The 57,007-nt window shown below is 64.0% G+C and carries 47 protein-coding genes, 1 tRNA gene and 1 pseudogene; 23 read left to right on the plus strand and 26 right to left on the minus strand.

The window, feature by feature from the left end:
* The coding region (locus J0L98_RS07380; RefSeq protein WP_296410996.1) for an ATP-binding protein at positions 1–828 on the plus strand (828 nt) is incomplete at its 5' end.
* A 14-nt stretch (positions 829–842) separates the two neighbouring features.
* Here J0L98_RS07380 and greB read toward each other — a convergent pair.
* Both greB and J0L98_RS07390 read right to left on the minus strand, forming a co-directional pair.
* A complete protein-coding gene (gene greB, locus J0L98_RS07385) occupies positions 843–1,394 on the minus strand; it encodes a transcription elongation factor GreB (RefSeq protein ID WP_296410998.1) in 552 nt (183 codons plus the stop codon).
* A gap of 73 nt (positions 1,395–1,467) precedes the next feature.
* A complete protein-coding gene (locus J0L98_RS07390) occupies positions 1,468–1,701 on the minus strand; it encodes a DUF3567 family protein (RefSeq protein ID WP_296410999.1) in 234 nt (77 codons plus the stop codon).
* Positions 1,702–1,865: 164 nt separating this feature from the next.
* On the opposite strand from J0L98_RS07390, the gene J0L98_RS07395 reads away from it, so the two are divergent.
* Genes J0L98_RS07395 through J0L98_RS07410 form a run of 4 tightly spaced genes read left to right on the plus strand, consistent with a single transcriptional unit; the run spans position 1,866 to position 5,097 of the window.
* Positions 1,866–2,090, plus strand: coding sequence for a DUF465 domain-containing protein (locus tag J0L98_RS07395; protein ID WP_153161005.1), 225 nt, complete (start codon positions 1,866–1,868; stop codon positions 2,088–2,090).
* 20 nt (positions 2,091–2,110) lie between these two features.
* Positions 2,111–3,415 carry an O-acetylhomoserine aminocarboxypropyltransferase gene (locus J0L98_RS07400; protein WP_296411000.1) on the plus strand — a complete coding sequence of 435 codons (1,305 nt, stop codon included), beginning with the start codon at positions 2,111–2,113 and terminating at the stop codon, positions 3,413–3,415.
* 11 nt (positions 3,416–3,426) lie between these two features.
* Positions 3,427–4,248 (plus strand): alpha/beta hydrolase, encoded by an 822-nt coding sequence (locus J0L98_RS07405; protein ID WP_296411001.1) that lies wholly within the window; start codon positions 3,427–3,429, stop codon positions 4,246–4,248.
* A gap of 54 nt (positions 4,249–4,302) precedes the next feature.
* Complete coding sequence (locus J0L98_RS07410) at positions 4,303–5,097, plus strand: DUF2189 domain-containing protein (RefSeq protein WP_296411002.1); 795 nt, start codon at positions 4,303–4,305, stop codon at positions 5,095–5,097.
* A gap of 27 nt (positions 5,098–5,124) precedes the next feature.
* Here the strand turns inward: J0L98_RS07410 and J0L98_RS07415 are convergent.
* A pseudogene (locus tag J0L98_RS07415) lies at positions 5,125–6,171 on the minus strand (DMT family transporter); the annotation flags it as partial.
* Between J0L98_RS07415 and J0L98_RS07420 the strand changes: the two are divergent.
* The 3 genes from J0L98_RS07420 to J0L98_RS07430 are packed head-to-tail and all read left to right on the plus strand — an operon-like array spanning position 6,112 to position 7,773.
* On the plus strand, positions 6,112–6,825 hold the full coding sequence (locus J0L98_RS07420; RefSeq protein WP_296411003.1) for an SIMPL domain-containing protein: 714 nt from the start codon (positions 6,112–6,114) through the stop codon (positions 6,823–6,825). The pseudogene J0L98_RS07415 and the gene J0L98_RS07420 overlap by 60 nt on opposite strands.
* Positions 6,822–7,259, plus strand: a complete 438-nt coding sequence (dtd, locus tag J0L98_RS07425; RefSeq protein WP_296411004.1) for a D-aminoacyl-tRNA deacylase — start codon at positions 6,822–6,824, stop codon at positions 7,257–7,259. The genes J0L98_RS07420 and dtd overlap by 4 nt, the downstream gene beginning before the upstream one ends.
* Complete coding sequence (locus J0L98_RS07430) at positions 7,228–7,773, plus strand: C40 family peptidase (RefSeq protein WP_296411006.1); 546 nt, start codon at positions 7,228–7,230, stop codon at positions 7,771–7,773. Before dtd ends, J0L98_RS07430 begins: the two co-directional genes overlap by 32 nt.
* 19 nt (positions 7,774–7,792) lie before the next feature.
* Here the strand turns inward: J0L98_RS07430 and hemB are convergent, their stop codons facing one another.
* From hemB to J0L98_RS07455, 5 genes are all read right to left on the minus strand, one after another.
* Positions 7,793–8,803, minus strand: a complete 1,011-nt coding sequence (gene hemB / locus J0L98_RS07435; protein ID WP_296411008.1) for a porphobilinogen synthase — start codon at positions 8,801–8,803, stop codon at positions 7,793–7,795.
* A gap of 621 nt (positions 8,804–9,424) precedes the next feature.
* Positions 9,425–10,063 carry a 3'-5' exonuclease gene (locus J0L98_RS07440; RefSeq protein ID WP_296411010.1) on the minus strand — a complete coding sequence of 213 codons (639 nt, stop codon included), beginning with the start codon at positions 10,061–10,063 and terminating at the stop codon, positions 9,425–9,427.
* 187 nt (positions 10,064–10,250) lie between these two features.
* Positions 10,251–10,327: transfer RNA gene (locus J0L98_RS07445), tRNA-Pro, on the minus strand.
* 56 nt (positions 10,328–10,383) lie between these two features.
* Positions 10,384–11,334: an alpha-E domain-containing protein gene (locus J0L98_RS07450; protein ID WP_296403446.1), complete on the minus strand. Its 951-nt coding sequence runs from the start codon at positions 11,332–11,334 to the stop codon at positions 10,384–10,386.
* 4 nt (positions 11,335–11,338) lie between these two features.
* A complete protein-coding gene (locus J0L98_RS07455) occupies positions 11,339–12,757 on the minus strand; it encodes a circularly permuted type 2 ATP-grasp protein (protein WP_296411012.1) in 1,419 nt (472 codons plus the stop codon).
* Positions 12,758–13,114: 357 nt separating this feature from the next.
* On the opposite strand from J0L98_RS07455, the gene J0L98_RS07460 reads away from it, so the two are divergent.
* From J0L98_RS07460 to J0L98_RS07475, 4 genes are all read left to right on the plus strand, one after another.
* On the plus strand, positions 13,115–15,106 hold the full coding sequence (locus J0L98_RS07460) for a TonB-dependent receptor (RefSeq protein ID WP_296411013.1): 1,992 nt from the start codon (positions 13,115–13,117) through the stop codon (positions 15,104–15,106).
* A 52-nt stretch (positions 15,107–15,158) separates the two neighbouring features.
* Positions 15,159–15,725 (plus strand): YfiR family protein, encoded by a 567-nt coding sequence (locus tag J0L98_RS07465; protein WP_296411014.1) that lies wholly within the window; start codon positions 15,159–15,161, stop codon positions 15,723–15,725.
* Entirely contained in the window at positions 15,722–17,701 is a 1,980-nt protein-coding gene (locus J0L98_RS07470; protein WP_296411016.1) for an ATP-binding protein, read from the plus strand. Before J0L98_RS07465 ends, J0L98_RS07470 begins: the two co-directional genes overlap by 4 nt.
* Positions 17,702–17,857: 156 nt before the next feature.
* Positions 17,858–18,556 (plus strand): pseudouridine synthase, encoded by a 699-nt coding sequence (locus J0L98_RS07475; RefSeq protein WP_296411017.1) that lies wholly within the window; start codon positions 17,858–17,860, stop codon positions 18,554–18,556.
* A gap of 27 nt (positions 18,557–18,583) precedes the next feature.
* Here the strand turns inward: J0L98_RS07475 and J0L98_RS07480 are convergent, their stop codons facing one another.
* Entirely contained in the window at positions 18,584–19,651 is a 1,068-nt protein-coding gene (locus J0L98_RS07480) for an ABC transporter ATP-binding protein (RefSeq protein ID WP_296411018.1), read from the minus strand.
* A 37-nt stretch (positions 19,652–19,688) separates the two neighbouring features.
* Between J0L98_RS07480 and J0L98_RS07485 the strand changes: the two genes are divergently transcribed.
* Positions 19,689–21,341 carry an iron ABC transporter permease gene (locus tag J0L98_RS07485; RefSeq protein ID WP_296411019.1) on the plus strand — a complete coding sequence of 551 codons (1,653 nt, stop codon included), beginning with the start codon at positions 19,689–19,691 and terminating at the stop codon, positions 21,339–21,341.
* A gap of 55 nt (positions 21,342–21,396) precedes the next feature.
* Here J0L98_RS07485 and J0L98_RS07490 read toward each other — a convergent pair whose 3' ends face one another.
* Together J0L98_RS07490 and J0L98_RS07495 are read right to left on the minus strand one after the other, a co-directional pair.
* The gene (locus tag J0L98_RS07490; RefSeq protein ID WP_296411020.1) at positions 21,397–22,413 is read right to left on the minus strand and encodes a Fe(3+) ABC transporter substrate-binding protein; all 1,017 of its coding nucleotides are present in this window, start codon (positions 22,411–22,413) and stop codon (positions 21,397–21,399) included.
* Between the two features lie 116 nt (positions 22,414–22,529).
* The gene (locus tag J0L98_RS07495; protein ID WP_296411021.1) at positions 22,530–22,925 is read right to left on the minus strand and encodes a tautomerase family protein; all 396 of its coding nucleotides are present in this window, start codon (positions 22,923–22,925) and stop codon (positions 22,530–22,532) included.
* 195 nt (positions 22,926–23,120) lie between these two features.
* Between J0L98_RS07495 and J0L98_RS07500 the strand changes: the two genes are divergently transcribed.
* Complete coding sequence (locus tag J0L98_RS07500) at positions 23,121–24,026, plus strand: LysR substrate-binding domain-containing protein (RefSeq protein WP_296411022.1); 906 nt, start codon at positions 23,121–23,123, stop codon at positions 24,024–24,026.
* A gap of 19 nt (positions 24,027–24,045) precedes the next feature.
* Positions 24,046–24,639 carry a DUF938 domain-containing protein gene (locus J0L98_RS07505; protein ID WP_296411023.1) on the plus strand — a complete coding sequence of 198 codons (594 nt, stop codon included), beginning with the start codon at positions 24,046–24,048 and terminating at the stop codon, positions 24,637–24,639.
* Positions 24,640–24,737: 98 nt separating this feature from the next.
* On the opposite strand, the gene J0L98_RS07510 is transcribed toward J0L98_RS07505, so the two are convergent.
* The 3 genes from J0L98_RS07510 to pyrF form a co-directional block, all read right to left on the minus strand.
* Positions 24,738–25,265, minus strand: coding sequence for a hypothetical protein (locus tag J0L98_RS07510; RefSeq protein ID WP_296403472.1), 528 nt, complete (start codon positions 25,263–25,265; stop codon positions 24,738–24,740).
* Positions 25,266–25,308: 43 nt separating this feature from the next.
* The gene (locus tag J0L98_RS07515; RefSeq protein ID WP_296411024.1) at positions 25,309–26,214 is read right to left on the minus strand and encodes a transglutaminase family protein; all 906 of its coding nucleotides are present in this window, start codon (positions 26,212–26,214) and stop codon (positions 25,309–25,311) included.
* A gap of 168 nt (positions 26,215–26,382) precedes the next feature.
* Positions 26,383–27,201, minus strand: a complete 819-nt coding sequence (gene pyrF, locus J0L98_RS07520) for an orotidine-5'-phosphate decarboxylase (protein WP_296411025.1) — start codon at positions 27,199–27,201, stop codon at positions 26,383–26,385.
* A 455-nt stretch (positions 27,202–27,656) separates the two neighbouring features.
* Here pyrF and J0L98_RS07525 point away from each other — a divergent pair, with 455 nt between their 5' ends.
* The 5 genes from J0L98_RS07525 (at position 27,657) to parC (ending at position 35,233) form a co-directional block, all read left to right on the plus strand.
* Complete coding sequence (locus tag J0L98_RS07525) at positions 27,657–28,889, plus strand: porin (RefSeq protein WP_296411026.1); 1,233 nt, start codon at positions 27,657–27,659, stop codon at positions 28,887–28,889.
* A gap of 334 nt (positions 28,890–29,223) precedes the next feature.
* On the plus strand, positions 29,224–29,700 hold the full coding sequence (locus tag J0L98_RS07530) for a DUF302 domain-containing protein (protein WP_296411027.1): 477 nt from the start codon (positions 29,224–29,226) through the stop codon (positions 29,698–29,700).
* Between the two features lie 94 nt (positions 29,701–29,794).
* Positions 29,795–31,756, plus strand: coding sequence for a DNA topoisomerase IV subunit B (parE, locus tag J0L98_RS07535; RefSeq protein ID WP_296411028.1), 1,962 nt, complete (start codon positions 29,795–29,797; stop codon positions 31,754–31,756).
* 3 nt (positions 31,757–31,759) lie between these two features.
* Entirely contained in the window at positions 31,760–32,809 is a 1,050-nt protein-coding gene (locus J0L98_RS07540) for a GTP-binding protein (protein ID WP_296411029.1), read from the plus strand.
* Positions 32,810–32,878: 69 nt separating this feature from the next.
* Positions 32,879–35,233 carry a DNA topoisomerase IV subunit A gene (parC, locus tag J0L98_RS07545; protein ID WP_296411030.1) on the plus strand — a complete coding sequence of 785 codons (2,355 nt, stop codon included), beginning with the start codon at positions 32,879–32,881 and terminating at the stop codon, positions 35,231–35,233.
* Positions 35,234–35,251: 18 nt separating this feature from the next.
* Here the strand turns inward: parC and J0L98_RS07550 are convergent, their stop codons facing one another.
* From J0L98_RS07550 to J0L98_RS07560, 3 genes are all read right to left on the minus strand, one after another.
* Positions 35,252–35,608 (minus strand): response regulator, encoded by a 357-nt coding sequence (locus J0L98_RS07550; RefSeq protein ID WP_296411032.1) that lies wholly within the window; start codon positions 35,606–35,608, stop codon positions 35,252–35,254.
* Between the two features lie 4 nt (positions 35,609–35,612).
* Positions 35,613–37,313 carry a hybrid sensor histidine kinase/response regulator gene (locus tag J0L98_RS07555; RefSeq protein ID WP_296411033.1) on the minus strand — a complete coding sequence of 567 codons (1,701 nt, stop codon included), beginning with the start codon at positions 37,311–37,313 and terminating at the stop codon, positions 35,613–35,615.
* Positions 37,314–37,445: 132 nt separating this feature from the next.
* Positions 37,446–38,024 carry an exonuclease gene (locus J0L98_RS07560; protein ID WP_296411034.1) on the minus strand — a complete coding sequence of 193 codons (579 nt, stop codon included), beginning with the start codon at positions 38,022–38,024 and terminating at the stop codon, positions 37,446–37,448.
* A gap of 208 nt (positions 38,025–38,232) precedes the next feature.
* Between J0L98_RS07560 and J0L98_RS07565 the strand changes: the two genes are divergently transcribed.
* Entirely contained in the window at positions 38,233–41,127 is a 2,895-nt protein-coding gene (locus J0L98_RS07565; protein WP_296411035.1) for an EAL domain-containing protein, read from the plus strand.
* A gap of 43 nt (positions 41,128–41,170) precedes the next feature.
* Entirely contained in the window at positions 41,171–41,911 is a 741-nt protein-coding gene (locus tag J0L98_RS07570) for an SDR family oxidoreductase (protein WP_296411036.1), read from the plus strand.
* A gap of 17 nt (positions 41,912–41,928) precedes the next feature.
* On the opposite strand, the gene ppnN is transcribed toward J0L98_RS07570, so the two are convergent.
* The 5 genes from ppnN to J0L98_RS07595 form a co-directional block, all read right to left on the minus strand.
* Positions 41,929–43,305 carry a nucleotide 5'-monophosphate nucleosidase PpnN gene (ppnN, locus tag J0L98_RS07575; protein WP_296411037.1) on the minus strand — a complete coding sequence of 459 codons (1,377 nt, stop codon included), beginning with the start codon at positions 43,303–43,305 and terminating at the stop codon, positions 41,929–41,931.
* A 642-nt stretch (positions 43,306–43,947) separates the two neighbouring features.
* Positions 43,948–45,222 (minus strand): hypothetical protein, encoded by a 1,275-nt coding sequence (locus J0L98_RS07580; RefSeq protein ID WP_296411038.1) that lies wholly within the window; start codon positions 45,220–45,222, stop codon positions 43,948–43,950.
* Positions 45,215–46,363: a YbdK family carboxylate-amine ligase gene (locus tag J0L98_RS07585; protein ID WP_296411039.1), complete on the minus strand. Its 1,149-nt coding sequence runs from the start codon at positions 46,361–46,363 to the stop codon at positions 45,215–45,217. Before J0L98_RS07585 ends, J0L98_RS07580 begins: the two co-directional genes overlap by 8 nt.
* On the minus strand, positions 46,360–47,571 hold the full coding sequence (locus J0L98_RS07590) for a cation:proton antiporter (protein ID WP_296411040.1): 1,212 nt from the start codon (positions 47,569–47,571) through the stop codon (positions 46,360–46,362). The genes J0L98_RS07585 and J0L98_RS07590 overlap by 4 nt, the downstream gene beginning before the upstream one ends.
* A 41-nt stretch (positions 47,572–47,612) precedes the next feature.
* Positions 47,613–48,842 carry a cation:proton antiporter gene (locus J0L98_RS07595; RefSeq protein WP_296411041.1) on the minus strand — a complete coding sequence of 410 codons (1,230 nt, stop codon included), beginning with the start codon at positions 48,840–48,842 and terminating at the stop codon, positions 47,613–47,615.
* 119 nt (positions 48,843–48,961) lie between these two features.
* Between J0L98_RS07595 and J0L98_RS07600 the strand changes: the two genes are divergently transcribed.
* Positions 48,962–49,744 (plus strand): type 1 glutamine amidotransferase, encoded by a 783-nt coding sequence (locus J0L98_RS07600; protein ID WP_296411042.1) that lies wholly within the window; start codon positions 48,962–48,964, stop codon positions 49,742–49,744.
* A 331-nt stretch (positions 49,745–50,075) separates the two neighbouring features.
* On the opposite strand, the gene J0L98_RS07605 is transcribed toward J0L98_RS07600, so the two are convergent.
* The 4 genes from J0L98_RS07605 to J0L98_RS07620 all read right to left on the minus strand — a co-directional run bounded on the left by J0L98_RS07605 (position 50,076) and on the right by J0L98_RS07620 (position 56,875).
* Complete coding sequence (locus tag J0L98_RS07605) at positions 50,076–51,383, minus strand: DUF1329 domain-containing protein (protein WP_296411043.1); 1,308 nt, start codon at positions 51,381–51,383, stop codon at positions 50,076–50,078.
* A 17-nt stretch (positions 51,384–51,400) separates the two neighbouring features.
* Positions 51,401–53,398: a DUF1302 family protein gene (locus J0L98_RS07610; RefSeq protein WP_296411044.1), complete on the minus strand. Its 1,998-nt coding sequence runs from the start codon at positions 53,396–53,398 to the stop codon at positions 51,401–51,403.
* A 79-nt stretch (positions 53,399–53,477) separates the two neighbouring features.
* Positions 53,478–55,865: an MMPL family transporter gene (locus J0L98_RS07615; protein ID WP_296411045.1), complete on the minus strand. Its 2,388-nt coding sequence runs from the start codon at positions 55,863–55,865 to the stop codon at positions 53,478–53,480.
* A gap of 8 nt (positions 55,866–55,873) precedes the next feature.
* Positions 55,874–56,875: a YCF48-related protein gene (locus J0L98_RS07620; protein WP_296411046.1), complete on the minus strand. Its 1,002-nt coding sequence runs from the start codon at positions 56,873–56,875 to the stop codon at positions 55,874–55,876.
* Positions 56,876–57,007: the final 132 nt, after the last annotated feature.

Raw genomic sequence — 57,007 nt, forward strand, 5'->3', positions numbered from 1 at the left:
GCGCTGCTGCTTCACCGGGACATCCGCCGACGCGACGAAGAAAGCCAGGCCCTGGCCGAGCTCAACGCCACCCTGGAAGACCGCGTGCGCCTGCGCACCGACGAGCTCGAACAGACCAACCGCGAGCTCCTCAACTTCAGCTATTCCATCTCCCACGATCTGCGCGCGCCGCTGCGGGCCATCAACGGCTTCGCCCACGCGCTGGATGAGGACTACGGCGATCGCCTCGACGACGCCGGGCGCAACTACGTGAGCCGGCTGCGCAAGGCCAGCCTGCGGATGGGCGATCTCATCGACGAGCTGCTCAAGCTCGCCAGCGTCTCCAACCGGCCGCTGCACATCGAATCCACCAACATCTCGGCCATCGCCCGGGAGATCCTCGACGACCTGGCCGAGCACGATCCGGCGCGGCTGGTCCACATCCACGTGGACGCCGGCCTCGTCACCGACGCCGACGCGATCCTGATCCGCAAGGCTCTCGAGAACCTGCTGGGCAACGCCTGGAAGTTCTCCCGCGACAGCCACCCGGCGATCATCCAGGTGGGCGGCCGCCTGCACGGCGAGGAGCACCTGTTCTACGTGACCGACAACGGCGTGGGTTTCGAGATGGAGCACGCCACCCACCTCTTCCAGCCCTTCCAGCAGCTGCACCGGAACAAGGGCTTCGAGGGTTCGGGGATTGGCCTCGCCAGCGTGCGACGGATCGTCGAGCGCCACGGCGGGCAGATCTGGGCGGAATCGGCGCCGGGCACCGGCACCACGATGTTCTTCACCCTGCCGCGCACGCCGGCGATGGTCCGGCGGCCGCGGGAAAGAATGCGGGGCTGAGCGCCCCGCGGCAATCAGATGTAGCGAATCTCCAGCACTTCGATCTCGCGCAGCCCGGCCGGGCTGGCAAAACGCACCACGTCGCCCTCCCGCGCCTTCAGCAGCGCCCGGGACAAGGGCGCGATCCAGCTGATGCGCCCCTCGGACGCATTGGCCTCATCCACGCCGACGATCTGGTAAGTCTGCTCGGCGTCGCCATCCACGTCGCACACCGTCACCGTCGCGCCGAAGAACACCTGCTCGATGTTCTCCTGCTCGGACGGCGTCACCACGGTTGAGTTCTCGAGCCGTTTGATGAGGAAGCGGATGCGCCGGTCGATCTCCCGCAGGCGCTTCTTGCCGTAGATGTAATCGCCGTTCTCCGAGCGGTCGCCGTTGCCCGCCGCCCAGCGGACGGTCTCGACCAGTTTGGGGCGCTCGTCGCGGACGAGTTGATCCAGCTCCGTGCGCAGGATCTCGTAACCACGCCGGGTCATGTAATTGGTGGTGCCCGGCGGCAGGCTCGGCGCCCCCGGCGGCGCATCATCGTCGTCCTGATCGTTTTCCTTGACGAAAGCCTTGTTCACCCTGAAACGCTCCGCTCAGCCAAAATGGGACGGCTATGTTAGGAGCCGTCCGGGCCACTGGCAAGACAAGCTTTCAGTGATAGACGGCCGGCTGGGTGAGCAGGCTGCCGTAGTCGGCAATCAGGCTCTCGAAGTCGTCCATCTCGGTGGCGGATTCGGCCACGTCGCGTAGTTCGCGCTTGAAACGCACGGCCGCCTCGTCTCGGATCAGGGTGCCAAGGCCCCGACGCTTGTCGATCACCTCGACCGCGTCGAAGCCCGGATAGTCCACCACGTACAGCACTGGATTGTTGAGTACCACGTTCATGACAGGTCTCCTGGATAGCGGATTGGCCTTGTGGGCATCAGTGCTTCAGTAGATGGGAACGTTCCTCCCCGCTTCAAGTTCCCCGGCGCCGTTGTATTTCGCTCCGCCCGGGCCTAAGATTCAACGCATCGTGCCCGTAGTCGGGCTACTCATTCATCACAGGCATGAACGACAGCAACGACCCGAACGCCGACGTCTCCAGCCTGACCGCACGGCTGGCGGTCCTCACCACCGAACACCGGGATCTGAACGCGATCATCGACCAGATCGCGATGGCCCCACCGCCCGGTGACGACCTCCTGCTGCGCCGCCTGAAAAAACGCAAGCTGCTGCTGAAGGATCGCATCGCGATCATCCAGCACCTGCTCGATCCCGACGTACCCGCCTGAACCTACCGCCAACGCACTCCATGCCGATCCACCGAAACGCCGGGGCCGACACGCTCGCCCTGCACGCCGGCCAGACCCCGGACGCCACCCACCGCTCCCGGGCCACCCCGATCCACTTCACCACCAGCTACGTCTTCGAGAGCAGCGACCACGCCGCCGCTCTGTTCAATCAAGAACGCGCCGGCCACGTCTATTCGCGCATCTCCAACCCGACCAACGCCGTGCTCGAAGAGCGCATCGCCGCGCTCGATGGCGGCGTCGGCGCCATCGCCTGTGCCAGCGGCCAGGCCGCGCTGATGCTCGCCATCACCACGCTGATGGGCAGCGGCGGCCATATCGTGGCCTCGCGTTCCCTCTACGGTGGCTCCCACAACCTGCTGGGCTACACCCTGCCCCGCTTCGGCATCCACACAAGCTTCGTGCCGGCCGGCGACCACCAGGCCTGGCGCGACGCGATCCGCCCGGACACCCGCCTGCTCTTTGGTGAGTCCATCGGCAACCCGGGCCTGGAGGTCCTGGACATTCCGGCCATCTCGGCCATTGCCCACGAGGCCCGTGTGCCGCTGATGGTGGATGCCACCTTGGTCACGCCGATGCTGCAATGCCCCCTCGACCTGGGTGCCGATGTGGTCATGCACTCCGCCACCAAGTACCTGGGTGGTCACGGCGTGGCCATCGGCGGCCTGTTGGTGGATGGTGGCAGCTTTGACTGGGAGGCCTCCGGCGGCAACTTTCCGACCCTGACCGAACCCTACGACGGCTTTCACGGCATGGACTTCGCCGAAGAGTCACCGATCGCCGCCTTCCTGTTGCGGGCCCGCCGCGAAGGCCTGCGTGACTTCGGTGCCTGCCTGTCGCCCATGAACGCGTTCCAGATCCTGCAGGGCATGGAAACCCTGGGGCTGCGCATGGAGCGTCACGTGGCCAACGCGCGCCAGCTGGTGGCCCATCTGGTCAAGCATCCGCTGGTCGAGTCGGTCTCCTGGCCCGAGCTCGACAGCCACCCCGACCATGCCCTGGCCGCCCGCCTGCTGCCCAGGGGCTGCGGTGGCGTGTTCAGTTTCAGCCTCAAGGGCGGGCGGAAGGCCGGCACCGCGTTCATCGAGGGCCTGCGCCTGTTCTCCCACCTGGCCAACGTTGGCGATGCAAAATCCCTGGCCATTCACCCGGCCAGCACCACCCACTTCCGCATGTCCCCTGAGGCCCTGCTGGCGGCCGGCATTACGGAAGGCACTATCCGCCTGTCCACTGGGCTGGAAACCGTTGCCGACCTGATCGAAGATCTGGATCGCGGCCTCCATGCCGCCCAGAAAGCCAACGCCTGAGCCCGCTGCCGATGACATTCAGCCCTACCCCCTACTGCTACACCGGCGGCCGCAATACGGAATCCGGCCGCCCGACAATCCTCTTCATCCACGGTGCGGGACACGATCACAGTGTCTGGACACTGCAGAGCCGTCACTTTGCCTCCCACGGCTGGAACGTGCTCGCCCCTGACCTCCCTGGCCATGGCCGCAGTCCGGGGCCGCAGCTTGAGAGCATTGAAGCGCTGGCCGACTGGGTGCTCGATTTTGTCGCCAGCGTGGGCATTGAGCAGGTTGCGCTTGCGGGTCACAGCATGGGCTCCCTGGTGGCTCTGGAGGCTGCCGCCCGGGCTCCGGCGCGCGTCACACACCTCCTGCTCATCGGCACTGTCGCGCCCATGCCCGTGGCCCCCCCTTTGCTTGATGCGACCTTGAGCAACCGTGACCGTGCCCACGCCATGATCAATCAGTGGTCCTACGCGCCCCGCGCCCAGCTGGGTGCCAGCAGCATTCCCGGAATCAACCTCACTGCGCTCAACGAACGATTGATGCAGCGCCAGGCGGCCGGGGTGCTGCACAAGGACATGGCGGCCTGCAATGCCTACGTCGGCGGATTCGAGGCTGCCGCACGGGTCGCCTGTCCCAGCCTGCTGTTGAGTGCGGCCCTCGATCGCATGACTCCCCCCAAGGCCATCACCCCGCTGGCTGCGGCGTTCACAAGCACGGCCACTGTCCGCAAGCTTGTCATTCCCGGTGCAGGGCATGCCATGATGTCTGAGGCGCCCGGCGCGGTACTCGACGCCCTGTGGAACTTTGTTGGGGCTTTCCCCTCTTTCGGTCAGGAGCCGCAATGATCTGATCCTGCCCTGCCAGCCATCACCTTCAAAAAACGATAATGGAGACACACCATGGCTCAGCACCCTAGCCCCGCAGATGAACAGGCCGGAGCGGGCCTGCCCTTTCCGACCATTCGCAACATCGGCTTCGGCGCCCCCTTCCGCTGGATTGCCCGCGGCTTTTCCGATCTCAAGGCCTGCCCGACAGCCAGTCTCTTCTATGGTTTCTGCTTCACGGGAATGGGCTTGCTGGTCACCTTTGTATTTGAGCACGCCTACCAATACACCTCGGCCGTCACCACGGGCTTCCTGCTATTGGCGCCATTCTTTGCCATGGGCCTGTACGAGCTGTCCCGGCGGCGAGAGCTCGGAGAAGCCTGTGCGCTGCTGCCGACGCTGACCGTATGGCGCCGCAATGCCGGCAACATCGCCGTCTTCGCCGCTGTCCTGACAGTCATCTTCCTGATCTGGGCAAGGGCCTCGCTGGTGGTCTTCGCCATCTTTTACACCAAGGAGATGCCCAATCTCAGCGGTTTCCTGTCCCAGGTCGTGAGCCTGGAAAACCTGGAGTTCCTGCTCGTCTATTGCGGAGTCGGCTTTGTCTTCGCGCTCCTCGTCTTTGCGGTCAGCGTCGTTTCCATTCCGCTGATGCTTGATCGGAATCAGGACGCCGTCACCGCAATGCTGGCCAGCATCCGCGCCCTCGCAGAGAACCCCCTGCCGCTGTTGGTGTGGGCCGCGCTAATTGTCGGCCTCACCCTGCTGGGCTTCATGAGCTTCCATCTGGGTCTGGCCGTACTCATGCCCGTGGTCGGGCATGCCACCTGGCACGCTTACCGGGAGCTGGTCGAGCCGCTCAAGACCTGAGTGTGCCCCCCTGGCGAGTGCGATCACGGCTCCGAGCACGAGCATCCCGCCGAGCACCTGGATGACCGTGACCGGCTCATCCAGGAAGACCGCCGCGAGCGCGAAGGTGACCACTGGCTCGAGCGTGGACAGCGTTGCACTGTCCGAGGCACCGAGACGTTTCAGGCCGGCGAAAAAGCCCACCATGGCCAGCACCGTTGATAACAAGGCGATAGCGAGCACGCTGCTCCAGCCGATGGCTGACGCAGGGAAGTGCGGCGCTTCCAGCGCAACCCAGACGCCAAACACCGCGGCGGCGGCCAGCATCACCACCGCGGCAGCTGCCAGAGGATCCTCCTCCTGGAGCACGCGACTGCCCACAAGAATGTAGACCGAATAGATCAACGCTGCACTGATACCCAGTGCGATGCCCAGGGCGCTTCCCGCAAGCCCGGTCCCAATGGTCAGTCCGGTGCCCAACAGGGCTGTAGCGACAGCGCCTGCCCGCAGGCGGGTCATGGTTTCGCCGAGCAAGGCCGTTCCGATCAGGGTGACGATGAACGGATAGAGATAGAGCAGCAAGGCCACTAAGCCAGCAGAAGCGTGATCCAGCGCCAGAAAGAAGCACAGGGATTGCCCCACGTAGCCCACACCCCCCATGGCCGCCAGAAACCCCAGTCTGCGCCCGCGTGGCCACCTGCGCCGCGTGGCTCCCATCACTGCCGCCATCACTCCGCCGGCAATCGCAAAGCGCAGAAAAAGCAGGGCCGAAACGTCCACGCCGTCGGCACGCGCTAGACGGGCGAAGATCGCCATGGCGCCAAAGGAGGCCGCCGACAGGGCTACCAGCGTTGCACCCAACGTGCGTGAATCCATCCTCACCCGCCCCAGGGTTGTGCTGCCGCCAAAAAGGGAAGGATCGTGCCCCCCTGCCAGCCAGTGGTCAAGGACGCCCCGCCTTCCGGGGCTTGCATCTGGGGCGGGTTTGGCCAGAATGGCAATGCAATGCTTGATTGCACCCCGAATGAGGCTTCCATGATCCCTGCCATTGTCCGCCCCCTGGCGCTGCTCACCTTCGCCTTCGCGGCAAACCATGCCCTTGCCGCCGACACACCGGCGCTCCCCGCTCTGCCCACCGTCGAGATCTCCGTCGAAAGCAGCCGCAGCGCGCCCAACGACCTGTTCCGCGCCCAGGTCTATGCCGAAGCCACCGACGCCAACCCGGGTGAAGTGGCTCGCAAGGTCAATACGATCGTGACCCAGGCCATCCATACCGCCAGGAGCGTCCCTGTCGTGAAGGTCCGCTCAGCCGGAAATTCGACCTACCCTGTTTATGGCAAGACCGGTCGCAGCATCGAGGCTTGGCGCATGCGCTCCACGCTGGCCCTCGAGAGCAGCGACGCGGCCGCCCTGTCGGAGTTGCTTGGTAAATTGCAGCAAAGCATGGCGGTGGCCGGGCTCAGTGCCACCCCTTCCCCCGACACCTGGAAGAAGATCGAGGATGAAACCATTGCCGATGCGATCGGCGCCTTTGAGGCACGTGCCCGTTTGGTCGCGAGCAGTCTCAAAAAGAAATGGAAGATCAAGCACCTCAGCATTAATACCGGCGGCATGCAGCCCAAGCAAACGATGCCCTATGTACGTGCCGCGGCCATGATGGCCGAAGCCTCTCCGCCGCCTGCCCCCATCGAGGCCGGTGACAGCCCGGTGAGCGTCAACGTCAGCGGCCAGATCGAGCTGATTGAATGATTGCCCTGATCCAGCGTGTCCTCGAAGCCCGCGTCAGCGTGGCCGGGCGTACCGTCGGCGAGATCGGTCCCGGCCTGCTCGCCCTGGTGGCCGTGGAAAAGCATGACCAGTCAGCCAACGTGGCCCGCATGGTGGAACGCCTGCTGGGTTATCGGGTGTTTTCCGACGATGAGGGCAAAATGAACCGCTCGCTGGCAGATACGGGTGGGGGCCTGCTGCTTGTCTCCCAATTCACCCTCGCGGCCGATACGTCCAAGGGCTCCCGCCCGAGCTTCACACCTGCGGCCGCGCCGGCCGATGCCCAGCGCCTCTTCGACGAGCTCGTCACCCTCGCCCGCGAGCGCCACCCCACCGTGGCCACCGGTGAGTTCGGAGCAGAAATGACGGTTTCCCTGGTGAATCATGGCCCGGTTACCCTGCGGCTTACGGCCTGAGCTGTGGGCCGCCGTGGTGCTCGTGGCCGCGCTTGCCGGCTGCAGCCAGGCGCCCATGCGCTCAAGCAGCCCACCTGCACCGGCCCGCACGACACCGCCGGCGGGAGGCTGGATTGCCCTGCCTAGCCATGACCACGCCCAGGAGGTCGTGCTCTACGCGCTGGGCCTGCTCGATACCGGCTACCGCTTCGGCGGCAAGAACCCGGAAGCGGGCCTGGATTGCAGCGGCATGGTGAGCTACATCGTCGAACAGGTGAGCGGCCGCAAACTACCCTACAACGCGGCAGGCATCGCCGAGCGCACCCGACCTGTAGCCACCCAGGCCCTCCGCCCCGGCGACCTGGTGTTCTTCAACACCCTTGGCCGCGCCTATTCCCACATGGGCATCTACATGGGGGACGGAAAATTCATCCACGCCCCCAGCAGCAAGGGCAAAGTGCGGGTCGACCGCCTGGACAGCCGTTATTTCTCCGAGCGCTTCGAAGGCGCCCGGACCTTGCTGCCGGATGGTTGAGCCCCTCCGGCAGCTGGGATCATGACGCTTCCTTCAGCCAACGGGCCGCGTCCAGCGCATAGTAGGTCAGGATGCCATCGGCCCCGGCCCGCTTGAAGGCCACCAGCGACTCCAGCACACAGGCCTGCTCATTGAGCCAGCCGTTGGCTACGGCAGCCTTGAGCATCGCGTACTCACCGCTCACCTGGTACACATAAGTGGGCACCTGGAGCTCACTCTTCACCCGGCGGACGATGTCCAGGTAGGGCATGCCGGGTTTGACCATGAACATGTCGGCCCCTTCCGAGATATCCAGGGCCACCTCGCGAATCGCCTCGTTCGAGTTGGCCGGGTCCATCTGGTAGGTGTACTTGTTACTCTTGCCCAGGTTGCCTGCCGAACCCACCGCATCCCGGAAAGGCCCGTAGAAGCTCGATGCGTACTTGGCCGAGTAGGCCAGGATGCGCGTATGGATCAGCCCCGCCTGGTCGAGTTCGGCACGGATGCGCGCCACGCGGCCATCCATCATGTCGGACGGCGCCACCACATCGGCACCGGCCTGGGCGTGACACAGGGCCTGCTTGGCCAGCACTTCCAGGGTTTCGTCGTTGAGCACGTAACCCGTATCGTCGATCAGCCCGTCCTGCCCGTGGCTGGTGTAAGGGTCGAGGGCCACGTCGGTGATCACCCCCAGCTCGGGAAAGCGCGACTTGAGGGCCTGCACCACGCGAGGTACCAGGCCATCGGGATTGAAGGCTTCTTCGGCACCCAGGGACTTCTTGTCCCCCTCCACCACCGGAAACAGGGCAAGGGCCGGCACGCCCAAGGAAACGGCCTCTTCAGCCACCTGCAGCAGGCGGTCCAGGGACATGCGGCTCACCCCGGGCATGGATGGCACGGGCTGGACGATCTGTTCACCCTCGAGCACGAACACCGGGTAGATCAGGTCATCCGCCGAAAGGCGATGCTCGCGCATCAGACGGCGGGAAAAGTCATCGCGGCGCATGCGACGCATGCGGCTTGCGGGAAAGGCAGACTGGACTGGACTCATGAAGATCTCGCGTACTTACATCTGGAAACGAAATGGGGCAGGAACTTTCTTCCTGCATACATGCACAAAGTAGCAGATGGTGCTGAACCGTCTCCCGCTATACCTCCCTGAGCGGGGCCTTGAGCAAGCAAGGCGTTTTGGCCCCCGGCTCCCCTTGCCGGGGGTTTTTCTTTTCTTGCCCCAGCCATTTATCGGCGCTTTGTACCTGCAGCCCGGATTCTATGCCCAAGCGGACGATCATGCCTTGATCCTGGAAAACACAGGCCACTCCGCAGAGTGGCCTGTGTTTTCCAGGAATTCCTGAAGGAGAACGCCTTCAGTTCAGCTTCCGCGTCTCGTCCCCAGACGCTTTTTCGGGGCACGGAGGCCTCCAGACAAACAAATGCGAAGTACAGGTGTCCACGACGCCTGTCCAATAATCCAACCACCAAGCAAACGGGCCCATCATCGTCCTTTCAGATATACGTGCAGGCTGCCGGCTCGCTACAGCAGCACTGGGGGGATAAGCCGGCAACTCGCCACACTGGTTTCCTGAAGACAGCTTGCGCCATAGTCTCGCCACAACCCGAGAACAAATGCGCAGTCCACGCCAAAATCATCGGAAAAATCCGGCCGCTCGTGTTAATGCGCGGACACGATCGTGGATTGGGCCTGCGCCGACAGTTCGTCGAGTATCCGGCGGAGTTCTTGTTTGGGTGCCTTCTGTATCCGTCGCAGCAGTGCGTGGGAGACATCATGGACACCAAACTGACGGCCTAGCTCCTCCTTAAGCCTGAGCAGGAGACTTGCCGCCATCTCCGCATCAGCCAGCGCGCGATGAAAGCGCCCCTTGCTCGGCAATCCGGCAAACTCCGCCAAGGCTTCCAGCTTGTGACTTGGTGCCTGGGGCAGAATCCGCCGCGAAAGAAGCATAGAGCAGGCAAAGGCCTGCCGTCGGTGCAACCCGAGCCGGCCAAGCTCCGCGTCCCAGAACTTGCTGTCAAAGGACGCGTTATGGGCCACCAGCGGCAGATCGCCTACAAATTCGAAGACCTCCCGCATAACCCGGGCGGCGGATGGTGCCGCCCGTATCATCGCGCTGGAGATCCCAGTGAGGTTCTGGATGTGGGATGGAATGGAAACTCCCGCATTCATCAGGCTCTGGTAGCGGTCCAGCACGCTGCCGTTGTGTACGATCACCGCGGCGATCTCGGTGGCCCTGTCACCCTGGGCGGGGGAAAGGCCCGTGGTTTCAAAGTCGATGACGACGACACGCTCCATCACTTTTCCTTGTACTCCCCTCGTGCAGCACCGCGGCACGCACCCGCGAGACGCCGCGTCCCGGGAAAATACATCCGTTAACGAAAAAACCCGCTTCTTGGCAGAAGCGGGTTTTTGCCGAAAGAAAGACAAATGTTCATCTGTCCTTCCACAGTGGTTTGAAGCATCAAGCTTCATTCCCTATTTTTGGTCGGGGCGGCGGGATTCGAACTCGCGACCCCTTGCACCCCATGCAAGTGCGCTACCAGGCTGCGCTACGCCCCGACAAGCTGCGCATTATAGACACTACCTTTGAAATTGCCAAGGCTTATTTTGAGTCTCTAGCTCGACGCCGGGATCAGGAAGTCATCGGAGATCCGGCACCCCAGGTCGAAGATGCGATCACGAAAGTCTTCCAGATACTTGCGGAAACCGCCTTCGAAGATCCGCTCGATGCGACCGAATCGCAGATGTGACTCCAACTCGCCGGCCAGTCGCTCCGTTTCAGCCGACCGGGCATTGGAGACGCGGGTCAGGTTGGAGTAGACCTCCTTCATGCTTCGGGCCAGCGAACGGGGCATGTCGGCACGCAGAACGAGTAGCTCGGCAACGCGCAGGGGCGTGATCTGGTCCCGATACACCTTGCGATACACCTCGAAAGCCGAGACGGACTGCAGCAATGCACTCCACTGGTAATAATCGGCGGCGTGAGCCGTCTCCTCGTCGGCACCCGGCAGGAGATTGAGGTATTTGACCTCCAGGATGCGTGCCGTGTTGTCGGCCCGTTCCAGAAAGGTGCCCAGCCGGATGAAGCGTAGCGCCTCGTCCTGCAGCATGGTCCCGATGGTGACCCCGCGGGACAGATGCGAGCGGTACTTGACCCATTCAAAGAAGGCACCGGTCCCCGACTCGAGCAGCTTGGCGACGGTGAAATCGCGCATCTTCAGCCAGGTCTCGTTGGAGGTTTCCCATAGCTCGGAAGTCAGGGTTCCACGCACGGCATGGGCGTTCTCGCGGGTTGCCCGCAGGCAACGGTAGATGCTGCCCGGGTTGTCCCGGTCGAAGATCATGAACTCAAGGACGGATTCCGTGGAGTACGCGGGGTACTTGGCAAGGTAGGCGTCCTGCAGCTCCATGATCTTGAGCATGCCGGACCACATCGCCGCCACCTCCTCGCCGTTCTGCGGCAGGAGGGAGAGCCGATAGGTGACATCAAGGATCCGTGCGGTGTTCTCGGCCCGTTCCATGTAACGGGCCATCCAGAAAAGGTGATCAGCAGTGCGGCTCAGCATGTTTTCAGGCCTCCAGTACCCAGGTGTCCTTGGTGCCACCGCCTTGCGACGAGTTCACCACCAGCGATCCCTCGCGCAGGGCGACGCGGGTCAGCCCCCCCGGCACCATCTGCACTTCGGTTCCCGAAAGGACGAAGGGACGCAGGTCCAGGTGACGCGGCGCGATGCCGCTCTCGACAAAGGTCGGACAATTCGAAAGGGCCAGCGTGGGCTGGGCGATGTATTTCTCGGGGTTGGCAATCAGGTACTTGCGGAAAGTCTCGATCTGCTCCGCGGTGGAGGCCGGCCCGACAAGCATGCCGTAACCACCTGCACCGTGCACCTCCTTGACCACCAGCTCGGGCAGATGCGCGAGGGTGTAGGCCAGATCTTCGGGCTTGCGGCACATGTAGGTGGGCACGTTGTTGAGGATCGGCTCCTCGCCCAGGTAGAAACGGATCATCTCCGGGACGTAAGGGTAGATGGACTTGTCGTCCGCCACGCCCGTCCCGATGGCGTTCGAAAGGGTAACGCGGCCGGCTCGATAGGCATCAAGCAAGCCTGGTACGCCGAGCATGGAATCCTTGCGGAAGTACTTCGGATCAAGAAAGTCGTCATCCACCCTGCGATAGATCACATCCACGCGACGCGGCCCCTGGGTTGTGCGCATGAAGACCTGATCGTCGCTGACGAACAGATCCTGCCCCTCGACCAGCTCGACCCCCATCTGCTGGGCCAGGAAGGCGTGTTCAAAGTAGGCTGAGTTATAGGCACCGGGGGTCAGCACGACAACCGTCGGATCGGTAACACCAACTGGCGCAAGGCTGCGCAGGGTATGCAACAGCATGTCCGGATAGTGCTCCACCGGAGCAACCCGGTGACGGGCGAACAGTTCAGGGAAGAGGCGCATCATCATGCGACGGTCTTCAAGCATGTAAGACACACCCGACGGCACCCGCAGGTTGTCCTCCAGCACGTAGAACTCTCCTGCGCCGGCCCGCACCACGTCCACACCGGCAATGGCCGCATAGATGTCACAGGGCACGTTGACGCCCTGCATCTCGGGGCGATATTGGGCGTTGTTGAGCACCTGCTCGGCCGGAATATGACCCGCCTTGAGGATTTCCTGATCGTGGTAGATATCGTGGATGAAGCAGTTCAGGGCCTTGACACGCTGGCGCAGGCCGGCTTCAAGATCTTTCCACTCCTGGGCGGGAATGATGCGCGGGATGATGTCGAAAGGAATCAGGCGTTCGGTTCCGGACTCTTCGCCGTAGACGGCAAATGTAATGCCGTAACGATGGAACAGGGAATCTGCCTCTGCCCGCTTGCGGGCGATGCGGTCTGCCGGAGTTTCGCTCAGCCACGCGGCGTAGCCCGCGTAATGCGCACGGACACTCCCATCGTCCGCAGTCATTTCATTGAAGAATTTTGTGATGGCCATTAGCGCTCGCCTGTTATGTTGTGAAGCGGAGATACCACTTTTGGCTTAGCGAGAAGCATGCCAATCCAAAAACCTTGATATACAAACGACTTTTCGGCAATTCAACCTGCGTCCGCACCAGTTCAGTGCGTACGCACCGAACTGGTGAAGCCTCCATGCAGCAACTCGGTGCGTATCCGCCCCGGATATGTCTGCCAGCCCGCCCCATACAAGCGCTCCGCCTGACTTCGAGCGGGCAGATATGATCCGGCAGGCCCTTGAGATACGCCACAAGCCCGTGACAAATCTACTTCTAAAGACATAGGCCAGGCCGATACAATCCAGCCCGGCCGCATGTGCTGCCCACAGGATTCGATCATGTCAAAGCCTCTTGCCAAGCGTTCTTACCGCACCCGCCCCCTGCTTCTGGCGGCGCTTGCCACCGCCGCGCTTCCGGTTTTCGCCGACGACAGTCTGAGCGCCCTCAAGCAGATGAGCCTGGACGCGCTGGCCGACCTGCGTGTCAGTACGGCAACCCACCGCAGCGAACGCCTGGAAGACACTGCAGCCGCCATTCACGTAATCACTGCCGAAGACATCCGGCGAAGTGGTGCCACCTCGCTGCCAGAGCTGCTGCGGACGGTCCCGGGCCTGAATGTAGCGCGCATCAGCGCCACCGAGTGGGCCGTGAGCGCCCGGGGCTTTAATAACCAGTTTGCCAACAAATTGCTGGTCATGGTGGATGGGCGCAGTGTTTACACGCCCTTCTTTTCAGGCGTGTTGTGGGACGAATTGAATCTGGTCATGCAGGACATCGAACGGGTGGAGATCGTTCGCGGCCCCGGCGGCTCGACCTGGGGAGCGAATGCCGTCAATGGCGTGATCAACGTCATCACCCGCCATGCTGAAGATACCCAGGGTACGCTGCTCAGCGTTGTAGCGGGCGATCTGCAGTCCGAACTGGTTCTTCGCAATGGCTTCAAGGCCGGCGAAACCGGTCATGCCAGGGTCTGGGCGAAGATTCACCAGAATGACCGGCTGGCGCCTGCATCGGCCGAGGACAGCGAGGACATCCGCTGGCGCGGCGGCAGAGCCGGCTTTCGTGGTGACTGGGAAGTGGGGGGCGGCACCTTGATGCTGGAGGGTGAAAGCTTCCGCGAGTTGAAGCGTGAGGAAAGGGCCTACTCCGGCGCCCACCTCCTGGGCCAGTGGTCCCAGACCCGGGGCGAGGCCCGGGACGAAGTGCGTGCCTACGTCAATCGTTTCACCCTGGATCATTGGCGTGTTCTCAATAATGGTGCCCGCGCCGAACTGGACACCTTCGACCTGAGCTACCGCCACCACTTCAACCCGGTCGGTCAGCACAATCTCATCGCCGGGATCGGATATCGCAATATCGCCAGCGATGCCGTGATGACGCCCCCCGCCGGCGTAAGCCGGAGCAGCCGCACCGATCAGCTATTTAGCGCCTTTGCCGAAGACACCCTGGCCCTGGCCGAGCGCCTCCAGCTGACTGTCGGGGTCAAGGTGGAGCACAACGAATTCACGGGGGTTGAATGGCAACCCTCCGCACGCATGCGTTGGACCCCGGCCAAGGGCAACACCCTTTGGGCATCGGTGGCCCGCGCCGTGCGAACCCCCTCAATCATCGAGGACAGCGCACGCCTTAGCTCTTACATCCCGCCCCGCGCCTTCACGGGCGGCCTCCCCCTTTTCATCACCTCTCACGGCAACCCAAATCTGCAAGCAGAGAGACTTGTCGCCTATGAATTGGGCTACCGGGCCCAGGTTACCCCCCGACTGAGCTTCGATGCCACGGTCTTCCTGAATGACTACGACCGCCTACTGACCGTAGACCTGATCGGCACACCGCGACTGGTACCGGGCCTGCCAAGTCCCTACCTCACATGGAACGCCCAGGCAGGCAATGCCCTGCGGGGTACGGCTCGCGGTTTTGAGCTTTCCATGGACTACCGTCCCGCTGACACCTGGCGCCTGCAGGCCAGCTATTCCCACCTGGACATGAACCTGGCCACCGAGCCCGGCAATGCAGAAATCAACCCCCTGCGGGCCGCTGGCGAATCCCCCACCCACCAGGCCACCCTGATCGCCCGCCACGACCTGCGCCATGACCTGGAGCTTGATCTGCAGGCCCGCTACGTCAGTGCCCTCAGCACCTACGCCATTCCTGACTACCTCACGGCAGACCTGCGCCTGGGATGGCGAGCCACCAGCCGGCTCGATCTGTCCTTCAACGGCCGCAACCTCATCGGTCCGGCCCGAAAGGAGTTCGGTACCAACTTGGTCAACGCCAGCGATGCCTACCTTATTCCAAGGGAATACTACGTAACAGCCAACCTCCGCTTCTGAAGCCTCGGTTTTGCTTCGCTTCGGCTTACCACTTCCTTTTTTGGCCTGTCGGGTGCGCAGCTTGGCTGCGGGCCTGTGGCTGCTGCTCGCCCTTTCCGCCTCCCCCCAGGCCGGTGACGCGGGCCCGACCGCGTTTGCCGAGACCGAAGTCAAAGCCGCGTTTGTATATAATTTTGCCCATTTTGTGCGCTGGCCCGAGGGGAACATGGCGCGCAGCGGAGAGCCTTTCCGCTACTGCATTTTTGACGATACCCTTGCCGCCCTTTTGGCCAAGGCGGTTGCGGGCGAAACACTGGATGGTCGTCCCCTCGTCGTGCTGCGTCAGCCGGAGCTCCGCAACCTTCAGGAATGCCATTTGATCTACTTCGGCGAACAATCGGTGCTGGGCCCGATGCTCCAGGCCGACGTGCTCAGGCGTCTGGCGAGCAGCGCGATCCTGACCGTGAGTGACCAACCCGGCTTTGCTGCCCGGGGGGGCATGATCACCCTCGTCCGCAAGCGTGGGCGCATCCATCCGGTCATCAACACCGACGCGACGGAAAGGGCCGAACTGCGGATCAGCGCGAAACTCCTCAACCTCGCCACCTTGACGCGGGACGGCAAAGGCGGTGCGCCGTGAAGTTCCTGCATCTGGGCAAATACCCGATCAAGCATCAGGTCGTCCTGATTGCCTTGATCACCACCACCCTCGGACTTGTCGTCGCCCTGATGCTGCTGGTGTACAGCGAGCTCCAGACCGCTGCCCGGGTCATGCAGGACAACGCGAATGTCTTGACCCGTCTGGTGGGTGTCAACAGCACAGCTGCCGTCAGCTTCCAGGATCCGGAGGCTGCCCAGGAGATCATCAACGCACTGGGCAGCGCCCCGGACGTCATTGCGGCCACCCTGCGCTCACCCTCCGGAAGCATCTTCGCCGAATATCACAGCGCACACCCGGCACACGCCGAAGTGCTTGCCATTGTCGAGGGTCATCACGATGACGCAGATCACCCGGACGCGCCTTTCGGTTCGCCACGACACCCAATTGGACTCCTGCTCGGCGCGCCCTTCCTCGAAATCGCCAACCCTGTCCTCGTGGGTGATCGCCAAGTAGGTACGATCGAGGCCTATTTTGATCTGACCCCCCTGCGCAATCTGGTGCACAAGCGCATTCTGACCGCGTCCGCCGTCTTGCTTGCCGCCTCGTTGCTTGCCTGGTTGCTGGCGTCCCGGCTGCAGCGCCTGATCGCCAGCCCCATCGAGAACCTCGCGCAACAGATGCAGCGGGTCTCCGAAACCCGCGACTATGCCCTTCGCGTCAGCCCTGACAGCCGCAATGAGATCGGTACGCTGATGGACGGCTTCAACACAATGCTCGATCAGATTGAAGCCCGTGACGCGCAATTGCGTATCGCCAAGGAAGCGGCCGAACAAGCCAACCAGGCCAAGTCCCTCTTTCTTGCCACCATGAGCCACGAGATCCGCACACCGATGAACGGCATCATCGGCATGGCAGAACTCCTCGCCTATACCCGGCTCAACACCGAGCAGAGCCGCTTCGTCGGCCATATCCGGACCTCTGCCGACAGCCTTCTGCGCGTGATCAATGACATTCTCGACTTCTCGAAACTTGAAGCCGGCCGCATGACCATTGAAGCCCGTCCCTGCGACCCGCGGGCGATTATCGAAGACATCACCGGCTTCTTCCTCCACCAGACCATCGAAAAGAAACTGAACCTGCGCTGCGACATCGCTCCGGATTTGCCCGCACGGATTGAGGCCGATCCCGACCGTCTGCGTCAGATCCTCATCAATCTGGTCGGCAACGCCATCAAGTTCACGGTTCAGGGCGAAGTCCATCTCAAGCTTGAACACCAGACCGAGGTGCTTGGCGAACGGTTGGCGGCCCGACTGCACTTCAGCGTCCGGGACTCTGGCATCGGCATCGAGCCGGCAGTTCTACCGCAACTATTCACTCCCTTCACCCAGGCCGACAACTCCCATGCACGCCGCTACGGCGGTACCGGCCTCGGATTGGCCATCAGCCACGAACTGGTTCAACTGATGGGCGGCAAGATTGGCGCCGAGAGCCAGCCCGGCAAGGGCTCCACCTTCTGGTTCTCCGTCGTCGTCCCCATCCTTGCGGCGGAGTCCGCAGCGCTGGCGCAACCCGAACCGGTGGCCGCCGGAGTTGTCCCGGACAAACCCAGCCTCGCGGGCTTGAACGTACTCGTCGCGGAAGACAACGCCATCAACCAGCTACTGGCCACCATGCAGCTGGAAGAACTTCAGTGCATGGCCACCACCGTCGACAACGGCAGAGAAGTCCTCGAACAGCTGGCAAGGGAACGCTTCGACGTCATTCTGATGGATTGCCAGATGCCACTGATGGACGGTTACGAAACCACTCGGCGCATCCGCGCCAGCGAGGCAGAAGGGGAACGCATCCCGATCATCGCAGTCACGGCCAATGCCATGGAGGATGAACGGGAGGCCGCTCTCGCCTGTGGCATGGACGACTTTCTAACCAAGCCCTATAGCCACGCCGCGCTCCAGAACGCCCTTCTTCGCCTGGCACGGCCAGGCGCACTGGCTGGCCAAGTGCACTGCGACTGACGCCCGGACGGCCTGCTTCCCAATTGGGCAACACCTCACGTCGCGCGCAGGGCGGCCCCTTGCGGAGCTTCTCCACATCTTGTCCACAGTCTTGTCCACCGCGTCTGTGGAAAAGACTGTGCAAGAATCCACCTTATCCTAATGCCCTTTCGAAGCATGCACTCGCCGCCATTCGTCCAGCAACGTGCTGACCCGCCAACGCCGATTGCTTACAGCCCACCCCCTGGACTGCCGCCGATCCTGTATGCGGACGATGCCCTGCTGATCGTTGAAAAACCTTCGGGTCTCCTGTCCGTGCCCGGTCGCGGCCCTGGCCACGCCGATTGCCTGTTAAGCAGGGTTCACGCCCTGTTCCCCGACGCACGCATTGTGCACCGGTTGGACATGGCCACGTCGGGGCTGCTGGTGTTGGCCCGGGGGAGCGAAATGGAACGCCGCCTCAGCATTGCCTTCCAGAAAAGGCAGGTCGGCAAATGCTATCTCGCGGTCGTTGCCGGTCGGCCGACGCCTGATCAAGGCGAGATCCGCTTGCCCCTGATCACGGACTGGCCCAACCGTCCGCGTCAGAAGGTGGCCCCGGAGGCGGGAAAGGCATGCTTCACCGAGTACGCGGTGGTGACCCATCGCCCGGAAGATGGAACCAGCCGGGTAGCGCTGATTCCGCACACTGGGCGCTCGCATCAGCTACGCGTACATATGCAGGCAATCGGACACCCCATCCTCGGTGACGAGCTTTACGCAGACCCCGCAAACCGTGACGCCGCACCGCGCCTGCTGCTGCACGCCACCCGCCTGAGCCTGGAACACCCGGTGAGTGGCCAGCGACTGAGCTTCGACAGTCCAGCCCCATTCTGAGCACCCCGGTACAATACCGACAGCCTCCTAGCCCGGATACTTGAACGCGATCACGTGATCCGCCTCCAGGCGCACGCCGATCTTCTCGCCGAGGGCATGGTTGTGATGGGACGGCACCAGTGAAAGCACCTCGGCGCCACTCTCAAGGCGCAGCGTGTACATGATGTCGGCGCCGCGGAACGCCTTATGGAGCACCTCGGCGCGGGTCGGGCTGGCATCGTCATGCACCACATCGTCCGGGCGCAGCAACACGTCCACTGAACAACCCTTGCCGCAGACCCGACACCCCAGGCTGCATTCCACGGGCACACCGGAATTCAGTGTGCCCATCTCGATTCTCACATGGCGCGCGTCCAGTACCTCACCCGGCAGGAACACCCCCTTGCCGACGAAATCCGCCACGAAACGGTTGCCCGGCCGGTGATACAGGTTATAGGGCGTGTCCCATTGCTGGATGCGACCTTCGGACATGACCCCGATCTCGTCGGCCATGGCAAAAGCCTCGTGCTGGTCATGGGTCACCAGCACCGCCGTCATGCCCTCCTTCTTGAGGATTTCCCGAACCTCGACCGACAGACGCTCGCGAAGATCCACGTCAAGGTTGGAAAACGGCTCATCGAGCAGCACCAGCTCCGGACGCGGTGCCAGCGCCCGGGCAAGGGCCACGCGCTGCTGCTGCCCCCCTGACAGCTCGTGGGGAAACTTCCGCCCCAGACCGCCCAGGCCCACCGTGGCAAGGAGCTCCTCGACCCGAGCGCCGCGCTCGGCGGCCGGCATTGCACCCAGGCCAAAGCCCACATTGCGCTCCACGCTGAGATGGGGGAACAGGGCGTAGTCCTGGAAGACCATTCCCACCTGGCGCTTCTCGGGAGGAACCCGCAGCCCGGGGGCGCTCACCACCGCACCGTTGATCCGGATCTCGCCGCCCGCGACCTCTTCGAAGCCCGCAATGCAGCGCAGCAGCGTGGTCTTGCCACAACCGGACGGCCCCAGCAAGCAGGCGATACTGCCCTGGCCGAGCTGGAAATCGACCCCATTAACGATGGTCTGGCTGCCATAGCGCTGGACAACCGACCTGAGTTCAAGTTTGGACATGGGATCGATTATAATTCGCAACAAGACGAAAAATCCCATGACCGACAAACACTTTCTCCTGCGTTCAGGACGCCCTTCAGCCCTCGTCGTCTCCGCCTTCATCGTGGCGCTGCTGGCCGGACTTCCCGTCGCCAGCGTCGGTTTCAACCTGTTCCTTGGCGGAACCACTGAAACCTGGGCCCATCTGGCCTCCACCGTCCTCCCGGACTACGTGCTGAACTCCCTGGCCCTGTGCGCCGGCGTGGGTCTGGGTGTAGCCATCGTGGGTGTCGCCACCGCCTGGCTCACCGCCATGCATGACTTCCCCGGGCGCCGCATCTTCGAATGGGCGCTGGTGCTGCCCCTGGCCGTTCCGGCCTATGTCATGGCCTACGTGTACACCGACTTCCTGCAATTTGTCGGCCCCGTACAGACGGCCCTTCGGGATTTCTTCGAGTGGCGGCGTAGCGACTACTATTTTCCGGACATCCGCACCCTGCCCGGTGCCATGCTGATGTTCATCTTCGTGCTCTACCCCTACGTTTACCTCCTCGCCCGCACGGCCTTCCTGGAACGGGCCGGCGGCGTGCTGGAAGCGTCGCGCACCCTTGGCATCGGGCCCTGGCGTGCCTTCTTTACCGTATCACTCCCCCTCGCGCGCCCGGCAATCGCCGCCGGCGTTGCCCTGGCCCTGATGGAGACCCTCGCCGATTACGGAACCGTTGCCTATTTCGCCGTTAACACCTTTACAACGGGCATTTACCGCGCCTGGTTCTCCCTGGGTGATCGGGTGGCCTCGGCGCAACTCGCAGCCATCCTGCTCGGCTTTGTGTTGCTGCTGGTCGTCGTCGAGCGCATCACCCGCGGCCGCGCCCGCTATCACAACACCTCCACCCGGCATCGCCCTCCTCCCGGCCGCCTGAGGGGCGGTGCCGGCCTGCTGGCCCTACTGGCCTGCCTGCTCCCCCTGTGTCTGGGCTTCCTCCTGCCAGCCCTGCTGCTGCTGCGCATGGCCCTTGGTGAGGGCGATGCGCAGTTCGGCGAGCGCTTTGTCGTCCTCGCTCGCAACAGCTTCACATTGGCCGGTCTGACATCCGTGATCGCTGTGGGGCTCGCGGTGCTGCTCGCCTACAGCGCCCGTCTATCCGCCACCTGGCTCACCAAGGGTCTCAACCGCCTGGTCGGCTTGGGTTATGCGGTGCCGGGCACGGTCATCGCGGTCGGGGTACTGATCCCGGTCACCCGGCTCGACAACTGGCTCGCCGGTCAATGGCAGGCCTGGTTTGGCATCAATCCCGGCCTTCTCCTCACCGGCGGAATCGCCGCCCTGATCTACGCCTACCTGGTACGCTTCCTCGCCGTCGCACTTCAAACCGTGGAGGCCAGCCTTTCCAAGATCACCCCCAGCATGGACGATGCCGCCCGCAGCCTCGGGCTCGGCCAGGGTGACACCCTGCGCCGGGTGCATGTGCCCATTCTGCGGGGCAGCCTGTTCACCGCCAGCCTGCTGGTCTTCGTCGACGTGATGAAGGAACTGCCCGCCACGCTGGTGATGCGCCCCTTCAACTTCGACACCCTTGCAACCCAGGCGTATGTGCTGGCGTCCGACGAACGCCTCACCGAGGCTTCTACGGCGGCCCTGGCCATCGTCGCCGTCGGGCTTCTTCCGCTGATCGCCCTTTCGCGGCAGATCTCCCGCACCCGCAAGTAGAAAGGCCCCCTATTGTCGGGGGCCTGCCTTTTCTGCCAGCGGGCGCGAACCGGGCTCAGCGATAGCCTGTCCGGTCGTAGATCATCTGGGCCTTGACCTGGTACATGGCCAGGTTCCTGACCGGCAGCGCATCAGCCTTGAACTTTCCCAGGGCATCCAGAGCGGGGTTCGCCACCTTGACCTGCTCAACCGCCGGCCACTCGTTGTTGCCGTCGGCAAAATAGCGCTGGGCCTTGTCGGAAGCCAGATATTCCAGGAACTTGATTCCGGCCTCCCTATGAGGCGCATGCTTGAGCACCCCACCTCCGGAAACGTTGATGTGGGTGCCCGTCGTCGCCTGATTGGGCCACATCACCCCCACCTTCTCCATCAACTTGACCTCGTCCGGCTTGGTCGACCTCATCAAGCGCGCCACGTAGTAGGTATTGGTCAGTGCCACCTGACACTCACCCGCTGCAACGGCCTTGATCTGATCGGTGTCCCCACCCTTGGGGCTGCGGGCGAAGTTCGCCACCAGGCCGCGGGCCCATTCCTCGGCCTTCGCCTCCCCCTGATGGGCAATGATGGCTGCACCAAGAGACAGGTTGTAGGGATGGGAGCCGGAACGACTGCATACCTTGCCCTTCAGGGCCGGTCTGGCCAGATCCTCGTAGTTGCGCACGCTGTCGGGCGTGACGCTGTCCTTGTTGTAAACAATGACCCGGGCGCGGGTCGAAAAGGAAAACCAGTCCTCGGTGCGGAGATGCGCCGGAATGCGTGCTTCCAGTACCTTCGAGCGTACGGGCAAGAACAGACCCAGTTCATGGGCTTTGGCAAGACGTGCGGCATCCACGGTCAGCAACACATCGGCCGGGCTGTTTGCCCCCTCGTTGCGAATGCGCTCAAGCAGCTCGTCCTCCTTACCCTCAATGCGATTGATCTTGATCCCCGTATTGCGGGTGAAGTCGGCATACAGGGCTTCATCCGTCTGGTAATGGCGGGCAGAATAGAGATTGAGCACCTTGTCTTCAGCATGGGTCGAAACCGAAAAGGCAAGGACACTCAGCGCAATCAGGGAGGGCTTGAATTTCATCGGGGAACTCCAGCAAAAAGGAAGGCATAAGACGTCGTTTCGCCAGAGTGTAGCCAGCCGGCCTGTTCTTGTACATGAGAACCGTTCGCAAGACAGTCCGTCACCGTCAAGCGGAGCTATGGCGATACACCGCGGATGAAGCGGTACTCCTGGGTCTCCCCCCCATACCCCCACGCATCGGCAGGCAGTTCGTGGATGCTGACATAGCTTGCCGGATGCAGCGCCTTGAAATGGGCTGCAAGGGCCGCGAAGACGGCGCGCAGGTAGGCCGCCTTCTGAACCTTGGTGTTGGTCCCCTCGGTGATGCGGATCTCCAGCACGGCGCCGGACTGCCCGGGCGCCAACGCCTGCCCACCGACGAACCATTGATCGGAAGGAGTGCGGTCGATACGTACCACCGTGAGCGACTCCTTCTTTCCGAGCAGCTCCACGGTGAGCCCGGTCAGGGTCGCCGCCAGTTCGGCCACGGGAAGCGCCTCGGGCGCCGCATAGGACAGGTTCAGATAGGGCATTTTTCATCTCCACAGGAATGATCAGGCGAGGCGCTACCGCCGACGGGGCCGCTCCAGTCGCAGCCCACCGAACAGAAAGGCGCTGGAATGGATAAACCGTGATGCCCGCCTGACCGATGCCAAGAAGGGTAACAAGGGATATTCAGCGAGAAAAATGATTAAATCCGATGAGTTCAATCTCCAGGAAAGATGACCATGGATCTCTCCGACCTGCGCATGTTTCGCACCATCATTGAGGCAGGTAGCCTTACCCGCGCTGCAGAACAGCTTCACACGGTCCAGTCCAATGTCACCACCCGTTTGCGCCAGCTTGAGGAGGACCTGGGCACCCCCCTGTTCGACCGGATCAACCGGCGCCTGGTGATCACTCCCGCCGGCACCTTGCTGGCCGGCTATGCCGAAAAGCTGCTGAGCCTCGCCGAAGAGGCCCGTGACGCAGTACGCCGTGCTGATCAACCCGAGGGGCTGTTGCGCCTCGGCGCGATGGAGACCACGGCTGCTGCGCGATTGCCGGGTGTCATCGCCGCCTTCCGAAGGGCTTACCCACGGGTGGAACTACGCCTGCGCACCGCGCCCACCCCCACGCTGGTGCAGGAAGTTCTGACCCACCAGCTCGATGCCGCCCTCGTTTCCGGCCCTCTTGTCCACCCGGAGCTGGAATGCCGGGCGGTGGTGTTGGAAGAACTGGTACTGATCAGCGCTGCCGACTGGGCACCCATCGAAAAGGCGAGCGATCTCGCACGCCACGGCCCCGTGGAGCTCTTCACCTTCCGGGAAGGTTGCAGCTACCGCCAGCGGCTTTTTGAATGGCTCCAGCGGGAAGGCATACCGATTGCCCGCAGCAGCGAATTTGGCACCTTCGAAGCGATCCTCGGCTGCGTGGCGGCAGGCATGGGCATCAGCCTGGTGCCCCGCGCCGTCATCGGTCCCCATCTGGGCGATACCGACCCGAGCCGGGCCACCCTGCGTGTACATCCGGCGCCACCGGACCTGGCCAGGTCGGTCACGGTGATGATCTGGCATCGGGCACGCACCCACCAACCTGCCCGTCAGGCCTTCGCCGAATGTCTGGCTGAGCGCCTCGGCGCCGTCGTGGAGTGAGACCCCAATGAAGCAATTCATGAACAAGCCCTACTCTCCGGCCTGTGACCGCAACGGGACGCCGATCCTCGAGGCCTTGCAGCTGCACTTTGCCGACCGTCGTCATGTGCTGGAAATCGGCGCCGGCACCGGGCAGCACGCGGTGCGCTTTGCTGCCGCCATGCCCCACCTCACATGGCAGACCAGTGACCGCGAGGACTACCTCCCCGGCATCCGGATGTGGCTTGACGAGGCGCACTTGCCCAACACCCCGCCTCCCCTGCCCCTTGACGTCAAGGGCGCATGGCCTGGCCGCGGCTTCGATGCACTTTTCAGCGCCAATACTCTGCACATCATGGCTTGGGAAGAAGTCCGGATCTTGTTCGAACGGCTTCCGCACATCCTCGCCGCCGACGCGCGCGTCTGCATCTACGGCCCCTTCCGTTACGCCGGCCAGCCGATCAGCCCGAGCAATGCGGAGTTCGATGCAGCCCTGAGGGCAGAAGACCCGCGCCGCGGCATTCGGGATTTTGACGCCGTGGACGGCCTCGCCCGTGAACAGGGCTTCCGTCTGATGGAAGACCGGGCCATGCCCGCCAACAATCGCTGCCTGTGCTGGCAGCGTCAGGATTGAACACCCCGGACCGACAAGCCCGGACCACCCCGGAAAACGAAGTGGCGGCGATACCGGAACCGGTATCGCCGCCACTTCGGGCCAGAGGAAGCGGACGCTCAGTTCCGATTCAGCCCCAGCAGGCCCATGGGGCCATTGGACGTGTTCAGCACCACCGACGCAATGCCGCCCCCTTGCTGTTGCTGGACGCCGTAGATGGACAGGTTGCCCGTATCGAAGGAGAACACGTCGCCCGAGATCTTGACCAGCAATTTGCCGGCGTTCGGGAACCATGCATAGGCCATGTCATTCTGGCTGCCGGAGCTGGCTGGCGAGCCGAGTTCGGCGGGCCACCAACTGGACGACTGGGCAAAGCCCCAGTTGTTGCCCTGGGGTGCCATGGCGGGCTGGGGCTCCCGGTGCTGGGACAGGTCCGTGAGCAGCGCGCCGACACGCCACTTGAGGCTCTCGTTGAACATGTCCCCGATCATCATCATCCCGCCACTCATCCATTGCCCCATGCCGCCAAACTCCGGGTGATTGAACTGGGCCTGACTGAAGCCACCGGATTGCAGGGCCGCGTAGGCAGCCCGGCCGGCATCGGCACTGAAGCCGTGACGGGCTGCGATTTCTTCGATGGTACTCATGGGTCTCTCCTGATGAAGTGAATGCGAAGACGCTGGAGGCGAGTCAACAGAGGGGAGCAAGGCGGGCACCAATCAGCACCGCCGAGCCATCATCGGTAGACAAGGCTTCCGAACGATGACGGGGCAGCTCGATGCCTCCCAGCGGGTCGGAAACGGCCTCGATGACGATCTTGGGAGGTTCGGCCCGAACAGCACCAAAGATCGTGGCGAAAGACACGTCAGCCGCATCCCGCCCTGTACCGAAGCGCATCAGCCCCATGGGAATGGCCGTGGACGACGGATCGAACAGATACCAGCGGTCCCCCAGGAAGACCTCCACATAGGCATGGAAATCACTCGGCCCGAGGGCCGGATCAGCGCCGTAGTCGATACCCGCCACAAAGCGCGCAGGCATGTTGAGCGCACGGCACAGGGCGATCATCAGGTGCGCAAAATCGCGGCACACCCCCACTCGCTCGCTCAAGGTATCCAGGGCAGAAGTACTGGCATTGGTGGTGTTCGACTTGAACTCCACGTGCTTGGCCACCCAGGCACAGATGCGCCGCACACGCTCGTAACCCGGCGGCAGGGTGCCAAACTCCCGGAGCGCCACTTCATAGAGGCGGTCCGACTGGCAATAGCGGCTTGGGTACAGATAGGTCAGCACGTCTGCAGGAAGGCGCGAAACCGGCACCTCCGGAATGGACTCCGGCGCGGCCACGTGGTGCTGCAGTTCGACCGTGGCACTGTAGCGCAGACGCAAGGGGCCGGGTTCGGCCTTGAGACGCATATAGCGGTTGCCGGTGGCGGCATCGGTGTGCACGGTGGGCAGCAGAAACTGCCCAAGCTCCATCATCTCGGTCACGACGCGCTGATGGCGCGTATGGGCCGCATGGATGTTGAAGATAAAGTCACAGCCCGGCGCTGCAACTGCGTAATTGAGTTCGACCGAGAACTTCAGTCTGACCATGAGCGTCCCTGGAAACACTGCCTTGACGCGAAATTGCGGGTCATCCGGCGGAAAAAATGACCGCCGCAGCCCGGACGCACCTGCGCCGTCTGCGGCAAGGGCTCCATCCTACGCTGCGGCAGCGCAGCACGCCCGTATTTCTGTGGGTAGAGGCCGCCTGCAAATTCCTCAGGAACGATACAGGTTGATCTCCTCGCGGGTCGCCAGCGCCACGGCACGCGCCTTCGCGGCAAAATCCTCGCCGGAGCCCGCATAGAGGATGGCCCGGGATGAAGAGATCATCAGGCCCATGCCGGAGGCAGTCCGGCCGGCCTTCACCGTCGCCTCCACATCGCCCCCCTGGGCACCAATACCGGGCACCAGCAGCGGCAGATCGCCCACAATCGCCCGCACTTCGGCCAGCTCCTCGGGGAAGGTGGCACCCACCACCAAGGCGTTCTGGCCGTGGACATTCCACTTTCCGGCCACCAGCTCGGCCACATGCTGATAAAGCTTGCGCCCTCCTTCCACCGTGAGGTTCTGCAGGTCGGAACCCCCGGGATTGGAGGTACGGCAGAGCACGACCAGGCCCCGATCCGAGAACTCCAGGTAGGGCTCGACTGAATCGAAGCCCATGTAGGGGTTGACGGTCAATGCGTCGGCCCCGTAGCGCTCGAAGGCCTCCCGGGCGTATTGCTGGGCGGTCGCCCCGATATCGCCGCGCTTGGCATCGAGCACAACCGGCACCGCCGGGTGCCGAGCGTGAATGTAGGCAATCAGATCCTGCAACTGGTCCTCGGCACGGGCTGCCGCGAAGTAGGCGATCTGCGGCTTGAATGCACAGGCCAGATCCGCAGTGGCATCCACAATGCCCTTGCAGAAGGCAAGGACTGCGTCGGGGCGTTCTCTCAGATGCGGGGGAAGTCGAGCCACGTCGGGATCGAGCCCGACGCACAAGAGTGAATCTTGACGCTGCCACACGGCAGCCAGTTTGGAACAGAAATCCATGGAGAGCAGGGCGCGGACAGCCCGGGTGAGTGAAATCTGGACCGACAGTTTACCAGCCTCACCCCCAGTTCCCGCAGCCCGCCATCACCATTCACCACGTGCCCGAGAAATCCATGTTGCGTTACAGCATGCTCCACGCACTGTCACGGATTGCATCAGACCTTCCCTTACGTCACAGCAGATTGTTCAATTCCTGAACACCGCCCAAACAGGATTTCGCGCCCCCCGTCGGTGCCGAACGAAAATATATTTATGTTTAAAAACAGATATTTGATAAATTATTGCAGCCATTTTCGAGTGTCCTGCGACGGTCTGGCACAGCACTCGCTGAAGGGACGTCGCTCCGTAACGGCGTGTTTCAAAGGAAATGCGACCAAGGGAGGAACGAAGTAGTGGTGCTGGATAGCCCACGCTTCGGTAGTGATATCAACGACAAAATTCCGGAGACAATCGTTATGAAGAAGACCCGTCTGGCTCAATCCGTTGCCCTCGCCTGCCTGGCTGCTGCTGCCGGCGGCGCGCAGGCTGTCAGCTTCACCCAGAACGACGTGACCATCGACATCAATGGCACGATCAATGGTTTCTACGTCAACCGCGAGTCCAAGACCTCGGTTGCCGGCGGCCCCGAAACCAAGACCCAGAACAGTGCCCTTACCAACGGTCTGCTGCCTGGCTGGATCAACTTCGTGATGACCACCAAGCAGGCCGGGCAGGACATCAAGGCTCACTTCAGCTTCGCACCCGGCATCAACGACTCGTCTTCCGTTGTCGGCCTGCCCTCCACCGTGGGCACTGGCGCCGGCGGCATCCCGGGCGCCAGCAGCCCCTACAGCCAGATCGACGTGCGCAACGTTTACTTCCAGTTCGGCAACAACGACTGGGGCACCCTGAAGTTCGGCCGTGACATTGGCCTGTTCGGCCAGAACATCATCCTGTCCGACATGACCCTGCTGGGCGTCGGCGGCACCTCCAATGCCGGCATCCCGTTCAACACCACCTTCGGCATGATCGCCCACGGTTACATGTACACCGGTTTCCAGGCGCAGATCACCTACACCACGCCGAACTATGACGGCCTGCAGGCTTCCGCGGGCATCTTCCAGCCAAGCTCCTTCGCCGGCGACCAGACCAAGACCCCGGGCTTCCAGGCCAAGGTCGACTACGACTGGAAGGGCTCGACCCCCGGCAAGGTCTGGGGCGGTCTGGTTACCCAGAGCACCAGCTGCTCCACCGGCAAGACCTGCAACGGCGTGGGCACGAACCCCGACAAGAGTTTCACGGCCAGTGGCTATGAAATCGGTGCCAAGGCCAGTGTTGGCGACTTCGGCGCAGTCGCCTACGCCTTCACCGGCAAGGGCCTGGGCCTGTCCACCGTGGGTGCCCAGTTCTTCGGCGGCAGTGACGGCCTCGGCAACAAGACTGATTCCAAGGGCTACTTCCTGCAAGGCACCTACCAGCTCAACAAGACCAAGTTCGGCATCAACTTCGGCCAGAACAAGGACACCGACGGTGCCCTGGGCGCTGGCAACGAGCGCAAAAACAAGGCCTACACCCTGGGTGTCTATCACAGCCTGAACAAGTTCGTGACCCTCGTGGGCGAACTGAACCAGGAGAAGATCACCAGCACCGTGGACGACAGCGAGACCAAGAACCGCACCCTGTCCGCCGGCGCCATCCTGTTCTTCTAAGCGCCCTCTCACTCTTTTCGCCCTCGGGCGACGCAAGTTCCTGTTGTGTTTCTCCCTCCTTCTGGCGCCCTTCGGGGCGCCATTTTTTTGACTGTGTTTTCCCCTGCACCACATACATCGAACGCCGTGCGCCTTCCCGTCCACGATCACCGGGACGTCGCGTGCAGAACGCAGCTTGCGGCGGGCGTCGCACCGGGGTCCGCCCATGCAGCGTTCCGCGCAGCATGGGCGCATCACGACGGGCAAACGCATCATTCAAGCCCGTGGAATGCTATCTTCACCGCTCCCCGTGCCACGTGTTTCACCATCATCTTCATGTATCGGAGTCTTGCCCATGCTGCGTGCGGTCCTTGTTGCCCTCGCCCTCTCGCTTCTCGCTCGCCCCGTCCTGGCTGACACCCTCGTCCATCTGACCATCACGCCCGCCCGCTACGCCGACGCTCGCGAAGCTCTGGTGGATGCCATCGAGACCGAAGGGCTGGTGCCCTCGCCACCGAGCCGCTTCGGTGACATGCTGGCACGCACCGGGGCCGCCCTCGAACAGCCCATAGCCGTCTATGCGGATGCGGAGGTGATGCATTTCTGCAGCGCCCGCATCGCCTGGCAGCTCGCGCGGGAGAACCCCATCAATGCCGCCCAATGTCCCTTGTCCATGGCCATCTACACGCTGCCGGACGAAGCGGGCGTCGTGCACCTGGCTTGGCGCACGGCGTCGGGTGACTCTCCCGGGGCTCGTGCAGCCGACACCCTTCTGCAGCGCATCGCCCGCCAGGCCTCCGACAACGCCGGACGCAGCAGCCTCGGCCGCTGATACGCACCGGAGCCCTTCTTAACCCCTCGCCCTGTGCCGGGCGGCACGGTATAGTTCGCAGCGCTCCGGAACCCCACCTGTCTTTATTTCCAGCATGACCCAGAAGACCTACAACGCCGACTCCATCACCGTGCTGAAGGGCCTCGAGCCGGTCAAACAGCGACCGGGGATGTACACCCGCACCGAACATCCGCTCCACATCATCCAGGAAGTCATCGACAACGCCGCCGATGAGGCCATGGCCGGCTTCTGCAAGAAGATCGGCGTGACCCTGCACCTGGACGGCTCGGTCAGCGTCTCCGACGACGGTCGCGGCATTCCCGTCGAGATCCATCCGGTGGAAGGCGTGTCCACCGTTGAAGTGGTATTCACCCGTCTCCACGCCGGCGGCAAGTTCAACAAGACCGACGACGACTCCGCCTACCGTTTCTCCGGTGGCCTGCACGGGGTCGGCGTGTCCGTCACCAACGCCCTGTCCCACCGCCTGGAGGTGGAAGTTGTGCGCGACGGCGGCCGTCATCGCCTGGTGTTTTCCGGTGGCGACGTGATCGAGCCCCTGGTCCGCACCGGCGACGCGCCGAAGAAGGCCAGCGGCACCACCGTGCGCGCCTGGCCGAACGCCAAATACTTCGATGCAGCCGACCTGCCCCGGGGCGAGCTGGAGCGCCTGCTGCGCTCCAAGGCCGTGCTGATGCCGGGTCTGGAGGTCAGCCTGGCCATCGAAGGCGGCGACACCCGGACGTGGCTGTTCGAGCAGGGCATGCGTGGCTACCTCTCCGAGGCCCTCACCGACGAGCCGCTGATCCCGCTCTTTGCCGGCGAGAAATACGCGCCCAAGGGCGACGAGACCTTTGCCTCCGGCGAGGGTGCCTCCTGGGCCGTGGCCTGGACGGCTGAAGGCGCCCCGGTGCGCGAGTCCTACGTCAACCTCATCCCCACCCCCGCCGGCGGCACCCATGAAGCCGGCCTGAGGGACGGCATCTTCACCGCCATCAAGGCCTTCATCGACCACCACGCCCTGCTCCCCAAGGGGGTCAAGCTGACCGCCGACGATGTCTTCGGGCGCGCCTCCTTCCTACTTTCTGCCCGGGTCCTCGACCCCAGCTTCCAGGGCCAGACCAAGGAGCGCCTGAACAGCCGCGACGCCGTACAACTGGTCTCGCGCATGGTTCGCGACCCCTTCGAGCTATGGCTCAACGAACACGTCGAATACGGCAAGAAACTCGCCGAGCTGGCCATCAAGGCCGCCCAGGCCCGCGCCCGCGCCGCCCAGAAGGTGGAAAAGCGCAAGTCCTCCGGCGTGGCCGTGCTGCCCGGCAAGCTCTCCGATTGCGAATCCGAGGACATCGAGCGCAACGAGCTCTTCCTGGTCGAGGGCGACTCCGCCGGCGGCAGCGCCAAGATGGCCCGGGACAAGGACACCCAGGCCATCCTGCCCCTGCGCGGCAAGGTCCAGAACGCCTGGGAAGTGGACCGGGAACGCCTCTTCGCCAACGCCGAAATCCACGACATCGCGGTAGCGCTGGGTGTGGACGCCCACACCCCCGAGTCTTCGCCCGACCTCTCCGAGCTGCGCTACGGCAAGGTCATCATCATGTCGGACGCGGACGTGGACGGCTCCCACATCCAGACCCTGCTGCTGACCCTGTTCTTCCGCCACTTCCCCAAGCTCATCGAGAAGGGCCACATCTATGTCGCCCAGCCGCCCCTGTACCGCATCGACGTACCGGCCCAGGGCAAGAAGCGCCCGCCACGCCGGCTGTATGCCCTCGACGACCAGGAGCTCGGTTCCCTGCGCGACCGCCTGACCCACGAGGGAGTCAAGCCCGAGCACATCGAGGTCGGGCGCTTCAAGGGCCTGGGCGAGATGAACCCCGACCAGCTACGCGAAACCACCATGGATCCGGCCACCCGCCGGGTACTGCCGGTGCACGTGCGCACCGAAGCCTTCGACGACACCCTGAAGATGTTCACCCTGCTGATGGGCAAGGGCGAAGCCTCCGGCCGCCGGGCCTGGATGGAGGAAAAGGGCGACTCGGTCGAGGCGGATGTCTGAGCGATGAGCGAGCCGACCATCAACCCCCTGGCCCTCCCCCGACCACCGATCCGCGCCACCATCCTCACCGGCTTTCTCGGTGCGGGCAAGACCACCCTGCTCAACCGCTACCTGGCCACCCGGCCCGAGCGCAAGGTGGCCGTGCTTGAGAACGAGTACGGCAGCGTGGGCATCGACGGTGGCCTGATCGCCGGCTCCCCTGCCGTGGAGGTGGTGGAGCTCACCGATGGCTGCATCTGCTGCAGCGTGCGCGGCGAGCTGTCCAACGCCCTGGCCGACCTGGCCGAACGCCGCGCAAAGGGTGAGCTGGATTTCGATCACCTGGTCGTGGAGACCACCGGCCTGGCCGATCCGGCCCCGGTGGCCCAGGCCTTCTTCGTCGATGAAGGCGTGGCCGGGCGCTATGAACTGGACGGCATCGTCACCGTGTTGGACGCCGTGCATGCCCACGCCCAGCTCGACGAAAACCGGGTTGCCGCAGCCCAGGTGGGCTTTGCCGACCGGATCCTGCTCAGCAAGACCGATGGCCTGGACGACGACACACTGACCGCCCTCCAGCAGCGCCTGCGACGCATCAACATCCGGGTGCCCGTCACCCCGATGCCGGTCGACGCCCTCGCCCTCACCGCCCTGTTCCATCTGGATGCCTTCCGTCTGGACGCGGTGCTGGAGCAGTTGCCGTCGTTTCTCGACTCGGACAGCCCTGCCGGACTGCGCCGCGGTGGCGGCAGCACGCGGGGCTTCTATCGCCACGACGACGACGTCACCTCCTTCGTGCTCCAGCACCCTGGTGACGTGGATTCGGCACTGATGGCGGGCTTCGTGGAAGAGCTGCTGCTGCGCCAGGGCCCGGCCCTGCTGCGCTACAAGGGCGTGCTGGCGCTGCGGGGCGACGAGCGCAGGGTGGTCCTGCAGGGCGTGCATCGGCTCAGCGGCTCCGACTACGGCGCGCCCTGGTCCGAGGGCGAGCACCGCCACACCACCCTGGTCCTCATCGGCCGCCGCCTTGATGAAGAGGGCATCCGCAATGCCTTTCGCCTGGCCTGCCGCTAGTCATTCCGGCGCCCTGGCACGGCCTGCATGCTGGCCTGCCCACGCCACTTTTCCTGCGAACGTCTCACCATGAACGACACTCCGGATCTCTTCGATTCCCCGGCCCCCGACGCCGCCGAACCCCCACCGCCCCCACCGGCCACTCCGCTGCTGGGCAGCGACGATGCCCTGCCCCTCGATCTCTACGCCGAGCGCGCCTATCTGGCCTACGCCATGAGCGTGGTCAAGGCCCGCGCCCTGCCCCAGGTCGAGGACGGCCTCAAGCCCGTACAGCGCCGCATCCTGTTCGCCATGAACGAGATGCGCCTGTCGCCCGGTTCCAAGCACGTCAAGTCGGCCCGGGTGGTCGGCGACGTGATCGGCAAGTACCACCCCCACGGCGACTCCAGCGTCTATGACGCCATGGTGCGGGTAGCCCAGGACTTCTCCCTGCGTTACCCGCTGGTGGATGGTCAGGGCAACTTCGGCTCCCGGGATGGTGATTCGGCGGCGGCCATGCGGTACACCGAATGCCGCCTGACCCCCATCGCCGAGCTGCTGCTGTCGGAGATCGACCGGGGCACGGTGGATTTCCGCCCCAACTACGACGGCGCCTTCGAAGAGCCCCAGCTACTGCCGGCGCGCCTGCCCTTCGTGCTGCTCAACGGCGCCTCCGGCATCGCCGTGGGCATGGCCACCGAGATCCCGTCCCACAACCTGCGCGAGGTCGCCAGCGCCGCCATCCACGCCATCGAGAACCCCGAGGCCACGGTGGCAGACCTGTTGACCCACATCGCCGGCCCCGACTTTCCGGGTGGCGGCCAGCTCATTTCACCGGCGGCCGACATCCGTCAGGCCTACGAGAGCGGCCGTGGCAGCCTCAAGCTGCGGGCACGCTGGATCATCGAGGACCTGGCCCGCGGCCAGTGGCAGCTAGTAATCAATGAGCTCCCGCCCGGCGTCTCGGCCCAGAAGGTGCTCTTCGAGATCGAGACCCTCACCAATCCCCAGCCCAAGACCGGCAAGAAATCCATCGACGCCGACCAGGCCCAGCTCAAGGCCGTGATGCTCGGCGCCCTCGACCGGGTGCGTGACGAGTCCGGCAAGGATGCCCCGGTGCGCCTGGTCTTCGAACCCAAGAGCCGCAACCAGGACGTCACCGAGTTTGCCAACCTGCTGCTGGCCCACACCAGCCTGGAAACCTCCTCCTCCATCAACCTGGTGATGATCGGCCTGGATGGCCGGCCCGGGCAGAAAAATCTGGCTGACATCCTCCACGAATGGGGGCGCTTCCGCGTCGTCACCGTGCGTCGGCGTACCGCCCACCGCCTGGGTCAGGTGGATGACCGCATCCACATCCTGGAAGGCCGTCACATCGTCTTCCTAAACATCGACGAAGTGATCCGCATCATCCGCGAGTCGGACGAACCCAAGCCGGCCCTGATCGCCCGCTTCGACCTGTCCGACCGCCAGGCCGAGGACATCCTGGAGATCCGTCTGCGCCAGCTAGCCCGCCTGGAAGGCATCAAGATCGAACGCGAGCTGGCCGATCTGCGTGGCGAGAAGAGCGAGCTGGAAGCCCTGCTGGGCAACGAGGGCAAGCTGCGCCGCCTGGTCATCAAGGAGATCCGCGCCGACGCCGACAAGTACGGCGATGCCCGCCGCACCCTGGTGGAAGAGGCCGTTCGCGCCGGCGTCACCCAGACCGTGTTGGACGAGCCCGTCACCGTGATCGTCTCGGAAAAGGGCTGGGTGCGTTGCCGCAGCGGCCACGGCGTGGATCTCGCCAACGTGGCCTTCAAGGATGGCGACCGCCTGGGGAGCGCCTTCGAATGCCGCAGCGTGGATAGCATGGTGGTGCTCACTGACGGCGGCCGGGCCCTGACGGTGGCCGTCGCAGCCCTGCCCGACGGGCGGGGCAATGGCGTGCCCCTCGCCTCCCTGATCGAGCTGCCCTCGGGCAGTCGTGTCGCCCATGTGCTGGCGGGTTCGCCCGAGCGTCGCGTGCTGCTGGCCAGCAACGACGGCTACGGCTTCCTGTGCGGGCTCGGCGACATGATCGCCAGCAAGCGTGCCGGCAAGCAGTTCGTCAGCCTGGACGCCGACGCTCGCCTGCTCCAGCCGGTGCTGTTCGATCCGGCCGAAGGGCAGCATCTGGCCGCTCTGTCGTCCACCGGGCGCCTGCTGATCTTCCCCCTCGATCAGATGAAGTCGCTGTCGGGTGGCGGCAAGGGCGTGATCATCATGGGCCTGGACGAGGGCGAGGCACTCAGTGCCACCTGTGTCTTCCGCCATGCGCTGACCCTGCTGGCCAGCACCCGCGGCGGCAAGGCCGTGGAACTGACCGTCGGACCGAAGGACTGGGAGGCCTGGGCGGGCAAGCGGGCCCGCAAGGGCAAGCCGGCACCAGGCCGCTCGGAAGCGGGGGGATTGCGTGGCGACTGATGCCCCCGACAGGGGCACTCAAACAGGCAGGCGCATGGCCTCCAGCAGGCGCTGACGATTGATGGGCTTGATCAGCACCTCGTCAAAGCCGGCGGCGAGGATCTCGACCCGCTCTTCCGGCAAGGCATGGGCGGTGTAGGCCACCACGAACAAGCCGGCCAGCGCCGGGTCGGCGCGCACCCGCCGACACACCTCGGTTCCGCTGAGGCCCGGCATGCTGATGTCGAGCAGCACGGCATCCATAGGCCTGGCGTGCAGGGCGGCCAGGGCCGCCTCGCCGGACTCCACCTCCTCGACATCGCACCCCGCCTGCCGCAACAGAACGCATGGCAGTGTGCGATTGATCTTCTGGTCGTCCACAACAAGAACCTTCATGGGGTCATCCTATCCCGGGCGTCGCGGTCTGGGGTGCGAGGGGCAATGTGATGGTGAACTCGCTGCCCTGCGCCGGCCGGGAAGACAGCGTCACTTCACCCCCCATCAGTTCAGCCAGCTCCTTGACCAAGGCGAGGCCCAGGCCGGTGCCCTGATGACGCCGCGTCAGGAAGCCATCCACTTGCCGGAAACGTTCGAAGACGTGGGGCTGCATATCGGGGTCGATGCCGCAGCCAGTATCCGCCACCGTGATCCTCAGCTTGCCCTCCTCCTGGCCCACCTGAACCGTCACTGACCCCGCATCGGTGAACTTGACCGCGTTGTTCAGCAGGTTGTTGAGTATCTGTGCCACCCGGGTTGGGTCGCAGACAACTTCGTCCGGCGTACCTGGCTTGATCTGCAGTGCCAGTACCAAGCCCTTGCGATCTGCCGGTGGCCGGTGGGTGAGCACGATGCGCTCTATCATGGGACGCAGTGGCTCAGTACGCAGCGCCAGTTCCATCTTCCCTGATTCGATCTTGGCCAGATCGAGTATGGAATTCACCAGTTCCAGCAGGTGGTTGCTGCTGTCGAAGATGATGCCGGCGAACTCCCGGTTGGTCTCGTCCGCACTTTCCTTGAGAAACTCGGCATAGCCCATGATGCCGTTGAGTGGGGTCCGCAGCTCATGGGACATGGACGCCAGAAACTCCGACTTCATGCGATTTGCAGCCTCGGCCTTGATCTGACTGTCGCGGAGGGCCGCAGCGATCCGTACCTGCTTGTCGAGCAGCCGGATGGCCAAAGCCCCGAACAACAGCACCACCAGGCTCATACCCCCTGCGTAAGCCATGTAACCGATACGGCGCTCATTAAATCCGGTCAGAGCCTCACTCTCACTGACGCCAACCACAACCACCAGCGGATAGTCCTTCAAGGCCCGGTAGCCATAGAACCGGCGTATCCCGTCGGCAACACTGCTGGAGCGATAGGTGCCGACATTGGCCCGGGCCAGGTGGGGCATCAAGGGGCTGCGGGTAAGGTCCTGGCCGACAGCCTTGTTTTCGCCGGAACGGCGCGCCCGCACGATGGCATCGCGCCCCACCAGGGAGACGACGCCATCGTCGCCGAGATCGACACCACTGTAGAAGTCGGAGAAGTAGAGGGGATCCACGGAGATCACCACCACGCCGCCAAAACTGCCGTCCGGCTTGTTGATGCGCCGGGTCATCTGGATCGACCACTTGCCCGATGCGCGGCCCAGCACCGGTTTGCTGATGAACAGCTCATTGCTGTCACGCTCCTTGTGGACGCGGAAATGCTCGCGATCCGACAGGTCCAGCCGCTTGTGATTGGGGAGGTTGCTCAGGATGTAGGTGCCGTGCTCATCAATCACCCCGAGCTGATTGAAGATGCTGCTGATGATCATGCCTTCGCGGACGTATTCCGCGATGTTGACCCGGTCGCCCACCTTTTCGTACTGGAATTTGAGGAAGAGGACGGCCTGATCGACGCTCTTGATGGTACGGACGGTATGTTCCTCGAAGGCCCGGGCGAGGTTGAGATTGGCCGTGTCCACCGCCTGGATGACCAGCCTTTCGTCGGCGGCGATCCGATAGATGACGGCGCCCCAGACGAGCACGATCAGCGCCAGAACGATGCCCCCGATGGGTAGAAAGAGGCGCAGGCGCGCGCCGTGGAAATCGGAATCGGGGAGTGAGGGCATGAATATCGGAAAGGGGTCGTTGTGCCGCGCCTTGGATCGATAGCGCTCAATGGCATTCATTAACGTCGCCCTCCGGTCAGACTTGAACCCTCACCATTCCGCCTTGGTAAAGCGGCGCGCTGGAATGATCGCTCACCGCTGCGGATCCTCCCTCCCATTGTCCGCTTCGGTACGTGCCTGAAGCATGTTGCAAAACCAGTGCCCCTGCTCGATGGCATCGTCCAGCGCCACATGGGTATGGGGCAAGGGATCAAACCAGCTCTCGGGCAGCGCGTCACGTCGGCACGCCCGAAAGGAGCGGCCGAGCACGCCCATGGCGTAGCTGCGGATGTCGATCACCGCATAGCCGAAAGGGTTCTCGCTGGCGTAGCGGGTCAGATGCCAAAGCACAAACGGATAGTCGAAGGCCGCCGGGTAGGCGACGAAGACCGGACGCCCGGGCAGGCACTTGAGCCAGTCCACATACCGCCCCATGACCACCTCGGGCGGATCAGGCTCACGGCGACTGGCCTCCCAGGCTTCCGGCTGCGTCCGCCACCAGCGCAGGGTTGCGGGGTCGGGGCTGCACTCGGGCGGGCTCAGAAGATTGGCCGTGAAGGACGCGACCATACGCTTGTCGGCGGTGAACGCTGCCGAGGCGATGCTCAGCATGGCGTTGCGCCCCGGCACCGGTCCGTCGGTCTCAATGTCGGTGCTCACGTAGATCTCCATACCCCTCCTCCTTCACCAAGCCAGCCTGCCCATGATGGTCGCTCATCCCTGACGATGCAGACTTGCGCAGCGGCAAGAATCACGTCACATTCCGCATTGAAAGAAACACGATGTGACAATTGATGACTCTAGGGACGAAAGATCACGCCGTTACCCGGATCAGGGTGGAGTCTTCCCGCCCGCAGCCCCGCAGCCAGCCCGGACCGCCATGAAACTCTCCGTCACCGACCGGACACTGCCCCGCTACCACCTTGTCGGGACACTGCTCGTCGTCCTGGCTCTCTCCCTTGCCCTTGGTGCCAGCTTTCTGTGGACATCCTACGCGGAACACCGGGATGCCCTCGTCCGCCTGGAGAAGAACTTCGAGAGCAAGAAGCAGGAACGCCTGCGGGCCGAGATGGCCTCGGCCATCGCCTATCTCGACTTTGTGCACTCGCGTTCCGAAGCCGTCCTGCGCCACGCCCTCGAAGAAAAGGTGTCCATGGCCATGCAGACGGCACAGGGAATCTATGACCGGGAGCATGGGCGCCGCCCCGAGGCCGAGGTCAAGCGCATGATCATCGACGCCCTCCGCCCCCAGCGCTTCTTCGACGGACGTGGCTACTTCTTCATTGATGACAGCGTGGGGCGCTGCATCCTTCTGCCCACAGCCCCGGACCTGGAGGGAAGCTCCCTCTGGAACAACCAGGATGATACCGGGCACTACATCGTGCGCGGCTTGCTGGAGGCGGCGCGCAGCGGCAAGGAGGGCGGGTTCTCGAGCTACCGCTGGTACTCACCGGTGGATGCCACCCGGATGACGGACAAACTCGCCCATGTCCGTCTCTTCGCACCCTATGGCTGGATCATCGGCACCGGGGATTACCTCTATCGCTGGGAGGAAACACGGCTCAGGGAGGGGCTGGACCGCCTGCGCGCCTGGAATTTTGGCGATACCGGGCATTTCATGGTGATGAACAATGACGGAAATCTGTTGCTCCAGCCAATCGCGGGACGGGGTGTCGACGAGCTGAAACTCGGCAAGGTCGGTTCGCCCGCCGAAGACCACATCCGCCAGGACATGCTCAAGCTGGCACGGGCCGGCGGCGGGCTGCTCAATTATTCAGCGCCGCACCGCGCCGAGGGTGGGTCGGATACCCGTTCGGCCTATGTGATGGCTTATAGTCCGTGGAAGATCATCGTGATCGCCAGCATCTTTGAGCAGGAGATGCAGTCCGCCCTGGCTGCAGAACGGAACGCCGCCGCCGTTGCCTTGTCCGGCCGTGTTCCCTATCTGCTGGTTGTGGTGGCCGCCACCGTGGGCGTGGCGCTCGCCGCCTCCCTGCTGTTCTCCAACTGGATGCGCAGACTGTTCGCGGCTTACCACGAAAAGCTCGAGGCCCATACCCAGACCCTTGAAGCACAGGCTGGCGAGTTGCGCCTGGCGGGGCATGTGTTCGAGAGCAGTCGCGAGGGCATCATCGTCACCGACCCCCATACCCGGATTCTCGCGGTCAATCCGGCCTTCACCCAGATCACCGGTTACACCGCAGCCGAGGTGCTGGGTCAGACCCCTGCATTCCTCGCTTCTGGCGATCACGACGCGGACTTCTACAACGCCATGTGGAAGTCGATCCGCGAAACCGGCTCATGGACAGGCGAAATCCGCAATCGCCGCAAGGACGGCACTGCCTACCCGGAGCAGATCAGCATCGGCACGGTACGCGGTCCGGCCGGCGACGTCCGCCACTATGTGGGCACCTTCCTCGACATCACCGAACGCAAGGAAGCCGAGCAGCGTATCCGTCACCTCGCCGAGTTCGACGCCCTCACCCAGCTCCCCAACCGGGTGCTCTTGGGCGACCGGGTGGCTCAGGCCATCGCACTTGCTCAGCGAAGTGGTGAACAACTGGCCGTGCTGTTCATCGACCTGGACCGTTTCAAGAACATCAATGACTCCCTGGGCCATGCCATGGGCGACCGGATTCTTCAGGAAGTGGCCAGTCGCCTGCATCGTCTCGTGCGTCAGACCGACACGGTCAGCCGTCTCGGCGGCGACGAGTTCGTGGTGCTGATCACCGGGCTGGAACATCCTGGCTACGCGGTGACCACCGCCCAGAAGATCCTCTCCACCCTCGGCGAACCCTATCTGATCGACAAGCACGAACTGCAGATCACCCCGAGCATCGGCGTTGCCATGTATCCGACCAACGGTACCGACACGGAGACCCTGCTCAAGAACGCCGATGCGGCCATGTATCACGCCAAGAATTCGGGACGCAACGACTTCCAGTTCTTCACCCCCGAATTCAACCAATGGGTCACCGAACGCCTGCGCATCGAGAATGGCCTGCGCCACGCCATCGAACGCAATGAAATGCATCTGCACTACCAGCCCCAGGTGGACCTGGCGAGCGGCCGTATCGTCAGTTGCGAAGCCCTGCTGCGCTGGCAGGCTGCGGATGGAACCCTGATCCCACCCGACAGCTTCATCCCCGTTGCTGAAGAAACGGGAGCCATCCACACCATCGGTCAATGGGTGCTGGACGAAGCCTGTCGTCAGCTCCGGCAGTGGGATAGGGAGGGTGCCGCCCCGATCCGCATGGCGATCAACGTGGCCGTTCCCCAGCTACGTCGTCAGGATTTCATCACCCATGTCAGGGAAGCCCTTGCGCGCCATGGGCTGCCCCCGGGCCGCCTTGAAATTGAAGTGACCGAAAGTGTCTTCCTGGACCTGGACAGCCAGATCGGCCAGACGCTGCGCAGCCTTGCCGATCTGGGCGTAATCCTGTCCCTGGACGATTTCGGAACGGGCTACTCGAGCCTGTCCTACCTCAAGCACTTCCGCTTCGACGTGCTCAAGATCGATCGTTCCTTCGTGTCGGAACTGCACTGCAACCGGGACGATGTGACCCTGATCCGCGCCATCGTCAGCATCGCCCGGGACATGTCCCTGATCACCGTGGCCGAGGGCATCGAAACGGCCGAACAGCAGCGCATGCTCACCGAGCTGGGCTGTAGCGTCGGTCAGGGCCACCATTTCTGGCTCCCGCTGCCCGCCGCCGAACTGGCCATGCAAATCCGCCGTGCTGCGCCCGCAGCGGCGCATGCCACGACGGGCTGAGCGGGCGTACCATCGCCAGCCATTCCAGCCCAGGGGCTTCATCATGATCAAGGCTATCGTCACCGGTCACAGCGCAGGCCTCGGTGCTGCGCTGACCGCCGAACTGCTCGGTCGGGGCATTCCCGTCCTTGGACTGTCCCGGCGCGCCCTCCCACTTCAGGCAGACGCCGGCGCGGACGCCCTGCAACAGCACGCCCTCGACCTTTCCAGCCTGCCGGCCCTGGGTGTCTGGCTGGCTGGCCAGGCGCTCGCCCACTTCCTGGCCGACGCCCGCCACGCCCTGCTCATCAACAACGCCGGAACGCTGCAACCCGTCGGCCCCTGTGGCGGGCAGGATGCTGAAGAGATTGCGGCGGCCGTGCAGCTCAACCTGGGTGCCCCGCTGCTGTTGGCCAATGCCTTCGTGGCGGCCAGCACCCACTGCCCCGAGCGCCGCATTCTGCACGTTTCGAGCGGCGCGGGCCGCAACGCCTACGCGGGCTGGGGCATCTACTGCGCCACCAAGGCCGGGCTTGACCAACACGCCCGGGCCACCGCCCTCGACCGCCTGCCCGGGCTGCGCATCGCCAGCCTCGCACCCGGAGTCATCGACACCGCCATGCAGGCGGAGGTGCGGGCCAGCGACCCGGCCGGCTTTCCCCAACAGGCCCGTTTTGCTGCGCTCAAGGCCGAAGGCCAGCTCACGCCCCCCGCCGACGCCGCTCGCCGCCTGGTGGACTGCCTGCTTGACGCATCCTTCGGTGACGAGCCGGCCGACGACCTGCGCAATCGGGCCGCGCAGTAGCCCCTGCTCGCAAGCGCTCAGCTTCCAGCGACGATCCGGTAACAGGGGTTGTAGACCTTGCCAGGCAGCTTCATGCGCCCCTGGGCCACAAAGGACGCCATCAGCTCATCCATCGGCCCCATGATCTCGGGTTCGCCGGCAATCTCGAAGGGGCCGTGCTTCTCGATCTCACGGATGCCTTCATCCTTGACGTTACCGGCCACCACCCCCGAAAAAGCACGGCGCAGGTTGGCCGCGAGCAAGTGGGTCGGCTGGCGACGGTGCAAGGTGAGATTGCGCATGCGCTCATGGGTCGGCCGGAAGGGCTGCTGAAACTCGTGCTCGATCTTCAGCAGCCAGTTGAAGTAATACGCATCCCGCTGCTCCTTGCGGAAATCGCGCACCTGCAGGATGCCTGCCGTGATTTCCTGGGCCACCGCCTCGGGGTCATCAATGATGATCCTGTAGCGCTGGCGGGCCGCCTCGCCCAGGGTCTGGGCGATGAAGCGGTCGATGCGCAGAAAATACTCCTGGGCGCTGCGCGGGCCGGTGAACACCAGCGGGAAAGGCAGCCCTGCATTGTCCGGGTGGAGCAGGATGCCCAGGATGTAAAGGATCTCCTCCGCCGTGCCGACGCCCCCCGGAAAGACCACGATGCCATGGCCGGTGCGCACGAAGGCCTCAAGACGCTTCTCCACGTCCGGCAGGATCACCAGCTCGTTCACCACCGGATTGGGCGCCTCCGCCGCAATGATGCCGGGCTCGGTGAAGCCCAGGTAGCGCCCGTTGTTGATGCGCTGGGTGGCGTGGGCCAGGGCGGCGCCTTTCATCGGGCCCTTCATGGCTCCCGGGCCGCAACCGGTGCACACGTTCAGGCCACGCAGGCCGAGTTGGTACCCCACCAGTTTGGTGTATTCGTACTCCTCCTGCTTGATCGAGTGGCCGCCCCAGCACACCACCACGTTGGGCTGGGTAATGGGTTGGAGCACATTGGCGTTACGCAGGATGTGAAAGACGGCGTCCGTCACCCCTTCCGAGGTAGAGTAGTCGAAGCGCGCGCTGCCGCTGATCTCGGTGCTGGCGTAAACAACATCGCGCAGTACGGCCACCAGATGTTCCTGGATGCCACGGATCATCTCCCCATCCACGAAGGCACTGGCCGGCGCACCGGTGATGTCGAGCTTGATGCCCCGCGCCCGCTGCTGGATCTGGATATCAAAGCTGTGATAACGCTCGAGCAACTCCTTGCCGTCATCAAGCTCGTTGCCGCAGTTGAGCACGGCCAGCGAACAGTTACGGTAAAGGGTACGAAGCCCGCCGCCGCTCTGATCGGAAAGCTTGGCCGCTTCGGCCCGGGACAGGACCTCCAGACGCCCTGTGGGGGAAACCTGTGCATCGACGATTTTATAGTCCATGGTTGCAACTCTCTCTTGTCTGGTCCGCAAAAGGCAATAGAGCGGTGATTGCTGCCTACGCCAACCGTGCCGTACTGCCAACACCGGGCAACGCGGCATCAGCATAACGTCCGCGGCGTCGCGCGCCACTAAAAACGCGGGATTCTCCGGACATTATTGGGGTATCGCGCTCGTAACCGGCGGAAGTGCCAGGCCAATGGATCTTGTAACGCAATCCGGCCGGCCCGTAGCGCTTGGCGTCGGCCGGGTCGAAATCAGCGTGGTAACGATTCCTGACGACGGAATCGCTGAGCAGCGCTTGGGTCTCGGATTCCTCCGGATGTTAGTGCAGGCAACCCCGCACGCGGGCCGGGTGGATCTATCCTGCACCGGAACGGAGTGTCCCGACCCGGCAATCTACCAGATGCGGAACATTGCCCCTACGCCAACGATAGACGACATCGCGGCGACGGCCCCCTTATCGGAGCTTAGGGCGGGTGTTGGCTGTCTCGGTGGCACCTGAACAGCCAGAACGCGAATAAGCGGGGACAGAAGTGTGCGTGACAGGGCAGTCGTTAAAGGCCGATTTTCACGGAAAGCATGTCTATGGGCACTATCGACCCATCGACCGGCCGACGACGCGTTACACCAAGTTTGCAGGCTTCAAGACCCCTCTCTCGCCCCACCGGTATGCACTAACGCATCCCACGTCCGTCGGAGACTCGCCATCAGCAGCGGCGAGCTGCGCTCCGGGTGGGTAGCGTAGATCGCCACCACGGTGGCGTGATCAAAGTCGATGTATAGACTCGTTCCGAAGGCACCAAGAATGGCTGTTCTGCGCCCCGCCCCCCCGGGGTGGACAAAGCGGTATTGCCAGCTACCGTCCTCCCCGAGACCTCGCCAGGGGGCCGGCAAGCCATGGGCAGACGAGCCGACGCCGGCGACAGTTTCGACGAACCAAGCAGGAACCAGCGAGTGTCTTCCCGGGCGTGCCCGAACCTCCAGCAGCCCCTGTCCGAGGGCGGCAAAGTCCCGCAGACTAAGGGCCAGACCATCCGCCAGAGGCGTACCTCGCCCATCGCTGGCCCAGAAGGCAGCATCCTGCGCCCGGATGCCGGACTGGAGTTCGCAAAGCAGCTGACTTGCGGGCTTCTTGGTGGTCTTCTCAGCCACCCACAACAAGAGCTCGTTTTCCGCTCCGGAGGGCGGATCGCTAACGGGTAGTGTGCTGCGGGGCCAGGGGCTCCGGCCTGCCAGCCAGGCCCGGACACCAACGCTGCCACCGGGCACCCACCCCGCTTCCTTGCGCCATCGGGTCCGCTCCTCGTCAGTCCATTCAAACCCGGTCCGGCCATGCAGCAAGCGGGTAAGGGAGAGCTTGCCCAGCCCCTTGTTGCCGCCCAGTTCAGGGAGCACTCGATCCATCGCCTTGCGCCGGTCCACCAAACCCTCAGCCGAGGCCTTGACCACCATCATTGCCAAGATGGGGTGAGTGGCCTCCAGGAGTAGCCGCGGAGCGCCAGGATCGAACCCGGTACGCCGATAGTCCAGCACTACCCTACCCCGTCTTAGAACCAGCACGCCGTCCGCATCGATACGGTTCTCAAGCACATACCGAAGACTGCGCGCAGCCCCGTCGGCGGGATCCTTGACCTGCATTCGGTCCATGTCGATCAGTCGGGCAGGCGATGTCCTGCGCTCGGTAGGCGTGGGGGGATCGATCCAGCTTCCGGGCATGAAGCTGGCCGGATGGGCCAGCCCGAAGCGCAAGTTGCCCGGACGCAGCCAGTCCTCTGCGCCAACAACAGACTGCCCCTCCAGGGGCGGGGGCAAACTGCGCTGGATACGACAGGACGTCTCCGCTGCCAGCAGTGGAAGGGCTGCACACAAGACGCAGCCAGGAATAAAGCGGAGCAGGCTGGTAGCGAGATCAGTCATGGCGGTGATAGCGGGAGGGTTTGGCAAAGTGCTCGGAGGCCGCCCGGGTAAGCTCGTTCAGGCTGCCGACACTGCGGGCCAGCCCACGCAGCAGGCGGGCGTCGCTCTGCCGACTTTCGACCTGTCGGCGCAGGGCTTCGATCTGCCTGTTGCAGCCCAGATCCCGGGCATCCTCCATCAGACTGTCCAGGAGCTCGGCGAGGGCCTTTGCGATGGGTCGTTTGCAGCGTGCCAGGGGGTCGGCAAGCTCGGCGTCGAAGCCAAAGCGGCAAGCCTGAAACTTGTTGTAGCGTGCAACCAGGCTCTGCAGCGGCGGATCGATGGGCGGGCGCTTGCGTAGCAACCAGCGGACCAGACTCTGGGCAAAGGCAGCCAGCTCAGTGGCCCGGTCCACCGTGAGGGGCGTGTCACAGACCCTAACCTCGACGGTGCCATACTCCGGCTTGGGCCGCACGTCCCAATACAGATCCTTGATGCTCTCGGCCACGCCGCAGGCCTGCAGCACCGCCATGTGCTCGAGGAAGGCCGCCCAGTCGCGCACGTCCGGCGCCTGCCCCGACAGGGGAAAGGCCGACACGGCGTTGAGCCGCGCCGAATCGAAGGCCGTATCCGCTCCATCCACATAGGGCGACGACGCGGACAGCACCACAAAGTGCGGGACGTACATGTTGAGGGCGTGGGTCAGCCAGATCGCTTCGTCCCCGGAGGTGACGCCGATGTGGATGTGCTGACCAAACACCGTGAACTGCTTGCTCAGGTATCCATAGCGCTCGTTGAGGAATGCAAAGCGCTCGCCCGGGCAGATCCGGCGTTCCGGCCAACGGTGGAAGGCGTGGGTGCCGCCTCCGCAGATGACCACGTTGTTGCGCCGACAATGCTCGACCAGCAGCTCTCGCAGCCCCTCCAGGTCGGTGGCGATGGCGGTCACGTCCTGTCGCGGATGGGTATTCACCTCAATCATGCTTTCGGTGATTTCCAGCTTCACATCTCCACAGCTGCCGTTGTGATGCAGGCTACCAAGCAGATCGGTGGCGGCCCGGGTCAGGTCGTAGTCCCGCGGCGAGACCAGTTGCAGTTCCAGCTCCACCCCCAGGGTGAGGGGCCGACTGGAGGCAAAGGGAAGGTTGGCGAAGGCGTTCATGGAGGCGGCACACGGTTGGGAAGGGCTGCCTCGCCGCCCAGGACAAAGGCCCGGCGACATAGCTGCGGCCCGATGAACTCCATCAACGCCGCAGCCAGCAGGGGTAACAACAAAGCCTGGACGCTGACTTCGGGGTAGAAGGCTGCCAGCTCCGCGGCCATGAAAACGGCGGTTGCCGACAGGGGTTGCACGCCCAGGCCCAACAAACGGCGACGTTGCGCCGACAAGTCCTCCCGCCCGGTGGCCATCACTCCGATGAACTTGGCGAGCCCGCGCACAACCAGCAGTCCAATCGCCTGCAGGAGCATCAGCCCGGTAGCCTGACCGAGGGGCAACATGGCACCGGTCACCACGAAGAGCACGATGGCCAGGATCCAGTGCCCCTGGGGCAGGCTGGTGTAGGCCAGAACCCGGTTCCGGTCGAGCTGCCCCACTGCCACCCCCATCAAGAACAGGCTCAGAAAGACCGGCACCGCCCCCATGCGGGCGAGCCCGATGGCCAGCAGGGCCGCTGCCACCAGCACAAAGACCTGACCAGCACCGCCCGTCTCCAAACGGGCCGCCAGCCCCAGCGCAAGACGCGCGCACAGCAAGGCGATCAACACGCCTCCGCCCAGCACCCAGATCGGGTGAATGAAAGCGTTGAGCCCGTCCCCCGATTCTTCAGCGTGGATCAGGCCCAGCACCAAGGCGAACACCACGAAGGCCAGGGCACAACTGATGGCCGTGAGCAACAGCGTGCGTTGCGTCACCTGCCCCTGGGCGCGGCACTCCTCGGCGGTCAGCAGCACCACCGCCGGAGCCGAGGTCATGGTGATGGCGGCGGTGGCCGCGCTCCACGCCGGGCTCAAACCCACAACCGCCAACGAGAAGACAAAAACGCCTGCAAAGGCCAGGCCTGATTCGGCCGCCGCGGTACGCAGCAGGCCCGGATTGGCCCGTAGCCAGCCCAGATCCAGGTTGCGCCCGGTTTCCAGCAGGAGCAAGCCCAGGGCTGCATCGGCCACCGGTCGCGCCAGGGCCAGCGTCTCGCCATCGAGCCAGTTCAGTGCCCCGGGCCCGGCAAGGGCCCCGGCCAGCACGTAGCCGACAATGCGCGACAGACCTGCCACACGGTACAGGCCTTCTCCCGCCAACAGCCCCGCAACAAGCAACAAGGCCATCAGGGCCAACGGGTCGGCCTGTTCGGGCATGGGCGGGAGAAACATGAGTCTGTCCTGCAGAGACTCCCAGAAAGCGCGCACGCTGCTCATCGGCGGATCAACCCCCTGCCCACGCCCAGTCTTGGCACGTAACGACGGGCCTCACCAAAGCCGCGTATCGCCGCCTGGGTGCATAAGGGCCCGAGTAGCTGCATCAGGGCTATCGCCCCCAGCAGAGTGCCGCTCAGCACTGGCCCGATCCCGCCATCGAGGGCACCAGCGTCCCCCAACAGTACGAGGGCAACACTGGACATGGGCAGAAGCCCCACGGCGGTCCAGGCCGCCTCCCGACGGGGCAGCCCGAAGGTCGGGCCTGCCAGCTGCAGGGCCAGCCCCCGGGCGAGGAAGCGCGTCAGCACAAACGCTAGCACCGTTGACCAATGGGTCCGCAGGAAGGCCAGATCAAGCGCCGCACCCGCCAGCACGAAGGTCACCACCAGAAAGACCCGAGCGTCTGACGCGATGCGGATGGCCACCACCTCCCGCGCCCGATCCAGCACGCGCACCCCCACCCCAAAGGCCAGCAGGCTCATCAGCGGCGACATCTCGACACTCAGGGGCACGCCGGTCCCCACAACAATCAAGCCGAGCAGCATCAGGTGTTGATGCTCGACTTGCGGCCCCAGCCAGCGCGCCCCCTGGCGCGCGGCAAAGGCCAGCCCTGCTCCGAGCACGACCGACAAGCCGATACTGGCTACCGCATGCCCGTAGCCGGGCATGGCCTCCGTTGCCCCACTCTCTGCCAGCGAAGGCAGGATCAGATCAATGGCCGCAAAGGCAAGGCAACCGTTCAAGGCCACCAGCCCGAACAGGCGACTGGTCAGCGGCCCATCCCCACCCACGTCACTACTGGTTGCAATGGTGATCGCCGGTGAAGTGGAGACCGCGATGGCTGCGGCAAAAGCGCCTCCCGCAGCGCCGAAGCCCAGACCGATCATGACGAGCATTACCAAGACAAAGACGACCGCCGATTCGATCAAGCCCAGGGCGATCAGCTGCGGATCCAGCCGCCCGCCTTCAAACGGAACCCGCTGCCCGAGCTCGAAGAGGATCAGACCCAGGGCGGGATATATGAAGAACTGGGCAGAACCCAACACGTAGGGATCAATCCATCCCAGCCCGCTCTGGCCCAGCACGAGGCCACACAGTACATAGCCCGTGGTTCGGGGCAGATTTAACAGGCGCCGACTCAGTTCGCCACTGGTCAGCCCGCCCAGCAGGCAAAGGCCGAACAGCAGCAAGGGCGAAAGCACGAGATCCTCAAAGATGGGGGACATGGAAGATTTGGCTTAATTATATTTGTATCAATATAATTTAAAGCAATACATAAAGGCAAGACGAGGGCTGCGGTGCTTTCCCGTGCCCCCTCTTTCCCAACCCCGACGACGGAGGCGCCATGAGCAGAACCAAGACCATTCGCATCGGCCTGTCGGCCCGTCTGTTTCACCCCCGTGACGGCGCCGTCGGCATCGAGTCCAAGACCCTTCAGGTTCTCGAACAGTCCATCGCCCAGTGGGTCATGGCCCGGGACGTGATGGTGCTGATGGTGCCCTCCATCCTTAAGGACGGGCCCATTCACCGCAGCAACATCCGCCTGCGGGATTACGCCGGCTTTCTGGACGGGCTGGTGCTCCAGGGCGGCGCCGACGTGAGCCCTGAAGCCTACGGCGAAGCCCCGCTGCGCGAAGAATGGGCCGGTGACCGGGTGCGGGACGCCTACGAGATGGAGCTGCTCCACGAGTTCGTAGAGGCCGGCAAGCCGGTCCTGGGGATCTGCCGAGGCATGCAGCTCATCAATGTGGCCTTTGGCGGATCGCTCTACCAGGACATTCCCAGTCAGTTCGTCGACGCAGCCCGCCATGAGGCGGATGCCTACGACCGCCATAGCCACCCGGTACACTTCGCCGAACGGGGGCGCTTTGCCCACTGGTTTGGTTCTGCTGAGGGTGGTCAGGTGGTGTCCATCCATCACCAGTGCGTGCGCAGTCTGGGCCGGGACATGGTGGTTGAAGGGCTGTCCCGCGATGACGGAATAATCGAGGCGATTCGCCACACCAGCCATCCGTTTGTGGTGGGTGTGCAGTGGCATCCGGAGTTTCACACCCCGGGGCGGAACACGTTGCTGGACTGTACGCCCCTGCTGGAGGCATTCCTAAGTGCTGCGCGGCTATGCCGCTGAAGGCGCTGACTCTCACCAGCCCCGACGAGTCTTGCGCGGCCCCCGGTCGATCCGGCTCGGCTTTCTCGCCTTCACGCTCGCCGACACGTGCCGGCACACGCGAGGGCTGCTACCCATCGTGCAGCCAATGACTTGCTCCGCGCATTGACCGAGCGGCCAGGGCCAGGGCGACGCTCTACGATCCGGTCACGCGGCAGTTGATTGCATCTACGCTCGTGAGCTTGTATCAGTGCGAATTGACGCTCTGCGGCGATCCCGCAGCGGGCGCCCCAATGACAACGGCCGGTGAATCGCTTCACCGGCCGTTGTACTTCAACATTTCAGATCAGGCTCAGTCGCCGCCGCGCATGTACTGCACCTGGAACATGGAAGGCGGGTTCAGCTTGGGATCGACCTGGCCCTTGAACTGGCCGGTGGTGCAGTGCTTGCTTTGCACGTCCACCATCGAGAAGGCGTCGTCGATGCCGATGCCGGAGCCCTTGTTGATGGGCAGGTGGCTGTCCGGATGGGACTTGCCGACCATGAAGACCTTCCACAGCTCGCCCTTGCGGTCGTAGATCTCGTTGGCGCCGTTGAGGTTGCCGAGCTGGGCGTCCATATAGAAGACGCGCTTGCTGACCGGGTGGTTGGCGTTGACCGGCGCGGCCTCCAGCACGTACACCTTGCGCAGCTGCCAGGTGCCTTCATGGAAGCAGCCGCCCTGCCCGCCGAAGTTCACGTACTTGTAGCCGTCGGACTCGGCCGGCATGTCGGCGGCCAGCTTCAGCTCGTTGTGGTTCCACATGGGCAGGATCACGTTCTTGGTGCCTTTGTAGGTCCACTTCATGTCCGAGATGCGGCCGTTGTAGCCTTCGAAGTCTTCGATCATCAGATCGGAGCCGAGGAAGGCATCGGTGGTCTGCCCGGTTGCCAGACGGCGCACGCGACGCTGGAAGCCCAGGTAGAGGTAGGCATCGTCAAGCTTCTGGTCATCCTCGTAGCGCTGGATCAGGAGCTGGGTGTTCTTCAGATCCTGCGGATCCAGGGCCTTCACGTAGATGGCGCGGAAGAGCTCGGACGGATTCGGCGTCACTTCGGGCACCGGCGCATCCTTCACCCGGTGCTTGAAGTTGAGGAAGTGGAAATTGAACTTGATGGTCTTTTCCACCTGGCCGCTCTGCATGTTGCGGTACTTCCAGTAGAACGGGGAGATGGCGGCGCCGTCACCCCAGTTCACCCCGTACTTGTAGTTCCAGGCCAGCTTCTCGCCGGCGCGGGGGTCTTTGGCATCGGGCTCTTCCACGAAGGGCCGGCCAGCCACATAGCCTTCGATGTCGCCATTCTTGGGACCCAGCTTGGCCTTGCCCAGGTTCTTGCGGGTCGCCTCGATGTAAGCCTTCGAGAGCTCGAACTGGGTGGTCGGGCCCACCTTGATCTCGAACTGGCCTTCCTTGAGCAGCTTGAACACCCCGGCCGGAATGGCGTCCTTGAACTGGTCGGCATTGGCCTTGTTGATCACGGTGCCCGCGTTGAGGCCGGCTACTTTCGGAAAGCCACCCTTGTATGGATTGAAGGTGTTTTCCACGTCGGCCTCGGTAGCGGCCTGGACAGCGCCGGCGGCAAACAGGGCCAGCGTGGTGGCGATGATGGTCTTCTTCATTGTCGATGTCTCCTCGATCAGAATTTGTAGCGCATGGTCAGGAAGATTTCGTCTTCCCGGATGGCGGAGCCGATGGGGCCGGCACGGAAGCGGCCCAGGGGTTCCATGCCGGAGAGGCCGCGGGAGTAGGCCACCATCGGGTCGCCCGGATAGGTGCCGGCCGTGAAGGGAGCGAAGGGGTTGCACGAGCGGCAGTCGTCAAAGGAATTGCCCCCGTTGGAGCCGCCCTTGAAGTTGGCACCGAAGGTGAACTTGAGCTTGTCGGTGGTGCTCCATTCCAGCGCCGGAGCGATGGCATGGGTGCGGGAGCGGAAGTCCCGGGCGATGATGAGTTGCGGGCTGATGCGGTCGCCCGCCAGGAAGCCCTTCATCAGCAGGGTGCCGATCACGTTGTCCTTGAAGTCGGGAATGCCCCGCTCGCCGACGCCGCCGTTCTCACGCTCGTGGTCGAAGATGTGCTGCCAGAACAACTGGGCCGAGAACAGGGTGGTGCGGTGGGGATTGATCCACGACACGAAGGTCGGCCGGTCCACCCCGATCACGCTGCGCCACACCCGGTTCTTCGAGTAGAGCTGCTCCCGGTTGGTATTCGCAAACTCCTCACCCCAGGTCATGGCGCCCTCGAAGCGGAAGGCGGCTCCCAGCGCTTCTGACTGGAAGTCCAGCGAACCGCCCAACAGGTTCACCCGCGGAAACTCCATGTCGAAGGAGATCAGGTAGGGCCAGGCGTTCTGGTATTGCCCGGTGAAGGAGTTGGTGGCGCGCTTGCCCCCATGGAGCGACGGCAGCTGGGAACGGTAATGCAGGGCGTTCAGGGAGAAGTTCAGCCCGCCCATGGTCACGCCTTCAAACTTGGCGCCGATCTGGGTGTTGGCCAGGCTCCACTTGGGCAGGTTCACATTGGCGATGCCGATCTGGCCCGGGCCGAAGTTGGTGGCCAGGTAGGTGTCGGGGCCGACGTTGGCAAAGTTGGACACCGTGCCGCCGTAGTCCCACAGGGTGCGCATGCCGCGGAAGAAGCAGCCGGCATCCAGGGCCACGTTGGCCGTGCCGCACTGGCCCAGGTTGTTGGCCCGGAACTGGTCCACGTTCCAGATCAGCTGCAGGTTGCGGTCCTGCATGGATTCGGACGCGCCCATGCGCCATTCGGCCTGGGCGATCCACATGGGGATGCGGATGTCCTGCAGCTCGTCGTAGATGTTGTTGCGCGAGTAATCGACGGGGTTGATCACGTCGAGCACGCGGAACAGGTCGGTGCGGCCCCACACCACCTGCTGCTTGCCCAGCTTCAGGAAGAGCTCCTGGCCGCCGCCGATGTCGAAGCTGTTCTTGACGTAGGCTTCGCGGAGGAAATCAAGGCGGCTGTTGAACTCCGGAAACTCCAGGTCGCTGGTGCTCTTGTCGCCATAGCCACCGAAGTCGGTACAGCCGCGCTTGTCCACGTTGCAGGGGCGCACCGGCGTGGCAAAGGCCACGCCGCCGTTCACCTTGTGCCAGCGATCCCCCAGCACACGCAGGCCTTCGTTGGGGCTGTTGGGGTAGGCATCCATGAACGCATTGTTCGCGGAACCGGGATAGCCCAGGCCCGCCACCGCCGTATAGCCCAGCGGGCCGGCCGGGGAGGTGCTGCCCCAGGGTACGTCGGTCAGGTTGCCGCCAAGGGTGCTCTGGGCGCCGATGGAGCCGCCCGCATCCTCGCCGTACTGGCCCTTGTTCATGCGGTACACGCCATCCCAGCTACCGCGCAGGACGCTATGGAAGACCCAGCCGCCCGAGAGCTTCTTGTCGGCTTCCACCTGCAGGGTGTTGCGGAACTTGGACAGGCCGACCACCTTGCCCGTGTCATCGCGGCCACGGAAGGCGGTGTGGTTCTCGTAGTAGGTGTCCACCTGCCACGGTTCGCTGGAGCTGCCCATGTCGGGCAGGTTGTCCTGGGCGAAGGCCGGCAAGGCGGCCGCCACGGCCAGGGCGGTGAGGCTGAGCGCCGGTGTCTTCCGGCTTGATCTGTTTTTCATGGTGTCTCCTCCTTGGTTGTGTCGATTGCGGCCGTCACCCGGCCGCCCTCCCTTGAATCGCGCGTTGATACCTCCTTGATCAGGTTTCCAGCACGCCGTCCTCGTCGTAATGGGCGGCCGTGACGAACTTGGGTTTGAAGACCACGCACCAGGACGGCACGATCAGCACCGCGGCGATGGCATTGACGATGAGCATGAAAGACAGGAGCACGGCGGCGTCCGACTGGAAGCGCAGGTCGGACATGAAAATCCACATCACCACGCCCGCAATCAGGGTCACGGCGGTGAAGGACACCGCGTAGCCCGTGGTGGCCACGGCGCGGATCACCGCCTGCTTGATGTCCTGCAGCACTGCGAACTCCTCGCGGATGCGGTCCATGAAATACACCGCGTAGTCGATGCCCACCCCCACACCCACGGCGATCACCGGCACGGTGTTGACGTTGATGCCGATGCCGGCTGCACCCATGTAGGCGTAGGTCATCAGGGTGGCAAAGAGCATGGGCAGGACCATCAGCCAGCCCGCGTGGACCGAGCTGTAATAGACCATCACCAGCAGGAAGGCGATGATCATCACGGTGGGGATGATGATCATGTGGTCGGTGTGCAGGGCCTGGTTACCCGCCGCCGTCACGCCCACGATGCCGCCGCCCAGCTCGATGTGGATGCCTTTGACCTCGGCCTCGAGCTTCTTCTTGCCCTCTTCGGCCAGGGCCACCACCCGGTTGATGGTGTCGGCCTGGTGGTCCTTGTAGTAAAAGACCATGTTCGCCTCGTTCTCGTCGGCGTTCACGAACTCCTTCAGGGCGCCGGGAATCGGGCTGGCGGCCATGTAGGCGAACATCAGGCCGCCCACCTCGTCGGCCGTGTCGGGCACCTGCATCCAGCGCGGGTCGTCGTTGTGGGTGAGCTTGTTGACCACCCGCAGCACACCGGGAATGGCCTTGGCGCCGCCCAGGGTCGGGTCGGACAGCATGTGGGCCTGGAAGCGCTCGATGGCGGCCATCACCTCGGGACGCTTGATGCCGCCCTTCTCATCGGTGCGCATCAAGACGTGCAGCTCTTCCGAGCCGGGGAAGCGCGTGTTGATGGCCTTGGTGGACACGTTGTAGTCGTGATGGGTGTGGAGCAGCGGCGAGCCCGGTTCCGACTCACCCAGCTGCACCTTGCCCACGAAGTACAGGCCGCCGACGGCGCCGATCAGGGTCAGCAGCAGGATGCTGCGAGCGCCGCCGTCGGTACCTCCGGTGCGGGCCATGGCCGCGCCCAGGAAGTTGCGCACCCCTTCGTTGGCATTCACGGTGTTCTTCGGGGCCGGCAGCACGGTGAGGGCCAGGGGCACCATGAAGTGCACCGTGAAGATCACCGAGAAACCCCAGAAGCCCGCCGCCACACCTAGCTTGTGGTTGAAGGGCGCAGCCCCCAGCACCAGCACGGCAATCCCCACCGCGTCGATGATGATGGCGAGGGAACCCGGCCGGAACAGGGCATCCAGCGCATTGCGCGCCGCCTTCTTGCCGTTCTTCACGACGGCCAGCTCCTCGTAATAGCGCACGACCAGCTGCACTCCGTGGGAGGTGGCGCGGGCAGCGATGAGGAAGGGGATGGGTAGGGACAGGGGCTCCAGGTTGATACCCATCACCGCCATGAAGCCCAGCCCCCAGATGGTGGACAGGGCAATCCCAAGCAGCGGCAAGGCGATGCCGTAGAAACGCCGGAAGTACACGATCAGCAGCACGGTGATCAGGGCCAGGGTCCAGGCCAGGATCTCGACGATCTGGTTGAGGTAGGTGTACACCCAGCCGGTGAGCACCGGGTTGCCGGTGACATGAATGGTATGGCCTGGCACGCTCAGGGACTCACGGACCTTCTGCAGCGCCTCGAAGGTCTTCGGGTAGTCGATGTCCGCCTCGTTGAGCTGGGCCTTGATCAGCGCTGCCTTCAGGTCCGGCGAAACCAGCAGGCCGAAGATCGTCGGATTGGCGATCACGTCCTTCTTGAGCTGCTCCAGCTCGGCCACGGTGCGGGTGGTCTTGGCCGGGTCGTAGTAGGACTCGGACGCAAAGCCCCCCTGCTCGTCCAGGAAGATCTTGCGAGCAGTGCGGTGGGTCAGGCTGGAGACGAGGTTGTGGTTCACCCCGGGCAGGTTGTCCACGCCCTGGGTGGCCTGGTGGATCAGGGCCAGGGTCTCGTCGTTGAAGATGGTGCCCTTCTCCACTTCCACCGCCATCACGATCATGTTGGCGCCGCCGAAATTCTCCTTCAGGCGGTTGTAGGTCTGGATGTAGGGGTGGTTCTGGGGCAGCAGGTCGGCGAAGTCGGAATAGATCCGCAGCTTCGGCAGGGCCGCACCAAACAGTGTGGTGATGACCAGGATGAGGGCAAGGACGATCTTCGGGTTGGCGAAGATCCACTCTTCCGCCCGGTGCAGGGCGTGGGTGATGCGGTGGCGGGTTTGGCTGACCATGATGCGTCTCAGTGGGCCGCAAGGGCCGGTGATGCGGAGGAAGCCTGGGCGGCCTGGGTGCCGATCACGCGCAGCAGGCCACCCGGGCCGCCAACGATGATGGCGTGCTGTTCGGGCAGGGATGCGCCTGCGCCGAGAAAGACCGGCGCCGCGTCCGGATAGGGCACAGTGCGCCAGGTGTCACCTTCCAGACGCGCCACAACACCGCCGGCACCGACGCCGTGGGGCACACCCTCGTGCATGAACAGCCGATACAGCGGGGACCGGCTGGCATTGGTCTGGCGCGTCCAGGTCTGGCCGCCGTCGCTGGTGTGCAGGATCTGCCCGGCAATACCGCTGGCCCAGCCCCGCGCAGGAGTGGTGAACAGGGCCGCGTAGGGATAGAACTCCTCGGGCATCGGCGGCTGGCGTGTCCACGTGGCGCCGCCATCCCGGGTCACGGCCACCAGACCGAACTCGCCGGTGGCGAAACCGACTGTTTCGTCAACCATCTGGATGCCCGTGAGCTGGGCGTCCTCAGCCAGATCGGTCACCGTCCAGGTGGTACCCGCATCGACGCTCACGGCCAGGGTAGCGCCGGTGCCGGCCACCCACCAACGGCCCTTGGCATCACAAGTAATGGCGAGAGGCGTGCGCGGCTTGTCAATGGAGACAGCCTTCCAGCCGGCCCCGGCAGCGTCGCTGCTCCACACCTTGCGAAAGAAATCCACCGCCACGAAGCGCCCGTCCGGGCAGGCGGCGATGCCGATCAGGGAACTCCCCCCCAGCATTTCCCGCTTCCAGCTACGACCGTTGTCGGCGGACACCAGCACCGCTCCGCTTTGGGTGCCGGCCACGACGATTTTGCCGTTGCTGGCCAGGGCCTGGGTCGTGTCGTAACGCTGTACCGGGCGGGCCGCCTCGGCCGTCACCGCCGAAAGGTCGGCCTGGGCCGTGCAAGCAGCGAGGCCGGCAGCCCCCGCCGCAATGAATGCCACGCTCAGGGCGCGGCATATCTGTGTCTTGTTCACTGGGTCTCCTCCAGTCTTTCTGTTTTTCTGGCGCAAAGCCGCCCTGCTCCATGGCCTTGGCCTGGAGTTCTCATAGGGGCGCATTCGTTGGCCCGCGGGAGGACTTACCTCACCCCGCGGGCCCGGGTGTTG

This window comes from Zoogloea sp. (assembly GCF_017302315.1).
GTDB lineage: Bacteria > Pseudomonadota > Gammaproteobacteria > Burkholderiales > Rhodocyclaceae > Zoogloea.

What these genes read in the sequence shown, in the direction of transcription:
- J0L98_RS07390 (WP_296410999.1), bottom strand. Translation starts at nt 1,701, where the DNA reads ATGAACGTGGTACTCAACAATCCAGTGCTGTACGTGGTGGACTATCCG.
- J0L98_RS07395 (WP_153161005.1), top strand. Translation starts at nt 1,866, where the DNA reads ATGAACGACAGCAACGACCCGAACGCCGACGTCTCCAGCCTGACCGCA.
- J0L98_RS07400 (WP_296411000.1), top strand. Translation starts at nt 2,111, where the DNA reads ATGCCGATCCACCGAAACGCCGGGGCCGACACGCTCGCCCTGCACGCC.
- J0L98_RS07405 (WP_296411001.1), top strand. Translation starts at nt 3,427, where the DNA reads ATGACATTCAGCCCTACCCCCTACTGCTACACCGGCGGCCGCAATACG.
- J0L98_RS07410 (WP_296411002.1), top strand. Translation starts at nt 4,303, where the DNA reads ATGGCTCAGCACCCTAGCCCCGCAGATGAACAGGCCGGAGCGGGCCTG.
- J0L98_RS07420 (WP_296411003.1), top strand. Translation starts at nt 6,112, where the DNA reads ATGATCCCTGCCATTGTCCGCCCCCTGGCGCTGCTCACCTTCGCCTTC.
- dtd (WP_296411004.1), top strand. Translation starts at nt 6,822, where the DNA reads ATGATTGCCCTGATCCAGCGTGTCCTCGAAGCCCGCGTCAGCGTGGCC.
- J0L98_RS07430 (WP_296411006.1), top strand. Translation starts at nt 7,228, where the DNA reads ATGGCCCGGTTACCCTGCGGCTTACGGCCTGAGCTGTGGGCCGCCGTG.
- hemB (WP_296411008.1), bottom strand. Translation starts at nt 8,803, where the DNA reads ATGAGTCCAGTCCAGTCTGCCTTTCCCGCAAGCCGCATGCGTCGCATG.
- J0L98_RS07440 (WP_296411010.1), bottom strand. Translation starts at nt 10,063, where the DNA reads ATGGAGCGTGTCGTCGTCATCGACTTTGAAACCACGGGCCTTTCCCCC.
- J0L98_RS07450 (WP_296403446.1), bottom strand. Translation starts at nt 11,334, where the DNA reads ATGCTGAGCCGCACTGCTGATCACCTTTTCTGGATGGCCCGTTACATG.
- J0L98_RS07455 (WP_296411012.1), bottom strand. Translation starts at nt 12,757, where the DNA reads ATGGCCATCACAAAATTCTTCAATGAAATGACTGCGGACGATGGGAGT.
- J0L98_RS07460 (WP_296411013.1), top strand. Translation starts at nt 13,115, where the DNA reads ATGTCAAAGCCTCTTGCCAAGCGTTCTTACCGCACCCGCCCCCTGCTT.
- J0L98_RS07475 (WP_296411017.1), top strand. Translation starts at nt 17,858, where the DNA reads ATGCACTCGCCGCCATTCGTCCAGCAACGTGCTGACCCGCCAACGCCG.
- J0L98_RS07480 (WP_296411018.1), bottom strand. Translation starts at nt 19,651, where the DNA reads ATGTCCAAACTTGAACTCAGGTCGGTTGTCCAGCGCTATGGCAGCCAG.
- J0L98_RS07485 (WP_296411019.1), top strand. Translation starts at nt 19,689, where the DNA reads ATGACCGACAAACACTTTCTCCTGCGTTCAGGACGCCCTTCAGCCCTC.
- J0L98_RS07490 (WP_296411020.1), bottom strand. Translation starts at nt 22,413, where the DNA reads ATGAAATTCAAGCCCTCCCTGATTGCGCTGAGTGTCCTTGCCTTTTCG.
- J0L98_RS07495 (WP_296411021.1), bottom strand. Translation starts at nt 22,925, where the DNA reads ATGCCCTATCTGAACCTGTCCTATGCGGCGCCCGAGGCGCTTCCCGTG.
- J0L98_RS07500 (WP_296411022.1), top strand. Translation starts at nt 23,121, where the DNA reads ATGGATCTCTCCGACCTGCGCATGTTTCGCACCATCATTGAGGCAGGT.
- J0L98_RS07505 (WP_296411023.1), top strand. Translation starts at nt 24,046, where the DNA reads ATGAACAAGCCCTACTCTCCGGCCTGTGACCGCAACGGGACGCCGATC.
- J0L98_RS07510 (WP_296403472.1), bottom strand. Translation starts at nt 25,265, where the DNA reads ATGAGTACCATCGAAGAAATCGCAGCCCGTCACGGCTTCAGTGCCGAT.
- J0L98_RS07515 (WP_296411024.1), bottom strand. Translation starts at nt 26,214, where the DNA reads ATGGTCAGACTGAAGTTCTCGGTCGAACTCAATTACGCAGTTGCAGCG.
- pyrF (WP_296411025.1), bottom strand. Translation starts at nt 27,201, where the DNA reads ATGGATTTCTGTTCCAAACTGGCTGCCGTGTGGCAGCGTCAAGATTCA.
- J0L98_RS07525 (WP_296411026.1), top strand. Translation starts at nt 27,657, where the DNA reads ATGAAGAAGACCCGTCTGGCTCAATCCGTTGCCCTCGCCTGCCTGGCT.
- J0L98_RS07530 (WP_296411027.1), top strand. Translation starts at nt 29,224, where the DNA reads ATGCTGCGTGCGGTCCTTGTTGCCCTCGCCCTCTCGCTTCTCGCTCGC.
- parE (WP_296411028.1), top strand. Translation starts at nt 29,795, where the DNA reads ATGACCCAGAAGACCTACAACGCCGACTCCATCACCGTGCTGAAGGGC.
- J0L98_RS07540 (WP_296411029.1), top strand. Translation starts at nt 31,760, where the DNA reads ATGAGCGAGCCGACCATCAACCCCCTGGCCCTCCCCCGACCACCGATC.
- parC (WP_296411030.1), top strand. Translation starts at nt 32,879, where the DNA reads ATGAACGACACTCCGGATCTCTTCGATTCCCCGGCCCCCGACGCCGCC.
- J0L98_RS07550 (WP_296411032.1), bottom strand. Translation starts at nt 35,608, where the DNA reads ATGAAGGTTCTTGTTGTGGACGACCAGAAGATCAATCGCACACTGCCA.
- J0L98_RS07555 (WP_296411033.1), bottom strand. Translation starts at nt 37,313, where the DNA reads ATGCCCTCACTCCCCGATTCCGATTTCCACGGCGCGCGCCTGCGCCTC.
- J0L98_RS07560 (WP_296411034.1), bottom strand. Translation starts at nt 38,024, where the DNA reads ATGGAGATCTACGTGAGCACCGACATTGAGACCGACGGACCGGTGCCG.
- J0L98_RS07565 (WP_296411035.1), top strand. Translation starts at nt 38,233, where the DNA reads ATGAAACTCTCCGTCACCGACCGGACACTGCCCCGCTACCACCTTGTC.
- J0L98_RS07570 (WP_296411036.1), top strand. Translation starts at nt 41,171, where the DNA reads ATGATCAAGGCTATCGTCACCGGTCACAGCGCAGGCCTCGGTGCTGCG.
- ppnN (WP_296411037.1), bottom strand. Translation starts at nt 43,305, where the DNA reads ATGGACTATAAAATCGTCGATGCACAGGTTTCCCCCACAGGGCGTCTG.
- J0L98_RS07580 (WP_296411038.1), bottom strand. Translation starts at nt 45,222, where the DNA reads ATGACTGATCTCGCTACCAGCCTGCTCCGCTTTATTCCTGGCTGCGTC.
- J0L98_RS07585 (WP_296411039.1), bottom strand. Translation starts at nt 46,363, where the DNA reads ATGAACGCCTTCGCCAACCTTCCCTTTGCCTCCAGTCGGCCCCTCACC.
- J0L98_RS07590 (WP_296411040.1), bottom strand. Translation starts at nt 47,571, where the DNA reads ATGTTTCTCCCGCCCATGCCCGAACAGGCCGACCCGTTGGCCCTGATG.
- J0L98_RS07595 (WP_296411041.1), bottom strand. Translation starts at nt 48,842, where the DNA reads ATGTCCCCCATCTTTGAGGATCTCGTGCTTTCGCCCTTGCTGCTGTTC.
- J0L98_RS07600 (WP_296411042.1), top strand. Translation starts at nt 48,962, where the DNA reads ATGAGCAGAACCAAGACCATTCGCATCGGCCTGTCGGCCCGTCTGTTT.
- J0L98_RS07605 (WP_296411043.1), bottom strand. Translation starts at nt 51,383, where the DNA reads ATGAAGAAGACCATCATCGCCACCACGCTGGCCCTGTTTGCCGCCGGC.
- J0L98_RS07610 (WP_296411044.1), bottom strand. Translation starts at nt 53,398, where the DNA reads ATGAAAAACAGATCAAGCCGGAAGACACCGGCGCTCAGCCTCACCGCC.
- J0L98_RS07615 (WP_296411045.1), bottom strand. Translation starts at nt 55,865, where the DNA reads ATGGTCAGCCAAACCCGCCACCGCATCACCCACGCCCTGCACCGGGCG.